General features: G+C 61.3%; 62 protein-coding genes (2 of these 62 running past the window's edge). 40 read left to right on the top strand and 22 right to left on the bottom strand.

Features of this window, described 5'->3' with window-relative positions:
• On the bottom strand, positions 1-62 hold the 5' portion of the coding sequence (locus tag LGT41_RS01505; protein WP_274128236.1) for a class I SAM-dependent methyltransferase. The gene continues 994 nt to the left of window position 1, outside the view; only the first 62 of its 1,056 coding nucleotides appear in the window; the start codon lies at positions 60-62; its stop codon lies off the left edge, out of view.
• Positions 59-937: a prolipoprotein diacylglyceryl transferase gene (gene lgt / locus LGT41_RS01500; RefSeq protein WP_274128235.1), complete on the bottom strand. Its 879-nt coding sequence runs from the start codon at positions 935-937 to the stop codon at positions 59-61. Before lgt ends, LGT41_RS01505 begins: the two co-directional genes overlap by 4 nt.
• 127 nt (positions 938-1,064) lie before the next feature.
• Here lgt and LGT41_RS01495 point away from each other — a divergent pair, with 127 nt between their 5' ends.
• The gene (locus tag LGT41_RS01495; RefSeq protein WP_274128234.1) at positions 1,065-1,325 is read left to right on the top strand and encodes an accessory factor UbiK family protein; all 261 of its coding nucleotides are present in this window, start codon (positions 1,065-1,067) and stop codon (positions 1,323-1,325) included.
• Between the two features lie 69 nt (positions 1,326-1,394).
• Here the strand turns inward: LGT41_RS01495 and LGT41_RS01490 are convergent, their stop codons facing one another.
• Positions 1,395-1,559 carry a hypothetical protein gene (locus tag LGT41_RS01490; protein WP_274128233.1) on the bottom strand — a complete coding sequence of 55 codons (165 nt, stop codon included), beginning with the start codon at positions 1,557-1,559 and terminating at the stop codon, positions 1,395-1,397.
• A 92-nt stretch (positions 1,560-1,651) separates the two neighbouring features.
• Between LGT41_RS01490 and LGT41_RS01485 the strand changes: the two genes are divergently transcribed.
• Positions 1,652-2,017 (top strand): helix-turn-helix domain-containing protein, encoded by a 366-nt coding sequence (locus LGT41_RS01485; protein ID WP_274128232.1) that lies wholly within the window; start codon positions 1,652-1,654, stop codon positions 2,015-2,017.
• Positions 2,018-2,070: 53 nt separating this feature from the next.
• Here the strand turns inward: LGT41_RS01485 and LGT41_RS01480 are convergent, their stop codons facing one another.
• On the bottom strand, positions 2,071-3,015 hold the full coding sequence (locus LGT41_RS01480) for a phytanoyl-CoA dioxygenase family protein (protein WP_274128231.1): 945 nt from the start codon (positions 3,013-3,015) through the stop codon (positions 2,071-2,073).
• Between the two features lie 202 nt (positions 3,016-3,217).
• On the opposite strand from LGT41_RS01480, the gene LGT41_RS01475 reads away from it, so the two are divergent.
• The 9 genes from LGT41_RS01475 to LGT41_RS01435 all read left to right on the top strand — a co-directional run bounded on the left by LGT41_RS01475 (position 3,218) and on the right by LGT41_RS01435 (position 8,906).
• Complete coding sequence (locus LGT41_RS01475) at positions 3,218-3,574, top strand: ArsR/SmtB family transcription factor (RefSeq protein ID WP_274128230.1); 357 nt, start codon at positions 3,218-3,220, stop codon at positions 3,572-3,574.
• On the top strand, positions 3,567-4,055 hold the full coding sequence (locus tag LGT41_RS01470; protein ID WP_274128229.1) for an SRPBCC family protein: 489 nt from the start codon (positions 3,567-3,569) through the stop codon (positions 4,053-4,055). Before LGT41_RS01475 ends, LGT41_RS01470 begins: the two co-directional genes overlap by 8 nt.
• A 112-nt stretch (positions 4,056-4,167) precedes the next feature.
• Complete coding sequence (locus LGT41_RS01465) at positions 4,168-4,506, top strand: MmcQ/YjbR family DNA-binding protein (RefSeq protein ID WP_274128228.1); 339 nt, start codon at positions 4,168-4,170, stop codon at positions 4,504-4,506.
• A gap of 94 nt (positions 4,507-4,600) precedes the next feature.
• A complete protein-coding gene (locus tag LGT41_RS01460) occupies positions 4,601-5,362 on the top strand; it encodes a YoaK family protein (RefSeq protein WP_274128226.1) in 762 nt (253 codons plus the stop codon).
• A gap of 137 nt (positions 5,363-5,499) precedes the next feature.
• Positions 5,500-6,003 (top strand): type III secretion system chaperone family protein, encoded by a 504-nt coding sequence (locus tag LGT41_RS01455; RefSeq protein ID WP_274128225.1) that lies wholly within the window; start codon positions 5,500-5,502, stop codon positions 6,001-6,003.
• A gap of 62 nt (positions 6,004-6,065) precedes the next feature.
• Entirely contained in the window at positions 6,066-6,887 is an 822-nt protein-coding gene (gene proC, locus LGT41_RS01450) for a pyrroline-5-carboxylate reductase (protein ID WP_274128224.1), read from the top strand.
• 80 nt (positions 6,888-6,967) lie between these two features.
• A complete protein-coding gene (phaP, locus tag LGT41_RS01445; protein ID WP_274128223.1) occupies positions 6,968-7,441 on the top strand; it encodes a TIGR01841 family phasin in 474 nt (157 codons plus the stop codon).
• A gap of 156 nt (positions 7,442-7,597) precedes the next feature.
• The gene (locus LGT41_RS01440) at positions 7,598-7,930 is read left to right on the top strand and encodes a tRNA-binding protein (protein WP_274128222.1); all 333 of its coding nucleotides are present in this window, start codon (positions 7,598-7,600) and stop codon (positions 7,928-7,930) included.
• A gap of 10 nt (positions 7,931-7,940) precedes the next feature.
• Entirely contained in the window at positions 7,941-8,906 is a 966-nt protein-coding gene (locus LGT41_RS01435; RefSeq protein WP_274128221.1) for a 2-hydroxyacid dehydrogenase, read from the top strand.
• A 9-nt stretch (positions 8,907-8,915) separates the two neighbouring features.
• On the opposite strand, the gene LGT41_RS01430 is transcribed toward LGT41_RS01435, so the two are convergent.
• On the bottom strand, positions 8,916-9,350 hold the full coding sequence (locus tag LGT41_RS01430; protein ID WP_274128220.1) for a winged helix-turn-helix transcriptional regulator: 435 nt from the start codon (positions 9,348-9,350) through the stop codon (positions 8,916-8,918).
• A gap of 66 nt (positions 9,351-9,416) precedes the next feature.
• Entirely contained in the window at positions 9,417-10,001 is a 585-nt protein-coding gene (locus LGT41_RS01425) for a thymidine kinase (RefSeq protein WP_274128219.1), read from the bottom strand.
• Positions 10,002-10,064: 63 nt separating this feature from the next.
• Between LGT41_RS01425 and LGT41_RS01420 the strand changes: the two genes are divergently transcribed.
• Entirely contained in the window at positions 10,065-10,877 is an 813-nt protein-coding gene (locus LGT41_RS01420; protein WP_274128218.1) for a hypothetical protein, read from the top strand.
• A 115-nt stretch (positions 10,878-10,992) separates the two neighbouring features.
• On the opposite strand, the gene LGT41_RS01415 is transcribed toward LGT41_RS01420, so the two are convergent.
• Together LGT41_RS01415 and carB are read right to left on the bottom strand one after the other, a co-directional pair.
• Positions 10,993-11,490 (bottom strand): cell wall hydrolase, encoded by a 498-nt coding sequence (locus LGT41_RS01415; RefSeq protein ID WP_274128217.1) that lies wholly within the window; start codon positions 11,488-11,490, stop codon positions 10,993-10,995.
• A gap of 137 nt (positions 11,491-11,627) precedes the next feature.
• Positions 11,628-14,957: a carbamoyl-phosphate synthase large subunit gene (carB, locus tag LGT41_RS01410; RefSeq protein WP_274128216.1), complete on the bottom strand. Its 3,330-nt coding sequence runs from the start codon at positions 14,955-14,957 to the stop codon at positions 11,628-11,630.
• Between the two features lie 288 nt (positions 14,958-15,245).
• Between carB and aspS the strand changes: the two genes are divergently transcribed.
• The 5 genes from aspS to LGT41_RS01385 all read left to right on the top strand — a co-directional run bounded on the left by aspS (position 15,246) and on the right by LGT41_RS01385 (position 19,901).
• The gene (gene aspS / locus LGT41_RS01405) at positions 15,246-17,021 is read left to right on the top strand and encodes an aspartate--tRNA ligase (protein WP_274128215.1); all 1,776 of its coding nucleotides are present in this window, start codon (positions 15,246-15,248) and stop codon (positions 17,019-17,021) included.
• Positions 17,014-17,733, top strand: coding sequence for a hypothetical protein (locus tag LGT41_RS01400; RefSeq protein ID WP_274128214.1), 720 nt, complete (start codon positions 17,014-17,016; stop codon positions 17,731-17,733). The genes aspS and LGT41_RS01400 overlap by 8 nt, the downstream gene beginning before the upstream one ends.
• A 244-nt stretch (positions 17,734-17,977) precedes the next feature.
• Positions 17,978-18,493 carry a DUF1993 family protein gene (locus LGT41_RS01395; RefSeq protein WP_274128213.1) on the top strand — a complete coding sequence of 172 codons (516 nt, stop codon included), beginning with the start codon at positions 17,978-17,980 and terminating at the stop codon, positions 18,491-18,493.
• Positions 18,493-19,185 (top strand): HAD family hydrolase, encoded by a 693-nt coding sequence (locus LGT41_RS01390; RefSeq protein ID WP_274128212.1) that lies wholly within the window; start codon positions 18,493-18,495, stop codon positions 19,183-19,185. Before LGT41_RS01395 ends, LGT41_RS01390 begins: the two co-directional genes overlap by 1 nt.
• Positions 19,185-19,901: a GNAT family N-acetyltransferase gene (locus LGT41_RS01385; protein ID WP_274128211.1), complete on the top strand. Its 717-nt coding sequence runs from the start codon at positions 19,185-19,187 to the stop codon at positions 19,899-19,901. Before LGT41_RS01390 ends, LGT41_RS01385 begins: the two co-directional genes overlap by 1 nt.
• On the opposite strand, the gene LGT41_RS01380 is transcribed toward LGT41_RS01385, so the two are convergent.
• Positions 19,898-20,524 (bottom strand): peroxiredoxin, encoded by a 627-nt coding sequence (locus LGT41_RS01380; RefSeq protein WP_274129620.1) that lies wholly within the window; start codon positions 20,522-20,524, stop codon positions 19,898-19,900. The genes LGT41_RS01385 and LGT41_RS01380 overlap by 4 nt on opposite strands.
• A 142-nt stretch (positions 20,525-20,666) precedes the next feature.
• On the bottom strand, positions 20,667-21,092 hold the full coding sequence (locus LGT41_RS01375; protein ID WP_274128210.1) for a DUF1489 family protein: 426 nt from the start codon (positions 21,090-21,092) through the stop codon (positions 20,667-20,669).
• A 152-nt stretch (positions 21,093-21,244) separates the two neighbouring features.
• Between LGT41_RS01375 and LGT41_RS01370 the strand changes: the two genes are divergently transcribed.
• Positions 21,245-23,581: an adenosylcobalamin-dependent ribonucleoside-diphosphate reductase gene (locus LGT41_RS01370; RefSeq protein ID WP_274128209.1), complete on the top strand. Its 2,337-nt coding sequence runs from the start codon at positions 21,245-21,247 to the stop codon at positions 23,579-23,581.
• Between the two features lie 92 nt (positions 23,582-23,673).
• Entirely contained in the window at positions 23,674-23,850 is a 177-nt protein-coding gene (locus tag LGT41_RS01365; RefSeq protein ID WP_274128208.1) for a hypothetical protein, read from the top strand.
• Positions 23,851-23,859: 9 nt separating this feature from the next.
• Here the strand turns inward: LGT41_RS01365 and rlmJ are convergent, their stop codons facing one another.
• Positions 23,860-24,633 carry a 23S rRNA (adenine(2030)-N(6))-methyltransferase RlmJ gene (gene rlmJ, locus LGT41_RS01360; RefSeq protein ID WP_274128207.1) on the bottom strand — a complete coding sequence of 258 codons (774 nt, stop codon included), beginning with the start codon at positions 24,631-24,633 and terminating at the stop codon, positions 23,860-23,862.
• 9 nt (positions 24,634-24,642) lie between these two features.
• Positions 24,643-25,347: a hypothetical protein gene (locus LGT41_RS01355; RefSeq protein WP_274128206.1), complete on the bottom strand. Its 705-nt coding sequence runs from the start codon at positions 25,345-25,347 to the stop codon at positions 24,643-24,645.
• A 256-nt stretch (positions 25,348-25,603) separates the two neighbouring features.
• Between LGT41_RS01355 and rpsD the strand changes: the two genes are divergently transcribed.
• The 3 genes from rpsD to LGT41_RS01340 all read left to right on the top strand — a co-directional run bounded on the left by rpsD (position 25,604) and on the right by LGT41_RS01340 (position 28,619).
• Positions 25,604-26,224: a 30S ribosomal protein S4 gene (gene rpsD, locus LGT41_RS01350; protein ID WP_274128205.1), complete on the top strand. Its 621-nt coding sequence runs from the start codon at positions 25,604-25,606 to the stop codon at positions 26,222-26,224.
• 276 nt (positions 26,225-26,500) lie between these two features.
• A complete protein-coding gene (locus LGT41_RS01345; protein WP_274128204.1) occupies positions 26,501-27,709 on the top strand; it encodes an MFS transporter in 1,209 nt (402 codons plus the stop codon).
• Between the two features lie 49 nt (positions 27,710-27,758).
• Entirely contained in the window at positions 27,759-28,619 is an 861-nt protein-coding gene (locus tag LGT41_RS01340; protein WP_274128203.1) for a 50S ribosomal protein L11 methyltransferase, read from the top strand.
• Between the two features lie 112 nt (positions 28,620-28,731).
• Here LGT41_RS01340 and LGT41_RS01335 read toward each other — a convergent pair whose 3' ends face one another.
• Complete coding sequence (locus LGT41_RS01335) at positions 28,732-28,956, bottom strand: DUF1127 domain-containing protein (RefSeq protein ID WP_274128202.1); 225 nt, start codon at positions 28,954-28,956, stop codon at positions 28,732-28,734.
• 261 nt (positions 28,957-29,217) lie between these two features.
• Here LGT41_RS01335 and ruvC point away from each other — a divergent pair, with 261 nt between their 5' ends.
• The 16 genes from ruvC (at position 29,218) to folD (ending at position 44,190) form a co-directional block, all read left to right on the top strand.
• Positions 29,218-29,736, top strand: a complete 519-nt coding sequence (ruvC, locus tag LGT41_RS01330; RefSeq protein ID WP_274128201.1) for a crossover junction endodeoxyribonuclease RuvC — start codon at positions 29,218-29,220, stop codon at positions 29,734-29,736.
• Complete coding sequence (gene ruvA, locus LGT41_RS01325; RefSeq protein ID WP_274128200.1) at positions 29,733-30,431, top strand: Holliday junction branch migration protein RuvA; 699 nt, start codon at positions 29,733-29,735, stop codon at positions 30,429-30,431. The genes ruvC and ruvA overlap by 4 nt, the downstream gene beginning before the upstream one ends.
• Positions 30,428-31,456: a Holliday junction branch migration DNA helicase RuvB gene (ruvB, locus tag LGT41_RS01320; protein WP_274128199.1), complete on the top strand. Its 1,029-nt coding sequence runs from the start codon at positions 30,428-30,430 to the stop codon at positions 31,454-31,456. Before ruvA ends, ruvB begins: the two co-directional genes overlap by 4 nt.
• Position 31,457: 1 nt before the next feature.
• Positions 31,458-31,859 carry a tol-pal system-associated acyl-CoA thioesterase gene (ybgC, locus tag LGT41_RS01315; RefSeq protein ID WP_274128198.1) on the top strand — a complete coding sequence of 134 codons (402 nt, stop codon included), beginning with the start codon at positions 31,458-31,460 and terminating at the stop codon, positions 31,857-31,859.
• A gap of 125 nt (positions 31,860-31,984) precedes the next feature.
• Positions 31,985-32,686: a protein TolQ gene (gene tolQ / locus LGT41_RS01310; protein WP_274128197.1), complete on the top strand. Its 702-nt coding sequence runs from the start codon at positions 31,985-31,987 to the stop codon at positions 32,684-32,686.
• Complete coding sequence (gene tolR / locus LGT41_RS01305) at positions 32,687-33,157, top strand: protein TolR (protein WP_274128196.1); 471 nt, start codon at positions 32,687-32,689, stop codon at positions 33,155-33,157.
• A gap of 4 nt (positions 33,158-33,161) precedes the next feature.
• Positions 33,162-34,367, top strand: a complete 1,206-nt coding sequence (locus LGT41_RS01300) for a hypothetical protein (RefSeq protein WP_274128195.1) — start codon at positions 33,162-33,164, stop codon at positions 34,365-34,367.
• 18 nt (positions 34,368-34,385) lie between these two features.
• Complete coding sequence (gene tolB, locus LGT41_RS01295; protein WP_274129619.1) at positions 34,386-35,714, top strand: Tol-Pal system beta propeller repeat protein TolB; 1,329 nt, start codon at positions 34,386-34,388, stop codon at positions 35,712-35,714.
• A 94-nt stretch (positions 35,715-35,808) separates the two neighbouring features.
• Positions 35,809-36,312 (top strand): peptidoglycan-associated lipoprotein Pal, encoded by a 504-nt coding sequence (pal, locus tag LGT41_RS01290; protein WP_274128194.1) that lies wholly within the window; start codon positions 35,809-35,811, stop codon positions 36,310-36,312.
• A 32-nt stretch (positions 36,313-36,344) separates the two neighbouring features.
• A complete protein-coding gene (locus tag LGT41_RS01285) occupies positions 36,345-37,142 on the top strand; it encodes a tetratricopeptide repeat protein (protein WP_274128193.1) in 798 nt (265 codons plus the stop codon).
• A complete protein-coding gene (tilS, locus tag LGT41_RS01280) occupies positions 37,139-38,398 on the top strand; it encodes a tRNA lysidine(34) synthetase TilS (protein ID WP_274128192.1) in 1,260 nt (419 codons plus the stop codon). The genes LGT41_RS01285 and tilS overlap by 4 nt, the downstream gene beginning before the upstream one ends.
• Before the next feature lie 91 nt (positions 38,399-38,489).
• Positions 38,490-40,406, top strand: a complete 1,917-nt coding sequence (gene ftsH, locus LGT41_RS01275) for an ATP-dependent zinc metalloprotease FtsH (protein WP_274128190.1) — start codon at positions 38,490-38,492, stop codon at positions 40,404-40,406.
• Between the two features lie 94 nt (positions 40,407-40,500).
• Positions 40,501-41,109 carry an MOSC domain-containing protein gene (locus tag LGT41_RS01270; RefSeq protein ID WP_274128189.1) on the top strand — a complete coding sequence of 203 codons (609 nt, stop codon included), beginning with the start codon at positions 40,501-40,503 and terminating at the stop codon, positions 41,107-41,109.
• A 126-nt stretch (positions 41,110-41,235) separates the two neighbouring features.
• Positions 41,236-42,912, top strand: coding sequence for a formate--tetrahydrofolate ligase (locus tag LGT41_RS01265; protein ID WP_274128188.1), 1,677 nt, complete (start codon positions 41,236-41,238; stop codon positions 42,910-42,912).
• A 63-nt stretch (positions 42,913-42,975) separates the two neighbouring features.
• On the top strand, positions 42,976-43,275 hold the full coding sequence (locus LGT41_RS01260; protein ID WP_274128187.1) for a chorismate mutase: 300 nt from the start codon (positions 42,976-42,978) through the stop codon (positions 43,273-43,275).
• Between the two features lie 24 nt (positions 43,276-43,299).
• Positions 43,300-44,190: a bifunctional methylenetetrahydrofolate dehydrogenase/methenyltetrahydrofolate cyclohydrolase FolD gene (gene folD, locus LGT41_RS01255; protein WP_274128186.1), complete on the top strand. Its 891-nt coding sequence runs from the start codon at positions 43,300-43,302 to the stop codon at positions 44,188-44,190.
• On the opposite strand, the gene LGT41_RS01250 is transcribed toward folD, so the two are convergent.
• Complete coding sequence (locus tag LGT41_RS01250) at positions 44,187-44,588, bottom strand: DUF2306 domain-containing protein (RefSeq protein WP_274128185.1); 402 nt, start codon at positions 44,586-44,588, stop codon at positions 44,187-44,189. The genes folD and LGT41_RS01250 overlap by 4 nt on opposite strands.
• 100 nt (positions 44,589-44,688) lie before the next feature.
• On the opposite strand from LGT41_RS01250, the gene LGT41_RS01245 reads away from it, so the two are divergent.
• Positions 44,689-45,435, top strand: coding sequence for a LytTR family DNA-binding domain-containing protein (locus LGT41_RS01245; RefSeq protein WP_274128184.1), 747 nt, complete (start codon positions 44,689-44,691; stop codon positions 45,433-45,435).
• Here LGT41_RS01245 and pdeM read toward each other — a convergent pair.
• Genes pdeM through LGT41_RS01230 form a run of 3 tightly spaced genes read right to left on the bottom strand, consistent with a single transcriptional unit; the run spans position 45,432 to position 49,802 of the window.
• Positions 45,432-46,079: a ligase-associated DNA damage response endonuclease PdeM gene (gene pdeM / locus LGT41_RS01240; RefSeq protein ID WP_274129618.1), complete on the bottom strand. Its 648-nt coding sequence runs from the start codon at positions 46,077-46,079 to the stop codon at positions 45,432-45,434. The two genes, LGT41_RS01245 and pdeM, sit on opposite strands and share 4 nt — an antisense overlap.
• 26 nt (positions 46,080-46,105) lie before the next feature.
• Positions 46,106-48,541 (bottom strand): ligase-associated DNA damage response DEXH box helicase, encoded by a 2,436-nt coding sequence (locus tag LGT41_RS01235; protein ID WP_274128183.1) that lies wholly within the window; start codon positions 48,539-48,541, stop codon positions 46,106-46,108.
• Positions 48,501-49,802, bottom strand: a complete 1,302-nt coding sequence (locus LGT41_RS01230; protein ID WP_274128182.1) for a P-loop NTPase and SpoVK domain-containing protein — start codon at positions 49,800-49,802, stop codon at positions 48,501-48,503. Before LGT41_RS01230 ends, LGT41_RS01235 begins: the two co-directional genes overlap by 41 nt.
• Before the next feature lie 157 nt (positions 49,803-49,959).
• Between LGT41_RS01230 and LGT41_RS01225 the strand changes: the two genes are divergently transcribed.
• The gene (locus tag LGT41_RS01225; protein ID WP_274128181.1) at positions 49,960-51,516 is read left to right on the top strand and encodes a hypothetical protein; all 1,557 of its coding nucleotides are present in this window, start codon (positions 49,960-49,962) and stop codon (positions 51,514-51,516) included.
• Here the strand turns inward: LGT41_RS01225 and LGT41_RS01220 are convergent.
• The 5 genes in view from LGT41_RS01220 to LGT41_RS01200 are tightly spaced (at most 22 nt apart) and all read right to left on the bottom strand, a layout consistent with a single transcriptional unit that may run on beyond the window.
• On the bottom strand, positions 51,500-51,982 hold the full coding sequence (locus tag LGT41_RS01220; protein WP_274128180.1) for a prepilin peptidase: 483 nt from the start codon (positions 51,980-51,982) through the stop codon (positions 51,500-51,502). The two genes, LGT41_RS01225 and LGT41_RS01220, sit on opposite strands and share 17 nt — an antisense overlap.
• Positions 51,982-52,839, bottom strand: coding sequence for a tetratricopeptide repeat protein (locus LGT41_RS01215; protein ID WP_274128179.1), 858 nt, complete (start codon positions 52,837-52,839; stop codon positions 51,982-51,984). Before LGT41_RS01215 ends, LGT41_RS01220 begins: the two co-directional genes overlap by 1 nt.
• Before the next feature lie 22 nt (positions 52,840-52,861).
• Positions 52,862-53,428: a tetratricopeptide repeat protein gene (locus LGT41_RS01210; protein ID WP_337993017.1), complete on the bottom strand. Its 567-nt coding sequence runs from the start codon at positions 53,426-53,428 to the stop codon at positions 52,862-52,864.
• Positions 53,425-54,408 (bottom strand): type II secretion system F family protein, encoded by a 984-nt coding sequence (locus LGT41_RS01205; RefSeq protein ID WP_274128178.1) that lies wholly within the window; start codon positions 54,406-54,408, stop codon positions 53,425-53,427. The genes LGT41_RS01210 and LGT41_RS01205 overlap by 4 nt, the downstream gene beginning before the upstream one ends.
• Positions 54,409-54,412: 4 nt before the next feature.
• Positions 54,413-54,855, bottom strand: partial view of a type II secretion system F family protein gene (locus LGT41_RS01200; RefSeq protein ID WP_274128177.1) — the end only. The gene runs 520 nt beyond the window's last position; 443 of the gene's 963 nt are visible here — the last part of the coding sequence; the start codon falls outside the window, past its right edge — the gene reads right to left on this strand; it ends in the stop codon at positions 54,413-54,415.

Here is a 54,855-nt window from a genome sequence, read left to right as displayed (position 1 = left end):
TCCAGCCGCATCGGGCCATTGGCGGCAATCTCGCGCGCGATTATTGCCGCCAGCGCGTTCATGCCCTTTGGCGGCGCAACAGGAATACCAGACCGATCAGCAGCATCGGGGCCGACAGGCTTTGCCCCATCGTCAGCCCGAAATCGCCAAGGCTGATCACAAAGCCATTGGGGTTGTCGGGCGTCATGAACTGGCCGTCGGGCTGGCGAAACAGTTCGACAATCGTGCGCGCAATCGCATAGCCAACCAGAAACACGCCCAGCACCCGGCCCGGTTTGCGCAGCCATTTCGCGCCCCAGACCAGCGCCAGCAGCAGGGCACCCAGCACAATCCCCTCAAGCGCCGCCTCATAAAGCTGGCTTGGATGGCGGCCACAAAGCCCCGGCGCGGCACCGGGGCAATCGGGCGCGGCTGGAAAGACCATCGCCCAGCTTACATCGGTTGGCCGGCCCCAAAGCTCGCCGTTGATGAAATTGGCGATCCGCCCCAGAAACAGCCCGAAGACCGAAGACACCGCGATCATATCGGCGGTGGCGATAAAGCTGATCTTGTTGCGCCAGCAGAACCAGGCCGCGCCAAGCAGCACGCCGGCCACGCCACCGTGAAACGACATGCCCCCTTGCCAGACCTTCACGATATCAACGGGGTTTTCAGAAAAATATGCCCAGTTGTAGAAGAACACATAGCCAAGCCGCCCGCCAAGGATGATGCCCAGCACCATCCATGTCATCAGGTCTTCGACCTGCTTGGCGCTCATCGGTGCCGTGGCATTGGGGCCATCGGCCCAAAGATGCGGGCGGTTCACCAGCATCACCGCATGGCGCCAGCCAAGGAAAATGCCAACGATATAGGCCAGCGCATACCAGCGCAGCGCAAAGGACATGCCCCACAGGCTGATCTCGAAGATCTCGGGGTCGATATTGGGAAATTGCAGCATGTGTTTCCTCCGGGCGGCGGGCTGGATTCTTGCGGGCTGACAGACCAAGCGTTTTGTCCAAAGTCAAGTCTGGCTTGGCAAACTCTGCGTGATCACCCATATAGGGGTAAAGCCGAAAGGATGCATCATGCAGACCAGCAACAAAATTCTCGACGACATCTCCAAGCTCATGTCCAATGCGATGGGCGTGGCGCAAGGTGCCAAGACCGAAGCCGAAACCGCCATGAAATCCATGATGGACCGCTGGCTCGCCGACCGCAATTTCGTCAGCCGCGACGAGTTTGACGCGGTCAAGGCAATGGCCGCGAAGGCGCGTGAAGAGAACGAGGCGCTGAAAGCCCGGATCGAGGCGCTGGAAGCCGGCAAGCCTGCGGGCAAGGGTAAGTAGGCCAGTCATCCTTAGGCGGCGACGACCAATGATGGAGGCGCGGAACACATATTCCACGCCTCCGTGAGTCTATTTTTCCTTTGCACCATTCTTAGCAGCTGCTGCCTGCGCACGCGCGGCATGGCTGCCTTTAGAAACACCACCCCCATTTGCCTTTGCTGCTGCGCGCTGAATTCGAGCCGCCGCAGTTGAATTCATAGGCGTTTTTGAGCCGGTATTAGTTGATTTTGCCATGAGTGCCTCCTATATATTACCAGATGAAGAAATTAGGAATAATGAAAATATTCCTAATATGATAATATGCGCTCAAGTTGGGATTGCAAGACATGATCGATAGAATCACACATATCGACGAACTTTTTGGACAACTCATTGTAATTAAAAGAAAGAAACTTAATCTCGATCAGCGCCAACTTGCCGCGAAACTTGGCATAAACCAACCTGGTCTCTCACGCATTGAGCGTGGCGAGTCGTCTGTAAACATTACGATGCTGAAAAAATTGGCAACTGCACTTGATACAACTACCGCTAAGATTATGGACGACTTTGACATTGAAACGTGTCGGCTTGAGAAAGAGGAAGGTATCTCGGTAAGGCCAAAATCCGACCTACCGAAGAATAGTGCAACGCTAGGCAAGGTAATGCTCGGTGGCGCCGCGTTGGCCCTAATATTAAGCCGCCTAAACAAATAGGCAGGGAATCAAATGTTTAGCCACACGCAAATATTCGTTGCAGTAACTTGACGCTACCACCGCTTCACCCCCAACAGCCGCTCCCCCAGCTCGCTCAATTCCGCCGGTTCGCAATGCGCCTTTTCCCAGCCGCGCGGATCGCCCGGAAAATCCGGGCGCTGCGGGTGGTCGCGCTCCTGCCATAGGCGAATGCGCTCGGCCACCTCATCGGCGTTGTCCTCATCGGCCGGATACATCGAGATATACTGCGCCATGCGCACCTGATTTTCCGAAAAATTCGGCCGCACCCCGTGGGCGAGCAGCGAGTTGAAAATTAAAAGATCGCCCGGCGCCATGCTGATATTCTCACGCGCCAGCCCCGTCATATCGGGCAAAAGCGGGTTGCGGTCTTCGGGTTGGGTTTTCACCCAGTCCTCGAAATGCTCGAACAGATAGGGCACGCATTGAAAGCCGCCGGTCTCTGCGGTTTGTGGCAGCAGGCTCAGCACGCCCTGCACGCCGATGGGCAGCGGGCGGGCCTTGGTATCCACATCCCAATGGATGAACCCGTCGGGATTGCCGGATTTGTCCTTTCTGGGCGGGTTGAGGTTGGCGCGGTCAATCGCCACCCACAGGTCGGTCCGGTCCCAGATATCGACAAAGGCATCGTAAACGCGCGGGGTCTGGCGGTTGTCCCACAGCAACTGGTGGTTATAAATCTCGATCATGCCGGCATTGTTCAGCTCGGCACGCACATGCGCGCGGCGCTGGGGGGCATACCATGTGGCGGGGTTGTTCGGGTCTTTCTCATCGAACGCCCACAGCATTGCGGCGGTGCGCGCGGCCTGTTCGGGCGGCACCGCGCCCTTCACAATGACATAGCCCTTGGTAATCCAGTGCTGCCAGTCATCCTCGCTCAGCACCCGCAGCGGCAGGGTTTTGCGGATATCCTTCAATTGCGTCGTGACCTTGGCGCTGGTCGGATGGCTGATCTCTTTGGCGGTTGGTTCTGTGCGCATATGGCCCCCCTGTGCGCGTGGTGCGCTTGTCTATATTTGCCCCCAATCCGCACCCCAATCAAGCCGTGCAAAATGCACCCACAGCGGCGCGGTCGATCGGGCGTTTATGTAACCCGCAGGGTGCGCATTCATTGCGCACCATCCGCCATCACCAAACAATCCACCCTTGAAATCCGGTCCCAAATAATATAACCAAATAGTTATGGAACCATCCGGTAATCAAAATCTGAACGCCGTGTTTGCCGCTTTGGCCGACCCCACGCGCCGCGCCATTCTGGCCCGTCTGGCCGAAGGCGATGCCACGGTCGGCGCATTGGCGGCGCCGTTTTCCATGAGCCAGCCCGCCATTTCCAAACATCTCAAGGTGCTGGAACAGGCCGGGCTGATCTCGCGCAACCGCGACCGGCAGCGCCGCCCCGCAAAGCTGCAAGCCGCCCCGCTGGCCGAGGCTGCCGCATGGGTGGCGCGGTTCAAATCCTTCTGGCCCGATAGTTTTGACCAGCTCGAGTCCCTCCTCGCCGCCCTGTCCCCGCACTTCAAGGAACCTCCCCATGACTGACCTGCCGACATACAGCATCACCCGCAGCTTTGCCGCCCCCCGTGCCGCTGTCTGGCGGGTCTGGACCACGCCCGCCCTGCTGGCCGCATGGTATGGGCCGGGGGTTGAAACCATCATCCACAAATATGACCTTCGCGCTGGCGGTGTGTGGCTGAACGAAATGAAATGGGGCGACAAGTCTGACCGTTCGCGCATGGATTTCCAAACCGTCACCCCGCAGGAAAAGCTCGTCTGGCACCACGGCTCGACCGATGAGAACTGGGCCCTCGCCCCCAGCCGGATGATGCCCGACTGGCCACAGCAATTCCTGACCGAGGTCAGCTTCAGCGATGAGGGTAATGCCACCAGCGTCACCCTCACCCAAACCCCGATGAATGCGAGCGCAGCCGAAATCGCCTGTTTCACCAAGATGATGGGCGGCATGGATAAGGGCTGGGGCTCCGGCTTCAACATCATCGACGAACTTCTCGCTAAAGCCTAACGTCACGGCATAATCGCGCCGCCCCGGACTTGATCCGGGGCCTCAACCCCGCTGTCCGGCCAGACCGCATTTTCTGGCTGACACGCCGTGCTATTGAGCTATTCTGGCGCCCATGACCCATGCCCTCGCCACAGACCTCTGCGCCGCCAAACCGGGGGCCGAACGCTCCACCCCCTTCGGCCCCGGCACCGATGTCTGGAAGGTTGGCGGCAAGATTTTCGCCTGCCTCACGGCCTCGCAGGGTGGCATCACGCTCAAAACCGACAGCGTTGAGACCGCCGAAATGCTGATCAGTGCAGGCCTGGGCCGCAAGGCCGCCTATTTCCACCGCTCATGGGTAAACCTGCCCTTCAGCATAGCACCTGACGAGCTGCGCCACAGGGTCGATAGCGCCTACCGCCTCGTGCGCGCCTCGCTGCCCAAAAAACAGCAGACCAGCCTGCCGGATTAGGCGCAATTGCACTTGACTCGTCGCAGCGCTACCGTGCGCATAAACCATCACTTTGCCAGTTCCGCATTATTCGCCCAAAGGGCAGGGCCTGAATATGGGCATTCGCCAGTTCCGCTATTTTCGCCATGCACAGCTGGCTGCCAGCGCACATAGAACGCCGCGCAGCGACAGGCGGCTGGCCTATATTCTGGCCTGCATCGCAGGTGCGGTGAATGCGGGCGGCTTTTTGCTTCTGGGGCAATATACCTCGCATATGACTGGCTATATGTCGCAAATTGCCGACCAGATTGTGCTGCAAAACTTCACGTTGGCCTTTCAGGGCATGATGGCCGTTGCCCTGTTCCTGTCGGGTGCAATCTGCTCGGCCTTCATCATCAACTGGGCCAAAGCCTTCCACCCGCGCCAGCGCTTCAGCCTGCCCATCGGCCTGCAAGGCGCGTTGCTCCTCGCCTTCGCATTCAGCGGCCGGATCGGCCTGCCACTTTACGGCGCGCAAATGCTGGGCCTTGCGATTCTGAGCTTTGTCATGGGGCTGCAAAACGCGACCATCACCAAGATTTCCGGCGCGGTCATTCGCACAACACATGTTACCGGAATCGTCACCGATATCGGGATAGAGCTTGGCCGCGGCCTGTTCGGGCAGGCTTACCGGGTTCAACACGCCCGCGGCAATCGTGCAAAGCTGCGGCTTCTGGCGGGAATTGTCCTGATGTTTTTCTTCGGTGGTTTGGTTGGCGCGCTTGGCTATAGCTTTGTTGGCACCTGGTTTTCTGTGCCGATGGCAATGATTCTGCTGGCAATTTCCGCGCTTGCGGCGCTGCGCCCAAGGCGAGCCGCCAAAGCGAATGCAAAATAGCCCCAGAAAATTCTTTACAGCCCATCCATTTGCCTCCACCATATATCGTATGGAGCAGGGGCGTAGACCCCAGCACATGGTGACCCCCACAGCCCCTAGTGGCAAATCCACGAACGGGGCCAAGCACGGAGGCAGGCATGGGCAATCTCAATCGCCTGATGAGCAGCGAAGACCTTCACCCCATCGACATCGTCGAAACCATCGCCACCGACCATGACTGGGACTTTGACCGGATCGGCGATGACCAGATCGCTATGGCCATCGAAGGGCAGTGGCGCACCTATTCCCTGTCGCTGGCCTGGTCGGCCTATGACGAGACTTTGCGCATCATCTGCACATTCGATATGGACCCGCCGGAAGACCAGCTTGCGCGGCTCTATCACGCAATGGCGCTGGCCAATGACCAGAACTGGCAGGGCGCATTCACGCTCTGGCAAAGCCAGAAGCTGATGGTGTTCCGCTATGCGCTCAACCTTGCGGGGGGCGCCACTGCCAGCCCGGCGCAGATTGACGATATGGTCGGCACAGCCGTGCTGGCCTGCGAGCGGTTCTATCCGGCTTTCCAGCTTGTCTGCTGGGGGGGCGAGCCGCCCGAGCGCGCGATGGATATCGCGATAGACGAGGCTTACGGCACCGCCTGACCCTTTCGCTGCACGCGCCACGCTGTTAGCGTGCCTTCGAATTTTCAAATCGAAGGTGCGCTATGCTGGATGCAATCAACACACATGGAATGCTGCTTTTGGGCTGCGGAAAAATGGGCGGCGCAATGCTGGCCGGATGGCTGGAACGCGGCGTGAAGCCATCCGCCGTCTGGGTGAATGACCCGAACCCATCGGACCAGGTGCAGGGCTTGGTGGCCAAGGGGCTGAACCTGAATGCCGAATTCCCAAAAGCCCCCGCCATTTGCGTGATTGCCGTCAAACCGCAGATGATGGGCGATGCGCTGCCGGCCATTGCGGAACTTGCAAATCGCAACACAGTATTCGTGTCCATCGCCGCTGGCACCACACTCGCCGCGCTTGGCGCCGCCCTTGGCGCGCAGGCCCGCATCATCCGCGCCATGCCGAACACGCCCGCCGCCGTGGGGCGCGGCATTACCGCCATCATCGGCAATGCCAATGCCACAGCCGCCGATCTCAACCTCGCTGATGACGTGCTGAAAGCCGTGGGCCAGGTCGTGCGGCTGCAAACCGAGGCGCAGATCGACGCGGTCACCGCCCTGTCAGGCTCTGGCCCCGCCTATGTGTTCCACCTGATCGAGGCTATGGCGGCAGCGGGCCAGGCCCAGGGGTTGCCCGCTGACATGGCCCTGCATCTGGCGCGCGCCACCGTTGCCGGGGCAGGGGCTTTGGCAGAAGATGCGCCTGAAGATCCGGGCCAGCTTCGTGTGAATGTCACCAGCCCCAATGGCACCACCGCCGCCGCGCTTGCCGTGCTGATGGATGAGCAAACCGGCTTTCCCGCCCTGCTTCACCGCGCGATTGCCGCCGCTGCCAACCGTGCCCGCGAACTCGGGGCGGGCTAGAATGTTGCACTGCAACATAACCCTTGACAAATGCTGCACTGCACCATATGTAGGCCGCATACCGCAACAGGAGTGCAATAATGTTTGACCCGAAAGACTTCATGTTCTCCCCCGAGAAGCTTGCCGAATTCATGACCGGCGCCACCAAGGGTTTCGATGCGAAATCCTTCGCCTTCGACCCCAAAGCCTTTGGTTTTGGTGGCAATGACCTCATGGCCGCCCAGCAGAAAAATATGGATGCGTTGAACGCCGCCAATAAAGCTGCTGCCGCCGCCTATCAGGACCTGTTCACCAAACAGGTGAAAGTGTTCCAGGATTCAATGGCTGAGGCCCAGAAATCGCTGGCCGGTTTTGACGCCACCAAAATGGATGCCGAAACCGCCAAGGCTCGCAGCGAGTTGGTGAACAAGGCCTTTGAAAAAGCCATGACCAATATGACGGCACTGGCCGAGGGCGCGCGTTCGGCCAATACCGAAGCCTACGAGATCGTTGCAAAACGCGTGGGTGACTCGATGAAAGAACTGCAGGATCTGGCGAAAAAGTTTTCCGCCTGATCATGAACTGCGCCGCCCCGGGCCCGACCCGGGGCCTCTGCCTTTCAAACAGAAGGTCCCGGGTCAGGCCCGGGACAGCGCAGCGCAAATTCCGCATTCGCCGCTTGCCTTTTGGGGCAGGCGGCTTTTTAGTGCGCCACAGAAAGGCGGCGCTTTATGCTTGATTTTGAGACATTCGAGAAGGTCGACATCCGCGTCGGCACGGTCATGCGCGCCGAGCCTTTCCCCGAAGCCCGCAAGCCCGCCTACAAGCTTTGGGTCGATTTCGGCGCCGAGATCGGCATCCGCAAATCTTCCGCCCAAATCACCGTGCATTACACGCCAGAAACCCTGGTCGGGCGGCAGGTTCTGGGGGTTGTCAACTTCCCCCCTCGCCAAATCGGCCCGTTTATGTCTGAATGTCTGGTGCTTGGCGCGCCCGATGCGAACGGCGCCGTCGTGCTGCTTGCCCCCGATCAAAGCCTGCCCAATGGCGGGCGCATGTTCTAGAAGGATTACCATGTCTGCCCCGCGTATCATCGTTACCCGCAAACTGCCTGATGCTGTCGAAGCCCGGCTCAAACGTCATTTTACCGTGGCACTCAACCCGCATGACAAGCTGTTCACGCGCGAAAAGATGATTGCGGCCATGCAGAATGCCGATGGAATGCTCGTGGCCGTGGGTGACCCGCTCGATGCCGAGATCATGCAGGCCGCCGGCAAGCGCCGCGTGCAGATTCTGGCGAATTTCGGGGTTGGCACCAACCATATAGACCTTGAGGCGGCCGAGGAACACGGCATCCACATCACCAACACGCCCGATGTGCTGACCGATGCCACCGCCGATATTGCCCTCACCCTCATGCTCAACGTCACCCGCCGCACATGGATGCATGAAACCCGCCTGCGCCGTGGCGAATGGGGTGGGTTTTCGCTGATCGACGGGCTTGGCACCAGCCTGCAGGGCAAAACCCTTGGCATTATCGGCATGGGCCGCATCGGCACCGCCGTGGCCCTGCGCGCCTATTACGGCTTTGGCATGAAGGTCGTCTATTTCAACCGCAGCAAGATCGAGGTGCAGCGCATTCCCGGCGCGCAGCGCATGGATACAATCGAGGACCTGATCGAAACCTCCGACATCATCAGCCTGCATTGCCCGGGCGGCGAGGCCAATCGCGGCCTGTTTTCTGCCAACCGCATCGCGCTGATGAAGCCCACGGCTTACCTCATCAACACCGCGCGCGGCGATATTGTCGATGAACCGGCGCTGGTTTCCGCCCTTCTGGCGGGCAAAATTGCCGGCGCGGGGCTGGATGTGTTTGCCAAGGAACCGCGCGTGCCCAATGCGCTGCGCGAGTTGGAAAATGTCTGCCTGTTGCCGCATATCGGCAGCGCCACCGTTGAAACCCGCATCGCAATGGGCATGGCGGCCACGGCGAATCTGGTGGCGCATTTCGCGGGCAAGCCCCTGCCGAACAAGGTTTAGGGCGGTAAATCAGGCCAGGGCCGCCTTGTCTGCGGCATCGATCTCGGCCAGCAGCTTCACCTTCAACATGCTGGGCGTATCGCGCAATGCGCCCAGCAGGCTGGCATCGGGCGTGCTATCCGGGTCTTCGCGCGCCGCCCAGTCTATTATCGCAAAGATCACCGGCAGCATGGCGCGCCCGCGCGGGGTCAGAATATAGACCGCCCGCGCGCCCTTGCGCTTGGGCATGACCTTGGCAATCACGCCGGCCTCGACCATTTCGCCCAGCCGGGTTGTCAGAATATTGGTGGCAATCTTTTCGGGCGATTCCAGAAACGCGCCAAAGCTGCGCTTGCCGTCAAAAATCATGTCGCGCAAAATCAGCAACGACCATTTATTCCCGAAAATGCCTGAATAATAGCGCACCGGCTCGCCGTGCCAGTGGTCCTTGTCTGCCTTGCCCATGATCCTGGTTCGCCTTCGCTATGACTTGCAAAAAACAATTATAGCAAAAGCGGGCCCGAAAAGCAATTATCCCCGATCGCCCACCGCTTCGCGCCAATGGCGGCGGCACAGGCTGATATAGGTTTCGTTGCCGCCAATCTGCACCTGGTCGCCCGCAATGGCCACCGTGCCATCGGCGGATTGGCGCACCACCATTGTGGCCTTGCGCCCGCAATGGCAAATCGTGCGCACCTCGCGCAGATCATCGGCCAGGGCCAGCAATGTGGCCGAGCCGGGGAACAGGTTGCCCAGAAAATCCACACGCAGCCCATAGGCCATTACCGGCACGCCAAGGTCATCGGCCACGCGGGCCAGTTGCCAAACCTGCTCTGGCGTCAGGAACTGCGCCTCGTCGATCAGCACACAGGCAATCGGGCCTTGCGCCATGCGCGCCGCGATCATCGCCATCACATCGCTGTCGGCGGCAAAGGTATCGGCCGCCTGCCCGATGCCGATGCGGCTGGCGATCTTGCCTTCCCCGGCGCGCCGGTCCAGCCGCGCGGTCAGCAAATAGGTGTCCATCCCGCGTTCGGCATAGTTATGCGCAGCCTGCAGAAGAATGGTCGACTTGCCGGCATTCATTGTGGAATAGTTGAAATAGAGCTTTGCCATGCAGCCTTTTTGCCCAGCATCGGTTTTGGTTCAAGTTGAAACCGTATCAAGGATGCCCCGATCGTGCTAAAACCTTTCCTTCTGGCGCTGGCCCTGTTGCTGCCGGCCGGCACGCAGGCCGAACCGGCCCGCACTATTTCTGAACTTCTGAACGCCTCAGGGGTGGATGTGTCCTATGGCAGGCTGGGCGATGTCATGGCCAATGGCGCCGGCACCGTCGGGCTGAGCATTGATGCGACCAGCGCCTGGCGCCGCGCTGCGCTGGCCGCCTTTGACGGTGGCCTGGTCATCGACCAGCTTGTGCGCGCCCTGCAAGCGCGCCACACGATGGAGGATTTTTCCGCCGCTGCCAGCTTTTTTGACAGCGCGCTTGGCCGCCGTGTCACGCTGGCCGAAAATGCCGCGCAAAAGATAACCGATGATGCGATGGTAAAGGCCGAGGGCGGTGCGATTCTGGCGCGGCTGATGCAGGAGGATCCGGCGCGCCTTGCACTTTATCGGCGCATGGTCGAAGACAGCGGGCTGCTCGAAAGCGCGCTGGCCAGCACCATGTCGATGAATCTGGCGATGGTCACCGGAATGCAGGCCAGCGGGCTTTTACCCTACAGCATGTCGCAAGACGAGATGATCGCCATGCTGAACGACCAGCGCGGCGCTATCGCCACCGAGCTGGAGCGCTCCATCTACATCCAGGCCGCCTTTACCTATGCCGAAATTTCCGATGCGGATATGCAAGCCTATGCCGATTTTCTGACCGGCCCGGTCGGGCGCGATTTTTACGCCGCGCTCAACATTGCGATCAGCGAAGTGCTGAACGCCCGCGCCCGCGATTTCGGCGAGATTTTTGCCGAGCTGCTTCAGGAAAGCGCGCTTTAGCCTGCCCGGCTTATAGTTACAATGTAACCGCGGGCCGACGGCACCGGATTCGGCCATTTTTAGCCCTTGGCGGGCGCAAAATGCACGAAAATACGGTTACAATGTAACTTCAAGCCTAGGACGAGCGGTAGAAGACATTCCCGCCAAACGTGCCGACGCGCGGCAAGGTTCTGAACCAGCTTGTCGGCCGCATGGTGGCCGCATGAAAGAACAGCGCCCCCGAGGTAATGTCTTCGCGCTGCTCGGTCATCAGGGTCAGCGCGGTATCGACCGCGCGGCCATAGGCGGCGGGGTTGGCGAATACATCGTTGGGTATCTGGTCGCAGCGATAGGAAAACTGGCATTCATCATCGACAACCGCGCAAACCGATGACGGGAAGCGCGTATCGGAAACGCGGTTCAAAATCACCTCGCCCACGGCGCGGCGGCCCTCTTCACCGGTGCCGCGCGCCTCGAAATACAGCGCCTCGGCCATGCAGGCCACATCGGCCTGCGTAAACCCGTTGCGCGCCAGCGAAACTTCGGTTCCATAGGCGCGCGCACAACCCGAGACGGTAAGCCCCAGCACTAACAGAAGCGCGATGCCGCGCCGGTGGTTTTTGAAAAAAGACAAACGTCGCTCATATGCCGTTGAAGTTGGCGCAACTCCTACTCTGCGCATATCATTCGGGGAAGTGGGGAGCCTGCAACATAAGCGAAATCTTGCCCATTTTTAGGGGGGCAAGACTGTAAGCTATTGGAATAAAACGACTATCCCTGAAGCGTGCGCACGCTGACATCGCCTTCGGCGCGCGCGCGAATCGCGGCAACCGCCGAAATGCTGCCCGCCGCCGTGGTGAAATAGGGGATCTTGTCCATCAGCGCGACGGCACGAATTTCACGGCTGTCATTGATCGCCTGGCTGCCCTCGGTAGTGTTGAACACCAGCGCGATGTCGTTGTTTTTCAGCATATCGACAATGTTCGGGCGCCCTTCATAGACCTTGTTGACCAGCGTGCAGGGCGCGCCAGCCGTATTGAGGAAATTCGCCGTGCCGCGCGTGGCGACCAGCTCATAGCCCAGTGCAACAAGGCTGCGCGCCGCGTCGGCCAGCGCCTCGGTCTTGTCGGAATCCTTGATCGAGATGAACACACGGCCCTCGGTTGGCAGATCAACGCCCGCCCCCATTTGCGCCTTCAGGAAGGCCAGCGCGAAGGTGCGGTCCCAGCCCATCACCTCGCCGGTGGAGCGCATTTCGGGGCCAAGCAGCGTGTCGACACCGGGGAAGCGGGCAAAGGGCAGCACCGCCTCCTTGACCGAGAACCACGGCGTGATCGGGTCGGCCAGGGTGAGCTTGTCCATCAATGGCAAGGGCGTGTCGGGGCCAACGCCAGCAGGGTAGGGCGCGCGCTGCGGGAAATTTGCAAGCGGCTCGCCCGCCATAAGCCGCGCGGCGATCGAGGCAATCGCGCTATCGGTCGCCTTGGCGACAAAGGGCACGGTGCGGCTGGCGCGCGGGTTCACCTCCAGCACATAAATATCGTCGCCCTTGATGGCGAATTGCACATTCATCAGGCCCACGACATTCAGCGCCAGCGCCATTTGCACGGTCTGGCGCTTCAACTCGGCCACGGTTTCGGGCGAAAGCGAATGCGGCGGCAGGCAGCAGGCAGAATCGCCCGAATGCACGCCAGCCTCTTCAATATGTTCCATGATTCCAGCCACATGCACCGATTTGCCATCGGACAGCGCATCGACATCCACCTCGATCGCGCCGGTCAGATAGCTGTCGAGCAGCACGGGGCTGTCGCCCGAAACCGTAACAGCATTGGTGATGTAACGTTTGAGCTGCTCGGTATCGCGCACAATCTCCATCGCCCGCCCCCCCAGCACATATGACGGGCGGATGACCAGCGGATAGCCGACCTTGCCGGCAATTTCAAACGCCTGCGCATCGGTGCTGGCGATGCCGTTCACCGGCTGTTTCAACCCAAGGCTGGTCAGCAATTGCTGGAAGCGCTCGCGGTCTTCAGCCAAGTCAATCGCATCGGGCGTGGTGCCCAGAATCGGGATGCCCGCGTCCTGCAGCGCATCGGCCAGCTTCAACGGGGTCTGGCCGCCGAATTGCACGATAACGCCGTGCAGCGAGCCATTCTGCTGCTCGGTGCGCAGAATTTCCAGAACGCATTCCAGCGTGAGCGGCTCGAAATACAAACGGTCGGACGTGTCATAATCGGTCGAAACCGTTTCCGGGTTGCAGTTGACCATGATCGTCTCATAGCCTGCATCGGACAGCGCATAGCAGGCATGGCAGCAGCAATAGTCAAACTCGATGCCCTGCCCGATCCGGTTGGGGCCACCGCCGAGAATGACGACTTTCTTGCGGTCGGACGGGCGCGATTCGCATTCCACCTCGCCCATCGCCGGGGCTTCGTAGGTGGAATACATATAGGGGGTCTGCGCCTCGAACTCGGCGGCGCAAGTGTCGATGCGCTTGAAGCTCGCATGAACGCCCAGCCGGCCTCGCGTGGCGCGGATTGTGGCCTCGTCCAGCCCGGTCAGCCTGGCAAGGCGGGCATCGGAAAAGCCCAGCATCTTAAGGCCGCGCAGGGCTTCGGCGCTATCAGGCAGGCCATTGGCGCGGATCTCGGCCTCGGCATCCACTATCTCGCGGATACGGGCAAGGAACCAGGGGTCGAACCTGGTGACGGAATGAATCAGATCATCCGAACCGCCCATGCGCATGGCTTGCGCAATCACGCGAATCCGGTCGGGGGTGACTTTGGAAAGCGCGGCGATCAGCGCGCCTTCACCTTCACCCTCGATCTCGATCTCATCAAAACCGGTGAGGCCGGTTTCCATGCTGGCCAGTGCTTTTTGCAAGCTCTCGTGGATCGTGCGGCCAATGGCCATCGCCTCGCCGACCGATTTCATGGCGGTGGTCAGGTCATCCTTCGCACCGGGGAACTTTTCAAACGCAAAGCGCGGGATTTTGGTGACAACATAGTCGATGCTCGGCTCAAAGCTCGCGGGCGTGACCTTGGTGATGTCATTGTCAAGCTCATCAAGCGTGTAGCCCACGGCCAGCTTCGCGGCGACCTTCGCAATCGGAAAGCCCGTGGCTTTGGAGGCGAGTGCCGAGGAGCGGCTCACACGCGGGTTCATCTCGATGACCACCATGCGGCCATCGGCCGGGTTCACCGCCCATTGCACGTTGGAGCCGCCGGTTTCCACGCCAATCTCGCGCAGCACGTTGATGGAATGGCTGCGCATCAGCTGGTATTCCTTGTCGGTCAGCGTCAGGGCCGGGGCGACGGTGATGCTGTCGCCGGTATGCACACCCATCGGGTCCACATTCTCAATGGAGCAGATGATGATGGCATTGTCGGCCGTGTCGCGCACCACCTCCATCTCGTATTCCTTCCAGCCGAGCAGAGACTCGTCGACCAGAATTTGCGCCACGGGCGAGGCGGCAAGGCCGCTCGCACAGATCTTCTCGTAATCCTCACGGTTATAGGCCACGCCCCCGCCGGTGCCGCCCATTGTAAAGGCGGGGCGGATGATGGCGGGCAGGCCGACGAATTCAATCGCCGCCATCGCCTCGGCCAGACCGGCCTTACGGTCATATTTGCCATTCTCAAGCTTGGGGGCGGCGATGATCGTGGCGCGGGGGTTCTCAATCCCGATCCGGTCCATCGCTTCGCGAAACAGCTTGCGGTCTTCGGCCATTTCAATGGCTTCACGGCGTGCGCCGATCAGCTCGACCCCGAATTTTTCCAGCACGCCCATATCATCCAGCGCCAGCGCGGTGTTCAGCCCCGTCTGCCCGCCCATTGTGGGCAGCAGCGCATCGGGGCGCTCTTTTTCAATGATGCGGGCCACCATGTCGGGCGTGATCGGCTCAATATAGGTGGCATCGGCCATGTCCGGGTCGGTCATGATGGTGGCGGGGTTGGAGTTCACAAGGATGACACGGTAGCCTTCCTCGCGCAAAGCCTTGCAGGCTTGGGCGCCGGAATAGTCAAACTCGCAAGCCTGCCCAATCACGATAGGGCCCGCGCCGATGATCATAATGGAAGAAATATCGGTTCTTTTCGGCATGTCAGCCCCCAAATACACCTGCTACCACTTGCCCGCGCGCAAGCCTGCCTTTTGGGCAAGCGGATTCGCGGCACTGGTAAATTTCGGTGGTTATAGTCGCTGGACAGGCGCGCGCAACCCTGTTTGCATCCAATGGATTTGCGTCTTCATCTTTTGCTCTTAAATATCCCCGCCGGAGGCATCTGCCCCCGCCACCGCCCCCAACACTTGACATTATTGGCGCAACCGAGTGTATCAGGCATTTGTTTGCGGCGCCCCGCGCGCCGCCCATCGAGCCGAGGATCAGCCATGCACGCCTATCGTTCACATACCTGCGCCGCCTTGAATGCGGGCCATGTCGGGCAGGATGTCCGCCTTGCGGGCTGGGTGCATCGGGTGCGCGACCACGGCGGGGTGCTGTTCATCGATCTGCGCGATCATTACGGCATTACCCAGCTTATTGCCGATGGCGATTCCGCGGCCTTTGCAGCACTCGAAAAACTGCGCGCCGAAACGGTGATCAGCATCGATGGCAGCGTGAAGGCGCGCGATGCAGAACTGATCAACCCCAACATCCCCACCGGCGAGGTGGAGATCTATGTGCGCGCCGTCACCGTGCTGGGTGCCACCGACGATCTGCCGCTGCCGGTGTTCGGCGAGCCGGATTATCCCGAGGAAACCCGGCTGAAATACCGCTTTCTCGACCTGCGCCGCGAAACGCTGCATGGCAATATGATGCTGCGCTCCAACGTTGTCGCCTCCATCCGCAAGCGCATGTGGGCCAAAGGGTTCAACGAGTTTCAAACCCCTATCCTGACGGCAAGCTCGCCCGAAGGCGCACGCGACTTTCTGGTGCCAAGCCGCCTGCATCCCGGCAAGTTCTACGCACTGCCCCAGGCCCCGCAGCAGTTCAAACAGCTTATCATGGTGTCGGGCTTTGACAAATACTTCCAGATCGCGCCGTGTTTTCGCGATGAAGACCCGCGCGCCGACCGCTCGCCCACCGATTTCTACCAGCTCGACCTTGAGATGAGCTTTGTCGAGCAGCAGGACGTGTTTGACACGATCCAGCCGGTTATTCAGGGCGTGTTCGAAGAGTTTGGCGGCGGGCGCAAAGTGGCGACCGACTGGCCGCAAATCGCCTATCGCGATGCGCTGAAATGGTATGGCTCCGACAAGCCCGACCTGCGCAACCCGATCAAGATGCAGGATGTCTCCGAACATTTTGCAGGCTCGGGCTTTGCGATTTTCGCGAAGATTCTGGAACAGGACGGCACGGAAATCCGCGCCATTCCGGCACCCACAGGCGGCAGCCGCAAGTTCTGCGACCGCATGAACAGCTTCGCCCAGAAGGAAGGCTTGCCCGGCATGGGCTATATCTTCTGGCGTGATCAGGGCGAGGGGATGGAAGCCGCCGGCCCGCTGGCCAAGAACATCGGGCCGGAGCGGACCGAGGCGATCCGCCAGCAGTTGGGCCTGAATGTTGGCGATGCCGCCTTCTTCCTTGGCGGTAAACCCAAGGCGTTCGAGGCGGTTGCGGGGCGTGCGCGCAATGTGATCGGTTCCGAGCTTGGCTTGTCTGAGACCGACACTTTCCGCTTTGCCTGGATTGTCGACTTCCCGATTTACGAGAAGGACGAAGAAAGCGGCACGATCGACTTCGAGCATAACCCGTTTTCCATGCCGCAAGGCGGGCTGGAGGCGCTGCAGGGCGATCCGCTCGATGTGCTTGGCTACCAGTATGACCTTGCCTGCAATGGCTACGAGCTTGTGTCAGGTGCCATCCGCAACCACAAGCCCGAGATCATGTTCAAAGCCTTTGAAATTGCCGGTTATGGCCGCGACGAGGTTGAAAAACGCTTTGGCGGCATGGTCAACGCCTTTCGCTTTGGCGCACCGCCACATGGCGGTTGTGCTGCGGGGATTGACCGGATTGTCATGCTGCTGGCCGATGAGCAGAATATCCGTCAGGTCATCATGTTCCCGATGAACCAGCGCGCGGAAGACCTGATGATGGGCGCGCCATCCGAGCCGACCAACGAGCAGATGCGCGAATTGAACCTGCGCAGCATTCCGCGTGACTGAGGCGCAAGCCGCAGGCGGGCTGACAGGGGCTGAAAAGGCGGCGCTGGTCGTGCTTGGCGTGCTGAGCGTGCCAAGCGTGGCGTTTCTGGGCTATCTGCTGATTTTTGCAGGGCTGGTGCAGGCGCTGTTCCCGCTGGTCCTGCCCCTGCTTGCGGGCGTTTTGATGTGGCAATATCGCGCGCTGCTCGCCTTCGCGCCGCGCGCGCCAAGGGCGGCGACGCTTCGGTTTTTCCTGCTGGCGCTTGGTTTTGTTGCGGCATCGGGCGCGATCGAAACGCTGTTTGCAGCCTCTAGCCAGGGGGTTGGGCTGGGCGCGCTTAGGGGCGTTCTGGGCCTGTCGCTGATCTGGAGCCTGTTCACCTTTGGCGGCGCGGCGCTGGCGGGCGCATTGGTCTTTACCCGTATCCGGTTTTCTCGGCTGGAAATGCTGCTTGTGCTGGTGGTTTTCGCCATGATCGTTGACGGCCCGCTGCTGACAATTCTGCGCATGGATGAAAACTGGCTGAATGCCGCGATATTACTGCCGGTGAACATATGGCTTTCGTTGATCGTTTTCATACCTGCCGCCCTATCGGCTGAACCGCAACCGCGCCAAACCCTGCCCTTGCTGGCCCGCTATGTGCTGGTCATTTCGGCAATCATGCTTGCCAGCTTTGCCTTTGGCCTAGCGGCGGCGCAAATGGTCAAGCTTGTGCCCGGCCTGTTTTCCTAGGCTTTGCGCGTTGCAACGCGGCTGACAAGCCAGGCAAAGGCAAATGCGGCAAGCCCGGCGCCAAGCGCGCAAAACCGCCCCCGGCTTTTGGCAACAGCGCGAACCGGGTGATCGTTGCCGCAATGCCAGCCCAAGGACGCGGGTTGCGGCAAGTGGTATCTGGCGGTTGTCGGGCGGCAGCGCATAACGCTGCTTTGCCTATCTGCGGGCTGGACAGGGCGGGTTTGCGCCGTATCATCGCGCCATGACAGACCAACCCACACCCCCCGTTTTATACCGCGCCTCGGTGCCGGTGTTTTTGCATTATCTCGACCGGATGGCCGCAATTCTGGCGCGGATGGATGTAACACCCGAGGTGCTGGCGCATCGGCTGGCGCCCGATATGGCCCCGGCCTCGGCACAGTTTTCGACCGCGATCAATTTCAGCCTTCGGACCTGCCTGAAACTGGCGGGCAAGCGGGTTTCCGGCGTGCCGCAGGTGGATGCAAGCCGCGAGGTGCTGGCCGATTGGCTGGCGGCGGCGCGTGCAAAACTGGCGGCGCTGAAACCCGAGGATTTTGCCGAAAACCGCACCATCCAGCACCGCGCCGGGGTGGCATTTCTTGAACAATCGGGCCATGATTTTCTGCACCTGTTCGGGATGCCGAATTTCATGTTCCACTATGCAATGGCCTATGCGAATTTGCGCGCCGCAGGCGTGCCGCTTGGCAAGGCGGATTTTGACGGGCTGCACGGCTATCCCGAAGGGTTTGTGCTGTAATGGCGCTCAGCACAATCGCCTTTGACGCCGATGATACGCTCTGGCCGCATGAGGAATTTTTCAAAATTTCCGAGGCGCGCTTCATGGCGCTGCTGGCCGAGTTTGCCGACCCCGCCGATCTGACCGCGCGGCTGCTGGCGGCCGAGCGGCGTAACCTCAAACGCTATGGATACGGCGCCAAGGGCTTTACCCTGTCGATGATCGAAACCGCGATTGAAATTACCGATGAGCGGGTGCCGGTGCGGTCTTTGCGCGAAATCCTACATGCGGGGCAGGAGATTTTGGCGCATCCGGTCACACCCATGCCCGGCGTGGCGGAAACGCTGGCGGCGCTCAAGGGCGCGTTCCGGCTGATGATTGTGACCAAGGGCGATTTATTCGATCAGGAGCGCAAGGTCGCGGCCTCGGGTCTTGGCGATTACTTCGATGCGGTCGAGATTGTGAGCGAAAAGGATGCCGCGGCTTACAGGCGGCTGTTTGCACGCCACGGCACCGGGGCAGAGTGCGCGATGATGGTTGGCAATTCGCTGAAATCCGACATTATTCCGGCGCTGGAGGCCGGCGCGTGGGGGGTGCATATTCCAAGCGCGCATCAATGGGTGCTGGACCATGCCGAACCGCCCGTGGGGGCTGCGCGTTTTCATGTGATTGAAGCCATGCCCGAGCTGCATGATGTGTTGAAGGTGATCTGATGCCATTTACCCCGCCACCGCGCCCGGCGCGCGCCCCGCTTCAGGGCCGCTATTGCAGGTTGGAACCGCTGGGTGCCGCCCATGCGCCCGCGCTGTTTGCAGCCTTTGCCGCCGATGATGGCCATATGTGGGATTATATGCCCAACGGGCCGTTTGACACGCTTTCGGCTTATTCCGCGTGGCTAAAGGGTGCGATTGCCGTGGATGACCCGCTGCAATTCGCCGTGGTGGTTGATGGTGTGCCGCTTGGCACGCTCAGCCTGCTGCGGATTGATCCGGCGGCGGGCAGTATCGAGGTTGGCTACATTTCGTTTTCGCCCGCATTGCAGCGCAGCCGCGCGGCAACCGAGGCGATATACCTGACGCTGAAATGGAGCTTTGAGGCGGGTTATCGGCGGTTTGAATGGAAGTGCAACGCGCTGAACCTGGCCAGCCGCCGTGCCGCCCTGCGCTATGGGCTGAGTTATGAGGGTGTGTTCCGGCAAGCCACGGTCGTGAAGGGGCGCAACCGCGACACGGCGTGGTTTGCCGCGATCGATGGTGAATGGCCCGCGCTGCGCGCCGCCTTTGAGGCTTGGCTGGATGCGGGGAATTTTGACAATGAGGGCCGCCAGAGGCGGGCGCTGAGCGACCTGACGGCAGGTATTGTTGGGCCAAGCATGGCCGGTGAGGCCGCCAGCCGCCCGGAGCCCGGACGGCTGGGGGATGTGGTCTAGAGCTTGAGAACGCGCAGATAGGGGCGGATCTCGTCCCAGCCTTGCGGGAACAGGCCCTTGGCTTTTTCATTATCCACCGAGGGCGGAATGATGACATCGCCGCCGGGCTGCCAATCGGCGGGGGTGGCTACAGACTTGGCATCGGCCAGTTGCAGCGCGTCGATCACCCGCAGAATCTCGGTGAAATTGCGGCCCACATTCATCGGGTAGGTCATGGTGAGGCGGATTTTCTTGTTCGGGTCGATGATGAAGACCGACCGCACAGGTGCTGTGACGCTTTCGGAAGGATGGATCATGCCGTAAAGCTGCGCGACCTTGTGGTCGGGGTCGGCCACGATGGGGAATTGCAGGTCGGCGGATTGCGTATCGTTGATATCGGCGATCCATTTCAGATGGGCGGCAGCCGTGTCGGTGGACAGGCCGAGCGGCTTGCAGTTGCGGGCCGCGAACTCGGCCGACAGGTTTGCCGTGCGGCCCATTTCGGTGGTGCAAACCGGCGTGAAGTCGGCGGGATGGCTGAAGAAATAGGCCCAGCCATTGCCGATCCAGTCATGAAAGCTGATCGGGCCGGTGCTGGTTTCGGTGGTGAAATCGGGCGCGGTATCGCCGATGCGTAGACCAATTTGTGTCATGATATGCTCCTTTGGTTGAACTGGATTAAAGCGGTCATTGCGCGGGTTTCAAGAGTGGGTGGTGAGATGCCGCAGGCGGGTGGTGTTGAAAGGGTCGATGCCTCCGGCGGGGATATTTATGAGCAAAAGATGATCAGAGAACACCAAGGGCGGCGAGCTTCTGTTCAAGATCTTCGGGCAGGTCTTGCTGGCCGGCGCGGTAGGGGCCAAGGTCGGGCGGGGCATCGTCTTCGGCCAGATAGCGCCAGCCCTGGAAGGCGCGGCGCGGTGTGGGGCTGGTGCGGTGGATCTCGGGGCTGAGGACGAGGGCGCAACGGCGGATACCGTCATTGCCGATGACCTCGTCCAGTCGCAAAAGGCGCTGGCGGGCCTGCATCACGCCCTTGATCACCCAGTAGATCGAGCCACCATCGAGCAGTTCGGCTGCGCGCTTCGGCCACATGCGGGTGACATGCTGGCTGGGCTGGCCGGTGGCGCGGCGGCGCGATTCCTGCCAGGCGGCAAGGTCGGCAATGTCATTCGTGCCGACAGAGAGCTTCATGAGGTGCAGTTTTGCCATATTGCGTTGCGGACCCTTTCCAGAAGGATAATTAGGGTCAAAGCCGGGCAGAGTCCATGTTCACAGGATGTTCTATTTTGCTTGATTGGCGCGGGTGGAGCGCGTAGTGTGATTGCCCTGCCAAAACCCCGCAAAACCGCCGGATACTGCCCATGAACAAGCCAGAATTCACCGCTTTTTCAACGACTGCCGAAGCCTGGCAAGCGGTCTCGCTTGATGTGTTGCGTGAGAAATATGCCAAGGGGGCCGAGCAGGCGCTGGACGGCGAAGCAATGGTCGATGCGATTCGCAGCCGCGTGGCGCGGGCCCTGGCGGCGGTTGAAGCTGACCCCGCGCAGTGGGAGCCGGTGTTCCGGGCGGCGCTGGATGCGGGGTTCATTCCCGGCGGGCGGATCAATTCGGCGGCGGGCACCGATATTGCCAATGTCACGCTGATCAACTGTTTCGTGCAGCCGGTGGGCGACAGTATTTCCGACACGGTCGATGGCAAGGTCGGCATTTACCATGCCTTGCGCATGGCGGCGGAAACCATGCGCCGTGGCGGCGGGGTCGGCTATGATTTCAGCGCGATCCGCCCCAAGGGCGCGCGGGTGAAGGGCACGAATTCGGCGGCCTCCGGCCCGGTCAGCTATATGCATGTGTTCGACCAGTCTTGCGCCACGGTGGAAAGTGCGGGCGCGCGGCGCGGGGCGCAAATGGGGGTGCTGCGTTGCGACCACCCCGATATTGCCGAGTTCATCCGCGCCAAGGCCGAAGCCGGGCGGCTGAACAATTTCAACATTTCGGTCGGCATTACCGATGCGTTCATGGCCGCGGTCGATGCCGATACCGGTTTTGAGCTTGTGCATAAGGTTGAACCTGCGGCGGGCGGCAGCCAGCGGGGAGATGGCAAATGGGTTTACGCCACGGTGCGCGCGCGTGATCTGTGGGACCAGATCATGCAAAACACCTATCGGGCGGCCGAGCCCGGCGTGCTGTTTTTAGACCGGATCAATGCCGAGAATAACCTGCATTATTGCGAGGTGATCGAGGCGACGAACCCCTGTGGTGAAATCCCCATCCCCGACCACGGCTGCTGCTGTCTTGGGTCGATCAACCTGCTGCGCTTTGTGCATGATGCGTTTGAACCCACCGCGCGGTTTGATTTTGATGCTTTTGCCAAGCTCGTGCCGGTGGCCGTGCGGATGCTTGACAATGTGCTGAGCGCAACCGTCTGGCCCCTGCCAGAGCAGGCCGCAGAAGCCGCCGCCAAGCGCCGCGTCGGGCTTGGCTTTACCGGGCTGGGCGATGCGCTGATCATGCTGGGCCTGCGATATGACAGCGCAGAGGCGCGTGCAATGGCCGAGCAGATCGCGCGGGTCATGCGCGATGCGGCCTATCGGGCCAGCATTGTTCTGGCGGGCGAGAAGGGGGCTTTTCCGAAATTCGAGGCGTCAAGGTTTCTGGCCTCGGGCATGGCCAGCCGCCTGCCGGATGATATTCGTGCGGCTATCGGCAAGGGCGGAATGCGCAACAGCCATTTGCTGTCTATCGCGCCAACGGGGACGATTTCGCTGGCCTTCGCCGATAATGCCTCCAACGGGATCGAACCGCCGTTTTCGTGGCATTATACGCGCAAAAAGCGCCAGCCCGACAATTCCATGCGCGAATATCGCGTGGAAGACCCGGCCTGGCGGGCCTGGCGCGCCGCGCATGGCGATGCCGCCCTGCCGGTAAGCTTTGTGAACGCGCTGGAAATTTCGGCGCTCGACCATATGGCCATGCAGGCCGCCGTGCAGCCCTATATTTGCGCGGCGATCTCCAAAACCGTGAACGTGCCCGCCGATTACCCGTTCGCGGAATTCGAGGCGCTGTATCTGCGCGCCTGGAAGGCGGGGTTGAAGGGCATTACCACCTACCGCCCGAATGATGTGCTGGGTTCGGTCCTGTCAACCGAAGCCGCGCCCGTGGTTGGCCATGCCGCCCCCGGCAGCGAGCCGATGGCCCGCCCCGAGGAGCTTGACGGGCGGACCTATAAGATCAAATGGCCCGATAGCGAACATGCGATCTATATCACCATAAACGATGTCTATCTTGAGGGCGTGCGCCGCCCGTTCGAGGTGTTCATCAACTCCAAGAACATGGAGCATTTCGCCTGGACCGTGGCGCTGACGCGGATGATCTCGGCGGTCTTCCGGCGCGGCGGCGATGTCAGCTTTGTGGTGGAAGAGCTGAAAGCCGTGTTCGACCCGCGTGGCGGTGCCTGGATGGAGGGGCGCTATGTGCCGAGCATTCTGGCGGCCATCGGCGGGGTGATCGAAGGGCATATGGTGGATATCGGCTTTCTGGCCGCCAGCGGCGCGGGGCTGAAACGCGACCCCCATGCGCCAAAGGTTGAAGCCGCCGAACGCCCCCGCGGCCCGGCCTGCCCCAATTGCGGCCAATATGCGCTGGTGATGCAGGAAGGCTGCATGATCTGCACGGAGTGCGGGCATTCGAAATGTGGGTGAGGGCGGTGCGCGCTTCCTGGCCGATCACTTTGCCACACAATTGACCTTCCCCGCGCCGAGGCGCAAGCTGGTGCTTCGGCCCGGGGCGGGCGGTGGATGTCATCGTCGCCGGGTTTTGTGCAAAGGGTGCCACCATGTCCAAGGGACAATCACGCAGCAACAAGGAAGCCAAGAAACCGAAAAAGGACGTGGCCAAAACGCCTTATGTGTCCAATTCCGGCGCAAACAAACCGATTGTGACGCAGGAAAAACCCAAAGGGAAAAAGTAGGACCGGCAGCTAAGCAGCGCTACGCAACACCCCCGTGCAGGCCGGCACCACCGCATCAAACACCTGCCCTATCCCGTGGGGCGGGTTGAGCAGGAGCAGGCCGGAGCCCATCATGCCGCGGCCGTCTTTCTGGTCAAACGCCACCTCGTGGCGCAGCGGGCGGAGCATTTGTGTGCCTTTGATCAGCGGCTGGTGGCGGTTGTCGGGCAAAAGCGGATACCAGATCAGCACCAGCGCCTCGGGCCATTTGGCCACCAGCGCGCGGGCGAAGGCCGCCGTGCTTTCATATTCGGTTTTCACCTCGTAGGAGGGATCGACCAGCACCAGCCCGCGCCGCGGTTTCGGGGGGGAAAGCGCCAGCACGCCTTCGGGGCCGGAGCGGTGGTGGATATGGGTGTTCGCACCCATGAGGTTGCGCCGCAGCGCGGCGTGTTCGGCGGGATGAAGCTCCATCAAATGCAACTGGTCGGCGTCGCGCAGCAGGGTCTGGGCGATGAGCGGCGAGCCGGGATAGGTGTTTTCGCCATGCTGCGCGCGCGTGGTGGCCAGCGCCTGCGCATAGGGGCCATCGGGCAGGGTGACGCGGGCAATGCCAAGCGCCGCCTCGCCGGTTTTTTGCGCCTCGGGTGCGGACAGGTCATAGAGCCCGCGCCCGGCATGGGTTTCCATATAGGAAATCGGGCGGGGTTTACGCGTAAGCTGCGACAATAGCCCGGCCAGCACGAAATGCTTGTGCAGATCGGCGGGGTTTCCGGCATGAAAGGCGTGTTGATAGGACAGCATGGCGCCCTGCTAGCGAAGTGCGGCGAGAATGTCACGCAGCATGAGCGCCCCAAAGGCGGCATTCATATGGTTGCGCTCATCTTCGGGATGGGGCGCTGCATCGGGGCGGAACCTTAGCGAATTCTGAGCGAAATGCGCCCGGGTGAAGCCCGCCTCGTCCAGCGTTTCGGGGGGCTGGGGCACGAATGTGGCGCCAAAGCCCGCGCAAAGACGGGTGGCGGCGGTGTTCAGCACCTCTATCGAGAATGGCGCGCTGCGCGGGGTTTCGGGTGGCGCCTGCACCGGCGTCGGGGCCACGATGACCTGCGCGTTCCAGGCATCGCTGCTGCACACCTGAAAGGCAAATTGCATGGCCAGCGAGTCCGACAGCCTTTCGTTGATCAACTCGCCCCGAAAAGCCGACGAGCAGTTTGCAAGGCTGTGGTCGGCGCCCTTGCCGGGGAAAATCCAGCGCCCAAAGCCAAGCTGGATGCCATAAAACACCAGCGCATCAAAATCGCCCGGGGCGATCTGGGTGAAGGCGCCGCCCGTGGCATAGCGGATGGAATCCGGGTCGGGCGTGGATATGACATTGTCGATGAACGTGTATTTTGCAGAATTTCCGGCGGCAGATGCAAAGAATGCAATCCGGTGCCCCCGGGCGATGGTGCGATCGGCATCGATTGCGCGCTTTATTGCGCCTGCATGGCTGTTGCTGACAAAACAGATTCGCATAAATCCCCTGATTGCCCCGCGCCTGACACCCGCGCCCGACAAAGATGCAACTATGCCGGAATTGCCGCCCGATTCAAGGCGCGTGCCGTGCCGCGCGGTTTGGCGGTGGCGGGCTGTTGACTCTGCCGCGCAGATGCCTATAACCCGCGCATCCGGCCAATGGGGGCCGGTATTGGTGTTTGTGGTTCCCGCAAGGGAGTGCCTGTCGCCCTTCGGGGAAAGGAAAGCACCTTTCAGACAATGAAAGGATCCAGCCGTGACCAAACGCACGTCTGCCAAGTATAAAATTGACCGCCGCATGGGCGAAAACATTTGGGGCCGCCCCAAATCGCCCGTCAACCGCCGCGAATATGGCCCCGGCCAGCACGGCCAGCGCCGCAAGAACAAACTTTCTGACTTTGGCACCCAGCTGCGCGCCAAGCAGAAGCTGAAGGGTTACTATGGTGACCTGACCGAAAAACAGTTCCGCCGCATCTATGGGGAAGCCGAGCGTATCAAGGGTGATACCGGCGAAAACCTGATCGGCCTGCTGGAACGCCGCCTCGATGCGGTTGTCTACCGCTCCAAACTTGTGCCGACCGTGTTTGCGGCCCGCCAGTTTGTGAACCACGGCCATGTGACCGTGAATGGCAAGAAAGTAAACATCCCGTCCTATCGTGTGAACGAGGGCGACGTGATCGAAGTGCGCGAGCGCTCCAAGCAGATGGCACTGGTGCTGGAAGCCGTGGCCTCGGCCGAGCGTGACACGCCGGAATATCTGAACTGCGACCACAGCAAACTGGTTGTAACCTTCGTGCGCACCCCGACGCTTTCGGATGTGCCCTATCCGGTGGTTATGGAACCGAACCTCGTGGTCGAATTTTACGCGAAAAACTAAGCCGGCACCGCCGGAGCTACGCAAAAGGGCCGCAGAAATGTGGCCCTTTTTCGTTGTGGGTGCGGCGTGGGTGCGGCGTGGTTGCGGCCGTGTTCGGCGGCCGCGCGGCGCGGTCGCGCGCCTTGCACCCTTCCAAAGAATTTATGTGGATACATTTATAAAACGCAAGGTTTTGTCTTGTTCATGTAATCACACAAAATAGTGCTGAATAATCTGCTGGCAGAGCCGCAAGAAACGCGGTATCGGCTTGCCATGCAGTTTGCTGGACGCACCAGAATGTCGGTGGAGGACGGTGCGGGCCAGGCCTTCTGGCGCCGCCCTGTTGCGCTGCTCATTCTGATGGCCGCGGCACAACCGCTGGCATTTGCCACATGGAATGCGCTGCTGAACAATTTTGTCATCGAGCGTGCGCAGTTTACAGGCGTCGAAATCGGCTGGCTGCAAACCGTGCGTGAAATTCCGGGCTTTCTGGCGGTCGGGGTTGTCGCGCTTCTGGTGCTGATGCGCGAGCAGGTGTTGGGGCTGGTCATGCTGGCCACATTGGGTGTTGCCGTGGCGCTGACCGCGCAGTTTCCCAGTTTTGGCGGCTTGCTGGCGACCACGCTTATCGGCTCGATCGGGTTTCACTATTTTGAAACCATCAACCAGTCGCTGCAATTGCAGTGGATCGACAAGGCGCGCGCACCGCAGCTGATAAGCTGGATGGTTGCGGTCGGCTCGGGTGCGGCGCTGTTTGCCTATGGCGCGCTGGTGGTCGGCTGGAGCCTGTTTGGCCTGTCATATAACTTCGTTTACATGCTGGCGGGCGGTGCAACGGTCGCGCTGGCAATTTTTGCCTTCATCGCCTTTCCGCAATATCAGGGAAAAACCATACAAAACACCCGCATCGTGCTGCGCCGCCGCTACTGGCTTTACTATCTGATGCAGTTCATGGCGGGCGCGCGGCGGCAGATATTCGTGGTTTTTGCCGGTTTCATGATGGTGGAACGCTTCGGCTTTCGCGTGCATGAAATTGCCGCCCTGTTTCTGATCAACTACCTTGTCAACATGCTGGTGGCGCCGCTTATGGGCCGCGCCGTGGCCCATTGGGGCGAGCGGCGCGCCCTGATGTTCGAATATAGCGGGCTGACCTTCGTGTTTCTGGCCTATGCCGGCATCTACTACTTCAACTGGGGCCTGTGGCTGGCGGCCGCGCTCTATGTGCTGGACCATCTGTTCTTTGCCCTCGCCTTCGCGCAGAAGACCTATTTCCAAAAAATCGCCGACCCCGCCGATATACGCCCGACAGCCGCGGCGGCCTTTACGATCAATCATATCGCGGCCGTGTTTCTGCCAGCCGTGCTGGGCTATCTGTGGCTGGCCACACCGGGCGGCGTGTTTGGCCTGGCTGCGATGATGGCGGCCTGCTCACTGGGGCTGGCGATGCTCATCCCGCGCCATCCCGAACCCGGGCGCGAAACCATATTCGCACGCCGCGCCGCCTGATCTGGCCAGCCTTGCACAAACGGCTGCCCGTATAGCAAAAGGAGACCCAATGGCCACCTGGACCGCTTTGACAACCCTGAAGGGGGAAGCCTTCGCACAGGCGCTTGCCGATGCCTCGGAACGGCTCGACCCTGTTGCCGCCGGAATTTTCGAAATCGAAGACGGGCGCGGCTTTTGGGAAGTTGGCGTTTACTTCACCGAAAAACCCGATGATGTGGCGCTGGATCTTTTGGCGGCTGCGCATGGGGCAAAGCCCTTTGTCATCAGCCGGGTGGAGGACCGCGACTGGGTCGCCCAGGTGCGCCGCGAGCTTACGCCGGTTTACGCGGGCCGCTTTGTGGTGTTCGGCAGCCATGACCGCGACACGGTTCCAAAGCATCTGATCGGGCTGGAGATCGAGGCGGCAATGGCCTTTGGCACCGGCCATCATGGCACAACACAAGGCTGTCTGATGGCGCTGGATGATCTGCTGCGCAAAGGCTTTGTGGCGCGCAATGTGGCCGATATCGGCAGCGGCACCGGCGTTCTGGCAATGGCGGCGGCGCGGGCCTATCCGGCTGCGGTGCTGGCCAGCGATATTGACCAGGTGGCCACCGATACCGCGCGCGCCAATATCATCGCCAACGGGTTGGCCGGGCGCATTGCCACGGTAACGGCGGTTGGCTTTCGCGCGCCCATCATCCGCGCCCGGGCGCCGTTCGATCTGATCTTCGCCAATATCCTGGCCATGCCCCTGCGCAAAATGGCACCGGATATGGCCGCGCATACGGCACCGGGTTCCATGCTGGTCCTGTCGGGGATATTGAACCGGCAGGCCACGGGGGTGGAAAAGGTTTATGAAGGATTTGGCTTTTTGCGCCAGCAGCGGCGAGAAATCGGCGAATGGACCACGCTGGTGTTGCGCCGCTAGGGGCGGGAACACCGGCCCCCGGAATCACAAACGCCGGAATCACAAACGCCAGAATCACAAAAGCCGCCCTCGGGGCGGCTTTTTAGTCATTTTGCATGTTTTGCGTCCGGGCTTAGTTGCGGCCAGATGCCAGACGGCGCGAAACGTCGTTGATCGTGCCACGATCAAGGCCGATGTCACGCAGCTGCGCGTCGCTCAGATTGGCAAGTGCCTTGCTGGTTGCGCGAGCGGTGAACCAGTTGCGCAGCGACATGATTGCATTGTCGATGATCGACACGATGCGGAAGGTAGCGATGGAGCTGATCGGTGCAGCTTTGGTTGTTTCAAACACGGCCATTTTGGTAATCCTTATGAAGAGAGCCTCGGAAATCGAGATCCCTGACTGTGCAGCGGATGCGCCCCATCTAGGGGGGATTGTGCGCCTGCACAATTGTCATTTTGACAGTCCCGTAATGCAGGCATTGCATAGCTCGCCCCCGAAATGTCGCGAATGGAGGGGCGAGTGTCGATCACAGGATGAAGGTGTTTATTTCTGGCTAATGTTCTTGTTTCGTGCTAGTCGGGTTGAAGCGAATAAAAGTAAAAAAAGCAGAGGCATATGCGGGTAATTGGCATTGATCCGGGGTTGCGGCGCACCGGCTGGGGGGTTGTCGATATAAGTGGCAACCGCATTTCGCATGTCGCAAACGGTTTATGCGAATCAGATGCGGGCCCGCTTGCCCCGCGTTTATTGCAACTCTTCGAGCAATTGCAGGCGGTGTTTGCCGCCCATACCCCCACCCATGCGGCGGTTGAACTGACCTTTGTGAACAAGGATGCGGCCGGGACGCTGAAACTGGGGCAGGCGCGGGCGATTGCGCTGCTCGTGCCCGCTTTGGCGGGGATGGAGGTGGCGGAATATGCGCCGAATGCCGTCAAGAAGGTCGTTGTTGGCGTGGGCCATGCGCAAAAGGCGCAGGTGGAACATATGGTGCGGCTGCAATTGCCCAATATTGACATTGTGAATGCCGATGCCGCCGATGCGCTGGCCATTGCTTTGTGCCACGCGCATCATGCCCGCTTTGGCGGGCGGCTCGATGCGGCGCTGAGCAAGGCAGGCGGGAGGGGTGCGGCATGATCGGCAAGATCACAGGCAGGCTGGACTATCAGGGGGCCGATCATGTGCTGGTTGATACCGGCGGGGTTGGCTACCTTGTCTATTGTTCCGAGCGGACCTTGGCGATGATGCCCAAGCCCGGCGGCATGGTCGCGCTTTATACCGAATTGCTGGTGCGCGAGGATCTGCTGCAGCTTTTCGGCTTCCCGACATTGGTCGAGCGTGAATGGCACCGGTTGTTGACCACCGTGCAGGGCGTGGGCGCCAAGGCGGGCTTGGCCATTCTTGGCACATTGGGGCCGGAAGGCGTGGGCCGCGCGATTGCTTTGGGTGATCAGGCCGCGATCAAGGCGGCGCCCGGGATCGGCCCGAAAATTGCGCAACGCGTGGTGCTGGAGCTGAAAACCAAGGCGCCCGCGATTATGGCAATGGGTGCGGCAGGGTCCCGGCCGGCCATGTCGGCGGGCGCGCCCGCCGACCCTGCGCCGCTTTCGGCGCAGGCGGCGGCGCCAGCGCCGCCGATGTCCGGCCTTGCGCCAGATGCGGCCGAGGGTGCCAATGATCAGGCCGATGCGCTTTCGGCCCTTGTCAACCTTGGCTATGCACCGGGCGAGGCGGCGGCCGCAGTTGCGCAAGCTGCGGGTGGCGATGTGACCGGCAGCGCAGACCTTATCCGCGCCGCGCTGCGCCTGCTCGCCCCGCAGGTGAATTCATGAGCGAGCCCGACCCCGATTTGCGCCCCGAAGCCCGCCCCGCCGATGCCGACCGCGCGTTACGCCCGACATCCCTGGACGAATTCGTCGGCCAGAAGGCGGCCCGTGCCAACCTGTCGGTCTTCATCCAATCGGCCAGGCAGCGCGCCCAGGCAATGGACCATACGCTGTTCTACGGCCCGCCCGGGCTTGGCAAAACCACCTTGGCGCAGATCGTCGCGCGCGAGCTTGGGGTGAATTTCCGCATGACCTCCGGCCCCGTTCTGGCCAAGGCGGGCGACCTTGCGGCCATCCTCACCAATTTGGATGAGTGCGATGTGCTGTTCATCGACGAGATCCACCGCCTGAACCCGGCAGTTGAGGAGGTGCTTTACCCCGCGCTGGAAGATTTCGCGCTTGATCTGGTGATCGGCGAAGGCCCGGCGGCGCGCACCGTGCGCATCGACCTGCCGCCGTTCACGCTGGTCGGGGCCACAACGCGGCTTGGTTTGCTGACCACGCCCCTGCGCGACCGGTTCGGCATTCCCACGCGGCTGGAGTTTTACACGGTCGAGGAACTGGTGCTGATTGTCGAACGCGGCGCACGGCTGCTGAAGGCCGATGCCACCCCCGATGGCGCGCTGGAAATTGCCCGCCGCGCGCGCGGCACCCCGCGTATTGCCGGCCGCCTGCTGCGCCGCGTGGTCGATTTCGCGATTGTCGAAGGTAATGGCAAGGTAACGCGGGAAATCGCCGATATGGCGCTGACACGGCTTGGCGTCGACGACCTTGGCCTTGACGGCGCCGACCGCCGCTACCTCCGCCTGCTGGCCGAACATTACGGCGGCGGCCCGGTCGGGGTCGAAACCATCGCCGCCGCGCTGTCCGAGGCGCGCGACGCCATCGAAGAGGTGATCGAACCCTTCCTGCTGCAACAGGGCCTGCTGCAACGCACCCCGCGCGGGCGGATGCTGGGGCCAAGGGCTTGGACGCATCTGGGACTGCCAGCGCCCAAACCCGCGCCGGGTGATTTGTTTGGGGGGAAGTAGCATGACCCACACCCACCCCCTCCGCGTCTATTACGAAGATACCGACCTTGCGGGCATCGTCTACTACGCCAATTACCTCAAGTTCATCGAACGTGGGCGGAGTGAGGCTGTGCGGGCTTTGGGGGTTGATCAGGGGCGGTTGAAGGCCGAAGCCGGGATTGTGTTTGCCGTGCGCCGTGTGCTGGCGGATTATTTGCTGCCCGCGCGGTTTGATGATGAACTGGTTGTGGAAACCGAAATCACCGCCCTCAAGGGCGCGACGATTGAAATGGCACAGCGGGTTTTGCGCCGGGATACGGTTTTGTTCACGGCGGAAGTGCGGCTCGTTTGCCTTGGACCGCATGACCGTGCGCTGCGCATTCCGGCGGATATCCGCCAGATGCTGGCCGCCCCGGCGCCCTGACGGGCCGATATCTGGACAGTTTCAAGATTTTTAGGCACAAGCGCACTAAATTGCGCTAAACTGTCGACACTCGCAGCATAAGCGGGATAATGACGCGCAAGCGCGGATTAACAAAGAGCAGGCCTATGGGAACCGAAGTACTTGACGCTGCATCGCAGCTCGATTTTTCATTGATGGCCCTATTTTTGCGGGCCACCTTGACCGTAAAGATTGTGATGATCGTCTTGCTGCTGGCCTCGTTCTGGTCGTGGTCGATCATCATCCAGAAATTCATCAATTACCGCCGCGCGCGCCGCGATGCGCTGATGTTCGAAGACGCGTTCTGGTCGGGCGAGCCGCTGGACGAGCTTTACACGCGCCTGGGCAATTCGCCGCGTTCGGCGCTGGAGCGGATTTTCTTTGCTGGCATGTCGGAATGGCGGCGCAGCCATCGCAGCGATGGGGCGCTTTTTGCCGGCGCTCAGGCGCGGATTGACCGGGCAATGAATGTTGCCCTTGGCCGTGCGGGCGACGAGCTGAATGCCGGCCTGGCGTTTCTGGCAACCGTGGGTGCGATTGCGCCATTTGTGGGGCTGTTCGGCACGGTTTGGGGCATCAAGGGCGCCTTTGAGCAGATTGCGCAAAGCCAAAGCACCAACCTTGCGGTTGTGGCCCCCGGCATTGCCGAGGCGCTTTTGGCCACCGCCTTGGGCCTGCTGGCCGCAATTCCGGCGGTTATCTTCTACAACAAGCTTTCGGGCGATGCCGACAAGCTGACAAGCGAGCAAGAGGCCTTTGCCGACGAGTTTTCGCTGATCCTGTCACGCCAGTTGGACCGGAGCAGTTAAATGGGCGCAGGCACGATGAAACCGGAAAGTCGGCGGCGGGGGCGCACACAGCGCAACACCCGCCGGGCGATGTCTGAAATCAACGTAACACCCTTTGTGGATGTGATGCTGGTTTTGCTGATCATCTTCATGGTTGCCGCCCCGCTGCTGACCGTGGGTGTGCCGGTGGAACTGCCGCGCACTGCCGCCAATTCCCTGCCCAGCGAGAATGAACAGCCGCTGACGCTGGCCATTGGCGCGAATGGCGAGATGATGCTGCAATCCGAACCCGTCGAGATGGAGCGGCTGATTGTGACGCTGCGCGCCGTGGCCGCCGAGCGGCAGGATGACAAGATTTTTCTGCGCGCCGATGGCAGCAATTCCTACAATACGGTCATGCAGGTCATGGGCGCGCTCAACGCCGCCGGGTTCAACAATATCGGGTTGGTAACGGAATCCGGCGGGCCGACGCTGGACGGCACCGGGCAGTAGCGCGATGCAGGCGGGCCAGGTCATATCGGGCGCCTTCCATGCTGGCCTTCTGGTAATGGTCGGCCTGGGCGCGTTGGATAACACCCCCCCCGCCCCGCGCCAGCTTGCCGTGGCCGAGGTGACGATGATTTCCGCCGAAATGCTCGATGCGCAAGCCTCGGCCCCGCCGCAGGTGCTGGACGAGCCCGCCCCGCAGGCAGCCCCCGAAGCAGCGGGTGAAACGCCCCCGGCCCCCGCCAGCGATGAAGCCCCGCAGGCCAGTGAACTGGAGTCGGTGGAAACACCGCAAACCCCGGATGTTGCCGCCGATCTGACGCCGCTGCGCCGCCCGGCCAGCGTTTCAACGCCGGTCAGCATCGACAGTCCGCGCTTCGAGCAGCCCGTGGCCGAAGCCGCCCCGACCATGCCGCAGGCGAATTCAGACGGCAACGAGCGCAACACCACCGTGACCAGCCTGACCCCGCCGCCGCCCCGCGCCGCCCCGCGAATAGATACAAGCCCCGCCGAAGCCCCGCCGCCCGAGGCCGAAACGGCCCCCGAAGTGCGCCCCGAGGTCAGCCCCGATGCGGGTGCCGAAGCCCCGCAGCCCGAGACCGTGGCAACCGCCCCGCAGGAAGCGACATCGCAAATCCAGCCCGAAGCGGTGGAAGATGCGCCGATCGCCGCCGAACGCGTCGAGCTTTCTTCGATGCCGGTGCGCCGCCCGCGCGACATGGCCGCAGCCGCACAGGCGGTTGAAGCCGCCGCCGAAGTTTCGCGCCGTGTGGCCGCGCAGGCCCGTGAAGCCGCCGAAGCCGCCGCGCGGCAGGCGGCGATTGATGAAGAAGCCGCCCAGATTGAGGCCCTGCTGCGCGAAGCCGAGGCTGAAACCGCAGCCTCGGCCCAAAACGCTTCGCTGACCGGGCCGGAGGTTGCCTCGATTGCGCAGGGCGTTGCAGCCAACTGGAACAAGCAGCTCATTCTTGAGCAGCCAAATTACGAGCAATATATCGTGCGCGTCGCCGTAACGCTCGACGGGAATGGCGCGATTATCGGTGCGGTTGAGCCGGTGGAGCCGATGAACCCGACCGGCTATTTCCGCATTGCCTTTGATTCCGCCGAACGTGCCATTCGTTCTGCCGCCCCCATTCGCCTGCCCGCCGACCGGTTCCCGAACGGCGCAACGCTTATACTCAATTTCGACCCGGTGCGCGGCATCGGGTTCAACTGATAGGAATACGCCATGTTGATCTCGCGCTTTCAAACGATCATCGCCCTGCTTCTGGCGCTTGTCGCAGCCCCGCTTGGTGCGCAAGAGCGGCCGGTTATCGAGATAGATGTTTCCGGCGGTGTGATCGAACCGATGAACATTGCCTTGGCGCGTTTCGTGCCCGAAACCCCCGATGCGGGGGATTATGCCGCCAATATCGCCTCGGTCATCACATCCGACCTGACGGGCACGGGCCTGTTTCGTGAAATCCCTCAAGAGGCGCATATCGGGCGGGTGGAAAGCATCAACGCCACGATCGAATTTGCCGACTGGCGGGCAATTTCCGCGCAAATTCTGGTAATCGGCTCGGTCGCGGCCAGTGCGACGGGCGAGTTGACGGTGAAGTTCCGCCTGTTCGATGTGGTCACCCAGCGCCCGATTGGCGATGGTGTGCAGCTTGCCGGCAGCCAGTTGCAGTGGCGGCGCATGGCGCATAAACTGGCCGATACGATTTACACCCGCCTGACAGGGCAGGGCGGATATTTCGACAGCCGCGTGGTGTTCGTGGCCGAAAACGGGCCGAAAGATGCACGGCTGAAGCGGCTTGCGGTTATGGATTATGACGGTGCCAACCTGCAATTCCTGACCGATGACAGCGCCATTGTGCTGGCCCCGCGTTTTGCGCCCAATGCGCGCGATGTGCTTTACACATCCTATGAGAATGGCGCACCGCAGGTGTTTTTGATGAATCTCGATACCGGCCAGCGCCAGGTGCTTCTGGCCGATGCGCTGAACATGACTTTCGCGCCGCGATTTGCACCCGATGGTGCCAGCGTGGTCATGTCGATGGAGCAGGGCGGCAATACCGATCTTTACTCGGTCAACCTTGCCACGCGTGAGGCCACAAGGCTGACAACCGATGGCAGCATTGATACGGCGCCAAGCTATGCGCCCGATGGCAGCCGCATTGCCTTTGAAAGCGACCGCAGCGGCGGGCAGCAGATTTATGTCATGCCGGCAGGCGGTGGCGAGGCTGTGCGCATTTCAAACGGCGAGGGGCGCTATGCCACGCCGGTCTGGTCGCCGCGCGGCGATCTGATTGCCTTTACCAAAATTCTGGCAGGGCGCTTCCATATCGGCGTGATGAACGTCGATGGCACGGGCGAGCGTTTGTTGACCGAAAGCTTTCTGGATGAAGCCCCCACCTGGGCGCCGAATGGCCGCGTGCTGATGTTCTTTCGTGAAACCGCTGGCGAGAATGGCGCACCGCAAATCTTTTCGGTAGACCTTTCTGGCCGCACAATGCGCATGGTGCCAACGGCGGGCAATTTCGCCTCAGACCCGGCCTGGTCGGGCCTGTTGCGCTAGGTTCCGCCGATCTGGGCCCGTTGGCGAAACACCACTTCAAAGCTGCGTCAAACCTGCTAAACTTGCCGCCAAATCAAACCGAGCAGAGGGTCTTATGAATATAGTGAAATCCGCAGCGCTGGCACTGGGCGTATTGACGCTTGCCGCATGTCAGAACGGGGGTCCGTTTGGCAACCGCGGTGGCGCCGATGGCGGCGCCAATGGTGCCAATGGCGGCCCGATCGAGGAAAGCAGCCTTGAATATTTCAACGAGCGTATCGGTGACACGATCCTGTTCCAGGTGAACCAGTCGACCGTAACGCCCGAAAGCCAGGCCGTGCTGGATGCGCAGATCGCCTGGCTGCGCCAGTATCCCGACCGCGTGATCCTGATCGAGGGCCATGCCGATGAGCAGGGCACACGCGAGTATAACCTTGCACTTGGCGCGCGCCGTGCGGCTGCCGTGCGCAATTACATGGTCAGCCAGGGCATTCTGGAAAGCCGGATCTCGGTCGTCTCCTACGGCAAGGAACGTCCGCTTGCGGTTTGCTCCACCGAAGCCTGCTGGTCGCAAAACCGCCGCGCTGTGACCGTCGTTTCCGGCGGCATGAACAGCTAGTGGTGCCGGCGCGGCGCCAGCTGGCATTGCGCATGGGCAAGGGGCGTTTGCTGCCCCTTGCCTTTTGCGCGGTGTTGGGGCTTGGCGGCGCGCTTCAGGCCCAGGATGACCAAAGCCTTGCTGCGCTGCGCGCCGAAATGGCCGCGCTTTCTGCCGAGCTTGACGCGCTGCGCGCCGAAGTCAGCATGGAAGATCATGGCGGGCTTGGCGCAGCCGAGGCTGGCGGGGCGCTGGTGCGGCTTGATCGTCTGGCCGAAAACCTGCGCAGCCTGACCGGGCGGATCGAAGCCGCGGAAAACCGCGTGCTGCGCATTGCCGAAGATGGGGCGCGCCGCATTCGCGATGTCGAATTCCGGATAACCGAACTTGAAGGCGGCGATGCGAGCCTGCTTTCCGCCACCCCAAACCCGCTGGGCACCACCAATACCGCGCAGACCCCGATGCGCGGTGAGCAAACGGATTTTGATGTTGCAATGGCCGCCTTCGAGGCGGGCCGAATGGAAGATGCCGCGCAGCGTTTTGCCGATTTCATTGCCAGCTATCCCGACGGGCCGCGCGGGGCCGAGGCGCGGCTTTATCAGGGGCGCGCGCTGGCGCAGCTGGGCGATCATCAGAATGCCGCGCGCACGTTCCTCAAAGCCTTTTCCGGCGCGCCCGATGCGCCAAGCGCACCGTTTTCGCTGGTCGGGCTTGCGCTTAGCCTGGAAGCACTTGGCCAGCACGAACAGGCCTGTCTGACCTTGGCCGAAGTGTCCTTGCGCTACCCCGAAATGGCGGGCGATCTGGCCCAGGAAGTTGCGGCCCGCAAGGGCGAATTGGGGTGTGAATGAGCGATGTGTCAGACCTGCTCGCCGTTATCACCCCGGAATTCGACAGCCTTCCACCCGGCCCGCTGGGCATAGCGGTTTCCGGCGGCGGCGATTCGCTGGCGCTGCTGCATCTGCTGCATAAATGGGGCAAGCGCCCGCTTTTTGCGGTTACGGTCGATCATGGGCTGCGGCCCGCCGCGGTAAGCGAGGCGGCCGAAGTTGCCGCCCTGTGCGACACTCTGGGCATTCCCCATAGCGTGCTGCGCTGGCGCGACTGGGACGGGCAGGGCAATTTGCAGGATGCCGCGCGCCGCGCCCGCCAAAAGCTGATTGCCGCCTGGGCTGAAAGGCAAGGCATTGCCGCCGTTGCGCTGGGCCACACGGCCGATGATCAGGCAGAAACCTTTCTGATGCGCCTGGCGCGCGGCTCGGGCGTTGATGGCTTAGCCGCGATGAGCAACACGCGCCAGCAGGGCGCGCTGACCTGGCTGCGCCCCTTGCTGCGGGTCGAACGCGCAACCTTGCGCGACTATCTGCAGGCCATCGGGCAAAGCTGGGCCGATGACCCCAGCAATGACGATGCGCAATTCACCCGAATCCGGATGCGCAATGCCGCCCCGCAACTGGCGGCACTGGGGCTGGACAAAGACGTGCTGACCGCCACCGCCGCGCAAATGCGCCGCGCGCGTGTGGCGCTTGACTATGCCACGCGACAACTGGCGGAAAACGTCGCACTGGCCAGCGCGATTGGCATGATCACGCTTTCCCGCTACGCCTATGCCGCCGCCCCCGAGGAACTGCGCCTGCGGCTGCTTGCGGGCGCGCTTGGCTGGATCGGCGGGGCAGAATACCGGCCAAGGCTCGACAGCCTCAGCGCGCTTGATGCCCAGATAGCCAAACCCGATGCGGCCGGGCGCTGCCTGCAGGGCGTGCAGATCATCCCCGAAGGTGAAACCGTGCTGCTGGTGCGCGAAATCGCCGCCTGCGACAGCGTGACGGTGGCACATGACGCCGACACGGCATTATGGGACGGGCGCTGGCGCATGAGCGGCGATTTGCGCGCTGGCGACGAAATCGCCCCGCTTGGCGCTGCCGGCCTGGCCAAATGCAGCGATTGGCGCGAAACCGGCTGGCCGCGCGCCGCCCTTATGGCCACACCGGGGCAGTGGCGCGAAGGGCGACTCATCGCCGCGCCAATGGTCGTAAACCTCGGAAATCTGCGCTGTAGCCTTGAAGGTGGGGCAAAAGCGTTCTACGAGGCGCTGATAACACGTTGAAAGCCGCGCGCGCGCGCCTATGTTATACATAAGGCCACGCGCCGCCCGTTCGGGCGTTGTGCAGCTGGCAGTGACATAAGGAGAATTGCCGATGGGCAATATGCGCGGACTGGCCTTTTGGGGCATCCTGATCATTCTCGTGTTTGCGCTTTACAGCGCGTTTAACGGCGCGGTCGTCTCAAGCAACCAGCCGGACTATTCCGACTTCATCAAACAGGTGGAAAATGGCGAGGTTGTCAGCGTGGTGCTTGATGGCGAGGTCATCACCTACCGCACGCGCACCTCTTCTCAGGAACAGCGCACCATCCAGCCCTATGACCCCAACCTTGTCGAAGTGCTGACGGCTGCCGATGTCGATGTGAAGGTGGTGCCGCAAGAGCAATCGGGCTTCATGTCGCTGCTCACGCTGATGCTGCCGATGCTGCTCATTCTGGGCTTCTGGATTTTCTACATGAACCGGATGCAGGGCGGCGGGCGTGGCGGGGCGATGGGCTTTGGCAAGTCCAAGGCCAAGCTGCTGACCGAACGCCACGGCAAGGTGACATTCTCTGATGTGGCGGGCATTGACGAGGCCAAGGAAGAGCTTGAGGAAATTGTCGAGTTCTTGCGCGACCCGCAGAAATTCAGCCGCCTTGGCGGCAAAATCCCCAAAGGTGCTTTGCTTGTCGGCCCGCCGGGCACAGGTAAAACCCTGCTGGCGCGCGCCATTGCCGGCGAGGCTGGCGTGCCCTTCTTCACCATTTCGGGTTCCGACTTTGTTGAAATGTTCGTCGGCGTGGGCGCAAGCCGTGTGCGCGACATGTTCGAGCAGGCCAAGAAAAACGCACCCTGCATCGTGTTTATCGACGAGATCGACGCCGTTGGCCGCCATCGTGGCGCCGGTTATGGCGGCGGCAATGACGAGCGCGAGCAGACATTGAACCAGTTGCTGGTGGAAATGGACGGGTTCGAGGCCAATGAAGGCGTGATCATCATCGCCGCCACCAACCGCAAGGATGTGCTGGACCCGGCCCTGCTGCGCCCCGGCCGGTTTGACCGTCAGGTGCATGTGCCCAACCCCGACATCAAGGGCCGCGACAAGATTCTGGCCGTTCATGCCCGCAAGGTGCCGCTTGGCCCCGATGTGGATTTGCGGCTGATCGCGCGCGGCACGCCCGGCTTTTCGGGCGCCGACCTTGCCAACCTTGTGAACGAGGCCGCGCTTATGGCCGCGCGCACCGGCAAACGCTTTGTCACCATGCATGATTTTGAATTCGCCAAGGACAAGGTGATGATGGGGGCCGAGCGGCGCAGCATGGTCATGACCGCCGAACAAAAGGAAATGACCGCCTATCACGAGGCTGGCCATGCCATTGCCGGGATGAAGCTGGAAAAATGCGACCCGGTGTATAAAGCCACGATCATTCCGCGCGGCGGTGCGCTGGGCATGGTTGTCAGCCTGCCCGAAATGGACCGGCTGAACATGCATAAAGACGAAGCCAAGCAGCGCATTACCATGACAATGGCGGGCAAGGCGGCGGAGATCATCAAATATGGTGAAGATCGTGTATCCAACGGGCCGTCGGGCGACATCATGCAAGCCTCGGGCATTGCGCGCGCAATGGTCATGCGCTGGGGGATGTCTGATATCATCGGCAATATCGACTATTCCGAGGCGCATCAGGGCTATTCCGGCAGCACTGGCGGATTCTCGGTTTCGGCCCATACCAAAGAGCTGATCGAAAAAGAGGTCAAAGAGCTGATCCAGAGCGGCTATGAACATGCGCGCCAGATTCTGCTTGATAATGAAGAAGAGTTTGAGCGTCTGGCGCAGGGCCTGCTGGAATATGAAACCCTGACCGGCGACGAGATTCGCCGCGTGATGGATGGCAAGCCACCCCAGCCCGGCGATGACGAGCCGGATGGCAAGGCCGAGGCTGCCGCGCCCAGCGTAACCTCGCTGCCCAAGGCCGGCAAGAAGCCGAAATCCGATAGCGGCCCGACGCCAGAGCCGGAACCTTCAACCTGACATCCAAAGCCCCGGCCATTGTGCCGGGGCTTTTATTTTGGTGGACCTTGTGGCGGCGCGCGGGCATTCTGCGCCGCAGATAAAAGGACCATCCATGCCGATACTCTCCCCGACCGAAATTTATGGCCATGTTACCTTCCTGGGTATTGTGCCAGATCGCACAGCATCGTTGCGCAGCGTTTCGCAACCCGAACTGGTTCTGGATTTTGCGGGCGCGCGGGGCGAATGCCATAGCGGCGTGCTGCGCAAAAGCTGTTCGCGCGTGTCCAGCCAATATCCGGTTGGCACCGAAATTCGCAATGTGCGGCAGCTCAGCCTTCTGTCAGCCGAAGAACTGGCCGCGATCGCCGCCGAAATGGGGCTAGAGCAGCTTCTGCCCGAATATCTGGGCGCCAGCATCGTGCTGCGCGGTATTCCGAACCTTACCCTTTTGCCACCCAACAGCCGGTTGATTGCGGATAACGGTGCCGCGATCACGGTCGATATGGAGAACGGCCCCTGCCAGTTTCCCGCCCGCGAGATCGAGGCCGATTTCCCCGGCAAGGGCGCGGGCTTCATGCCGGCGGCGCGCAACAAGCGCGGGGTGACCGCATGGGTGGAGCGCCCCGGCACGCTGGCGCTTGGCACTAGGCTGCGCCTGCATGTGCCGCCATTGCGCGCCTATCCGGCGCTTGCCGATCACTATGAGAAACCCGCGCCGTGAGCCGCGCGCGCGGCTGCGCGCATGAAAGTCGAAATACACGAACGAATGGTCGCAATATCCCATGTTCACAATGGCGTTTTGCCACCTTATGCCCGAGTTAGCCCAAACCAACAGGAACAGCACGTCATGGCACACAAGACCGATATCGAAATTGCCCGCGAAGCCAAAAAACGCCCGATTCAGGAAATTGGCGCGACTCTCGGCATTCCCAGCGATGATCTGCTGCCCTTTGGCCATGACAAGGCGAAGGTTTCCGAAACTTTCATCAAATCGCTGGAAAGCCGCAAAAACGGCAAGCTGATCTTGGTGACCGCCATCAACCCCACACCGGCGGGCGAGGGCAAGACCACAACCACGGTCGGGCTTGGCGACGGGCTGAACGCCATTGGCAAGAAAGCAGTGGTCTGCATTCGCGAAGCCAGCCTCGGGCCGAATTTCGGCATGAAGGGCGGGGCTGCGGGCGGTGGCCTGTCGCAGGTTGTGCCGATGGAAGAAATGAACCTGCATTTCACGGGCGATTTTCATGCGATCACCTCGGCCCATAACCTGCTGAGCGCGATGATCGACAACCATATCTATTGGGGCAACGAACTTGAGATTGACGCGCGCCGCGTTGTCTGGCGCCGCGTGATGGACATGAATGACCGTGCCTTGCGCGATGTTGTGGTCAACCTTGGCGGCGTATCCAACGGCTTTCCGCGCCAGACGGGGTTTGACATTACCGTCGCCTCGGAAGTCATGGCAATCCTGTGCCTGTCCAAGGATCTGGCCGACCTCAAGCAGCGCCTTGGCGATATCATCGTCGCCTATCGCCGCGACAAATCTCCGGTCTATTGCCGCGACATCAAGGCCGATGGCGCCATGACCGTGCTGCTCCAGCAGGCCATGCAACCGAACCTTGTGCAGACGCTCGAAAACAACCCCGCCTTTGTGCATGGCGGCCCGTTCGCCAATATCGCGCATGGCTGCAACTCGGTCATTGCCACCACAACCGCGCTGAAACTGGCCGATTATGTGGTGACGGAAGCCGGTTTCGGGGCCGATCTTGGCGCCGAGAAATTCATGAATATCAAATGCCGCAAGGCCGGGCTTGCCCCCGATTGTGTGGTGCTGGTCGCCACCGTGCGCGCCATGAAAATGAATGGCGGCGTGAAGAAAGACGACCTTGGCGCCGAGAATGTCGAGGCCGTGAAAAAAGGCTGCGCCAATCTTGGCCGCCATATCGAAAACCTCAAAAGCTTTGGCGTGCCCGTCGTTGTCGGCATCAACCATTTCGTGACCGATACCGATGCCGAAGTGGCGGCGGTGAAAGCCTATGTCGAGGGGCAGGGCTCGGAGGCGATCCTGTGCAAGCACTGGGCGCAGGGCTCGGCCGGTATAAAGGAAATGGCAACCCGCGTGGCGGAAATTGCCGAAAGCGGCAAAAGCCAGTTCGCCCCGCTTTACCCCGATGCAATGCCGCTGTTTGAAAAGATCGAAACCATCGCCAAGCGCATTTACCGCGCCGACGAGGTTCTGGCCGATAAATCCATCCGCGACCAGCTGCGCCTGTGGGAGGATGCGGGCTATGGCAACCTGCCGGTCTGCATGGCGAAAACCCAGTATTCCTTTACCACCGACCCCAACCGCCGCGGTGCGCCAACCGGCCATAGCCTGCCGGTGCGCGAGGTGCGGCTTTCGGCGGGTGCGGGTTTCATCGTGGTGATCTGCGGCGAAATCATGACCATGCCCGGCCTGCCACGCCGCCCGGCGGCGGAAACGATCGGCATCAACGCCGATGGGCAGATCGACGGGTTGTTCTAAGCGGGTTGAGGGTGGCGGCGCTGCGCGATAGACAATGCGCACCGCCACCCGAAGGATACCGCCATGCGCCCCGAAAACTGCCAGACCATGCCCGAACTTCGCGCCGCGATCGATGCGCTGGATCGTGAACTGGTCGCGAAACTGGCGCAACGCGCGGGGTATATCGACCGCGCGATCACGCTGAAAACCGCCCAAGGGCTGCCCGCCCGGATTGATGACCGGGTGGAAGAGGTGGTGGCCAATGTGCGCCGCCACGCCCAGGATCTGGGTTACGATGCGGCGCTGGCCGAACAGCTTTGGCGGGTGATCATCGACTGGTCGATCACGCGCGAAGAGACGGTTTTGGGCGCAAAAGCTGACTGAACTATCGCATGAGGAGAACGGAACATGGCGGCAGAAATCATCGACGGCAAGGCGTTTGCGGCAAAGGTGCGCGAAAAGGTCGCCACGCAGGTGGCGCGGCTCAAGGCTGATCACGGGCTTGTGCCGGGGCTGGCGGTTGTGCTGGTCGGTGAAGACCCGGCAAGCCAGGTTTATGTGCGCTCCAAAGGCAAGCAAACCGTTGAATGCGGCATGAACTCCTACGAGCATAAGCTTGAGGCGACCACATCAGAGGCCGATTTGCTGGCGCTGATCGCCAGGCTCAACGCCGATGCGGCCGTGCATGGCATTCTGGTGCAACTGCCGCTGCCGGGCCATATCAACGAAGACCTCGTCATCAACACGATTGACCCGGCAAAGGATGTTGACGGCTTTCATATTTCCAATGTCGGCCTGCTGGGCACGGGGCAGAAAAGCATGGTGCCCTGCACGCCGCTGGGCTGTTTGATGATGCTGCGCGCGCATCACGCAAGCCTGTCGGGGCTGAATGCCGTGGTGGTTGGCCGCTCCAACATTGTGGGCAAGCCCATGGCGAACCTGCTGCTGAAAGATAGCTGCACCGTCACAATCGCGCATTCGCGCACAAAGGATTTGGCCGCTCTCTGCCGTGGCGCCGATATTCTGGTCGCCGCCGTGGGCCGCCCGGAAATGATTACCGGCGATTATGTAAAACCGGGTGCCACGGTGATTGACGTCGGCATCAACCGCATCGAGCGCGATGGCAAAACCAAGCTTGTGGGCGATGTGGATTTTGCAAGCGCCGCCGCCGTGGCCGGTGCCATTACCCCCGTGCCCGGCGGCGTTGGCCCGATGACCATTGCCTGCCTGCTGGCCAACACGCTTACCGCCACCTGCCGCGCCAATGGCCTGGCCGAGCCCGAGGGGCTGACCGCCTAGAAGCCCGAAACAACGGCCTGCATCATCCGCCCCGGCAGGAATGACAGCAGGCCGGCCACGCCAAGCCCGCCGATCGTCATGCCCAGCATGGCGCTGCGATGGGCGCGGATGTTGCGCTTGCTGCGGATGGCGCGAATGCCGAAAACAAGGCTGACCAGCACATAGGCCGAGATCAGGTGGATCGGGCTGAACCCCATGCCGCCATTCATCGACCGAATGAAAAAGCTTGAACCGGCTGCCGTTGCCATGCCCGCCACCCAGAGCCAGCCAAATAACCTGTGCTGGCGGGTGCCGCGCGCGCGGGTAAAAATCAGCACCGTTGCAATCATGGCAACAAGCACCCCCAGAATATGCAACTGGATGGCGGGGCTGGCGGTGAGCAATGGTGACAGGGTCATGTCGGCTCCTTGTGTGATCATGCGCCATTGGCTTGCCAAACCGCCGCATCCGCCCCAAGTTGGCCTGCATGAAACACCCTGAATTTTTCGCCAGATGCAGATGATCCGCTTCACGATGCGTGAAATGCTGACGCCGCGCGCCAAAACCATGCTGGCCATCTGGGCTTTGGTGAGCGTCGGCGCCGCGCTCACAGGGCCGTTCGGCACCTATGATGCGCTGGGGCTTTGGGGGCGCTTGTCCTATTGGGCGCTGGTTGCGGGCGGCTCTATCCTGCTGTCTGAACTGGTGCGCCGCGCGCAGCCTGGGCGCTGGATGCGCAAATCTTTGCATCGGCTCTTGGCCTTCGGGCTGCTTTACGGGCTTGTGCTAAGCGGGCTGATCAACCTGCTCAACCTGCTGGTCTTTTCCGGTTGGCCCTTCTGGCGGGGCTGGCTGCTGCTGGCCGGACTGGTGGCGGGGGTCGAGGCGCTGGCATTTTCTGGGCTCCGCCTCTTCAGGCCACCAGCGGCAGCGGTGAAAGCCGAAAACCCCGAGGCCGCCTTTCTCAAGCGCCTGCCGCCATCGCAGCGCGGCCCGCTTCTGCGCATCGAATCGCAAGACCATTACCTTTTGGTCGTCACAACAGCGGGGCGGGCAATGATCCTGATGCGTATGGGTGATGCCGTGGCCGAGTTGGCCGCCGCCGACGGGATGCAGGTGCATCGCAGCCACTGGGTTGCCCGCCGCGCCATGCGCGGGTTGCGGCGCGACAATGGCAGGCTGTGGCTGCTGGTCGAGGGCGAGGATGTGCCCGTGTCGCGCGCCAATCAGGCGGCAATCCGCGCGCTGGGGCTGGAAATGCGCTAACGTGGGCAGACAATGGCGCGCGCGCCGGTCAGCACGGCGCGGGCATCATTGGCAAAAAGCGGATCGAACGCCGCATCACGCACCATCAGCCCGCCGGTATAGGTGCCAAAGGCGGGCAGGATGATGCGCTGGCGATCAAGCAAAAAGCAGGGTCGCGCGCGCCCGCCCGCCACGCGCTGCTTGGGGTGGTAATGGCCCGAAACCTCGGCTACGGCACCGGGCTGCGCGATATGACGAAAGGTCAGGTTCTGCACCCGGCGTTCGGCCACATGGCTGCCGGGCACCGACAGCGGGCCGGCATCATGGTTGCCCTCGATCCATGTCCAGATGCGCCCCGCCGCAAGGCGTTTGAGTTGGGCAAAATCCGGCTCTTCCAGCGCCTCGACCGCGGCAAGATCATCAAAACTGTCGCCAAGGCAAATGACCTCGCGCGGTTCCAGCGCGTCGACAAGGTCGGTGAGCCGCGACAGGGTTTCAAGCACTTCAAACGGGGGCAGAAGGCTGCCACCGCGCCGCGCGATACGCTCGGATTTACCCAGATGCAGGTCAGATACCACCAGCATATTCTGGGCGGGCCAGTAAAGCCCGCCGCTGGCAAGCGCCAGCAAATCCTGCCCATGAAGCTGAAAGCGATACCCGTCCATCACCCCAATCTCGCCAATTGCACGCATTATTCAAGCCCCGCTTCGGCCATCAGCCGCGCGGCTTCGGCAACGACCAGCCGCTCGGCCCCGGCACCACGAATGGGCACTTTGCCATATTCCAGCAGCAAGGGGGCGGCCAGCGGGGTCACATGCGGTGCGCGGATATGGTCGATCTGCCCGTCGATTTCCGCAAGCACCGCCTCGATCCGCTCGAACTCCACCAGGCCGTGCATGGCCTGATCGCGGGTAATGCGCAACAGCAGATGGTCGGGGTCATATCTGCGCAACGTGTCATAGAGGATGTCCGAGGAAAACGTTGCCTGCTTGCCCGATTTGCGCTGGCCGATCATATTGCGCTCGATCAGCCCGGCGATGGTGGCAATGTTGCGAAAGCTGCGCTTCATCACGGCATTATCGCCCAGCCAACGCTCCAACCCGTCGCGCAGCCCGTCTATCTTGAGCAGGGCGGCGACATCTTCCACCGGCTGCAAACCCCAGATGAGCAGGGCATAGTCATTGGCGACAAAGCCAAGTGGCTCCAGCCCCGCCACCTCCATCTGTTTGGTCACGAGCAGGCCAAGGGTTTGGTGCGCGGCGCGGCCTGCAAAGGCATAAAGGCACAGAAATTCGTGCGTGTTGCGGGCAAAACTTTCCGCCAGCAGCCGCCCGGGGCGCGGGAGTTGTGAAATTTCGCCCTGCTGGTGCAGCCAATGCGCGGTATGGGCGGGCAGGGCAGCCCATGCGCCGCGGTCATCAATTATGCGCTGCACGCGCTTGTTGAGCAGGGTCGAGGTAGAGAATTTGCTGCCCGAAAACACCGCAATGCGCGGCTTGCGGCTGGCGCGGCGGCTGACCTCGACCGCCATATCGCGCAGGCCTTCAAAGCAGACGATCTCGCCACCCATCAGGAAGGTATCGCCGGTGGCAAGCGAGGCGGCAAAGCTTTCCTCGACCTCACCAAGATGCCCGCCACCGCGCCCGCGCAGGCGCACCTTCAGCGTTTCGACATCGACGATCGTGCCGATATTCATGCGCAAAGCGCGGGTGTTGCGGGGGTCACGCAACTGCCAGAGGCCATCAACCTCGACCAGCCTTTGCCAGCGATCATAGGCGCGCAGGGCATAGCCGCCGGTGGCCGCAAATTCCAGACAGTCATCAAAGGCCGCGCGGCTGAGGGCACGATAGGGGCCAGCGGTTTTGACCTCGGCAAACAGTGCGCTGGCGTCAAACGGGCTGGCGCAGGCGGTCAGCAGAATATGCTGACACAGCACATCCAGCGGGCCGGGGCCGCGCGGCGTGCCGTCCAGATCATGCGCGGTCACTGCCTCCAGCGCGGCCTGGCATTCTAGCACCTCGAAACGGTTGGCAGGCACGAGCAGCGCGCGCGAGGGCGCGTTGTAACGGTGGTTGGCGCGGCCAATCCGCTGCACAAGCCGCTTGACGTTTTTCGGCGCGCCGATCTGGATGACCAGATCGACATCGCCCCAGTCGATGCCCAGATCAAGGCTGCCCGTGCAGACAATGGCGCGCAGGGCGCCCGCAGCCATAGCAGCTTCCACCCGGCTGCGCGCCTCGCGCGACAGGCTGCCATGATGCAGGGCAATCGGCAGGTTTTCAGTGTTTTCGGCCCATATCGCCTGATAGAAAAGCTCGGCCAGCGCGCGGGTATTGACGAAGATAAGCGTCGTGCGCGCCGCCTTCACCTGTTCCAGAATTTCCGCTGCCGCCCAGCGGCCACCACCGCCCGCCCAGGGGGGCGGCGTAAGCGTTGTCAGAAACCCGATATCCGGGTCGGGGCCGGGCGGGGCCACAACCACGCGGGCAGGCCTGGGGCCAGCCAGAAAATCGGCCAAAGCTGCGGGGTCTTCCACCGTGGCCGAAAGCCCCACGCGCCGCGCCGAAGGGGCCAGCCTGGTCAGGCGCGACAGGCCAAGCATGAGCTGGTCGCCGCGCTTGCTTTCGGCCAGGGCGTGAATTTCATCCACCACAATGCGCTTCAGCCCGGCAAAAATCTGTGGCGCTTCGGGATAGGAGAGCAGCAGCGCAAGCGATTCCGGCGTGGTCAGCAAAATATGCGGCGGGTCAACCCGCTGGCGCGCGCGCGTGCTGGCCTTTGTATCGCCCGTGCGGTCTTCAATGCGGATATTCAGCGCCAGATCGGCCACGGGCCGCGCCAGATTGCGGGCAATATCAGCCGCCAGCGCCTTGAGCGGCGAGATATAGAGCGTGTGCAGCCCTTCATGCGGGGCGGCGGCCAGATCGACCAGCGTGGGCAGAAACCCGGCCAGGGTTTTGCCACCCCCCGTGGGCGCAATCAGCAGCAGCGCCGCGTCATCGGCGGCAAGCAACGCCAGCTGATGCGGGTGCGCCTGCCAGCCGCGCGCGGCAAACCAGGCGGCAAAGGCCGGGGGCAGCAGCGCCCTATTCCCCTTCGCGGATGAACAAATGCTCCCAGGCTGCATCGACCAGCGGGATAGACATGCGCGCCGGCTCGCCATGATAGGCGCAGGCCGCGATCATCTGTTCAATCAGGAAGGGCGCGTGGAAGGCCGCATATTCATTGTCCACCGTCGGGTATTTCTTGGTGAGCAGATACATCAGCACCTCTTCGCTGAACTCGATCGGATAGCGTTTGGCGGTGGAAACGAAGATGCGCACAAACACTTCGCGCCCCGGATTGCCGACATAGATTTTGTAGTAAATACGCCGCAGCGCCGCTTTGTCGAAAATCTTGCTGGGTGGAAAGTTGGTGGAAAACACGACCTTTGTGTCAAACGGCACGGTAAATTTCTGCCCCGATTGCAGGGTCAGAATATCATAGCCATGCTCCATTGGCACGATCCAGCGGTTGACCAGCGCCTGCGGGCTGGCGACCTGTCGGCCAAGGTCGTCCACAATAAACACCCCACCCGCCGATTTCAGCTGCAAGGGCGCCTGATAGGTGCGGCTGACCGGGTTGTAGGACAGATCGAGCATATCAAGCGTAAGCTCGCCACCGGTGATAACCGTCGGGCGATAGCACAGAACATAGCGCGGGTCATGGCTGGCCGAGGCAAGCCGCAAACTGGCGCCTTCCTCATCGCTCTTCTTGATTTCGCGGTGGATGAGCGGGTCGAACACCGCGATGACATTGCCGCCATATTCAAGGAAATGCGGCACATAGACCGCGTCGTGATAGGCGGCGCAAATCGCGTTGGCAAGCGAGGATTTACCGTTGCCCGGCGGCCCATACATCAGGATAGAGCGGCTGGCATTCACCGCGGGCCCAAGCTGTTCGAACATCTCATCGGCGATGATGAGGTTGGAAAAGCTCGAGGCCAGGTCTTCGCGCGACACGGCGGCGTTGCGGATGGACTGGCGGCGCACCTGCTTTTCATAGTCGAGCAGCGGCACGGGCATCGCGCCGTAATATTCCGACTGCGCCAAGGCATCCTGCGCCAGGCGGCGGCCCGCATCGGTAAGCTGAAAGCGCAATTCCTTGGTTTCATCCAGCCGCGATGCGCCCAGCGTTTCGATCAGCTTTTGCTCGCGCGCGCGGTCAATCAGGTCTTGCGCAATGGGCACAGTCACCGAAAGTGCGGCGGCAATTTCGGTCACGCTGTCAAGGCTGCGGCGAAACATGGTCTTGATCAGAATTTCGCGCTGAAGCGTGGGGCTGATGCCCAGCTGCGCGGTCGTGCGCGGCGCTTCGGGGGCGCCAATGGCTTTTGCGGGAATATTCATGGTGTTTTCACCCCTGGTTTTGGCGCGATTTTAGCGCGCAACGCGTATTGCGCAACTTACCACGTGCAATCTGCTGCGCATTTTTGCATATTTCTCAAAAGTTTGCAGGCCATTTCTGGTCGCAGTGCTGGATCTGGTCTGAATTGAGGTAGAGTTTATGCGTTTCGCCCTGTTTCTATTGGTGGTGCTGGCCATCGTCGGCATTGCAATGGGCTTGCCAACGCGGGTGGCCATCGAGCAGCATGAGGGTGACCTGTTTCACATGATTGATGCAGGCTTGCGGCTTCAGGCCGGCGAGATTCCGCATCTGGATTTCATGACACCGCTTGGCATTTTGTCGATTGCACCGATGGCATTGTTCTTGTCGCTTGGCTTTGCGGGCGGAAAAGCGGCGCTTCTGTCCAACCTGCTGGTCGCAATGCTCATCACACCCGTTCTGTGGTGGGTGGGGCAAACCCGGATGGAAGGCAAGATGCGGTTCTTCTTTGGCGCGTCAATGCTGATTCTTGTTTCGGCCCTTACCTATGGGGGCGGTTCGGTATCCACATCGCTATCGATGTATTACAATCGCTGGTCCTGGGCGGTTGTCTTCATTTTGCTTGTTGCAATCCTGTGGCGGGCACCGGAGGGGGAAAAACCTTATAAACTGGGGCTGCTGACAGGCATCGGGCTTTCCCTGCTTGCGCTGACCAAGATGACATTCTTCATAGCCTTTGCCCCGCCGATTGCCATTATGCTTGTTGTTCAAAGGCGCTATCGGGTTGCGGGCATCGCATCGCTTGTCGGTGGAATTGTATTGATTGCAACAACGCTGGCGTTTGGCCCCGCATTCTGGGTGTCATATGCGCAGGATCTTTTCCAGGTTGCCTTCAACTCACAGCGCAGCCAGCCCGGCGAAAACCTGCTGGCTGTTTTCAGCGCGCCACGCTTTCTGGCGGGCACGGCGTCGATCGTGGCGGCGATTATCTGGCTTCGCAAAACAGGGCAGGAACAGATGGGCCTGTTCCTGCTTCTTTTGCTGCCTGCTTTTGCGTTTACCACATGGCAAAACTGGGGAAACGATCCGAAATGGCTTTTTCTGGTCGGGCTTGTCGTGGTTGCCAAACTGCGCGTTGTCAGCCGCGCGCGCGAGCAGGGTGTCATCATCGCAACAATCGCTTTCGTCGCGCTGGCGCCGACAATGACAACCCTGACCGTGTCCCTGCCGCGCGGCGTTTTTGCCGAATGGGAAAGGTTTGGGCGGATTGTCGATGCGGGGCCGATTTCCGATATCTGGCTTGTCAAGGATCGGCTGAACTCAGCCGACGTCATCATGCCCGCGCTCGGGTTGGAGGGCGACACGCCAGAAAGGGTGTTTCTGGGCGCCGAAATTCCCAACTGCCGGGTTTACGATGGCTTGGTGCGCCTTGCGGTTGCCTATGCTCAGCAGATCGCCCGGAGACCGGAAGCCGCTGGCGCCGGAATATTCCTGGCCGATCTGGTCAATATCATGCCGCTTATCAGCGATCAGCGTCGGCTAAAGGGTGGTGCCCCGTGGTATTATGGTGGCGATAGCGGCTTTGCGGATATGGATTTCGTCGTCATCCCCAAATGCCCGATGAACGCCGATGCGCGCGACAAGGCGATGGATGCGCTGGAGGCGAGCGATGTGCAGCTTGAGCTTGTCGAGGAAACGCCGCAAATGTTTCTGTTCGCGGTCAACCGGCCGCAATAAAAGCCGTGCGGACCAGGTAGAAGATCAGCGCCAGCGCCAGCGACAGCCCGTAGGGATAGGCGCCCGGGCGCTGCCATGACACCCAGTCGGCGGGGGCCAGCCCCAGCCACTTGACACCGCGATGCAACAGCACCCCCAAAATGCCCATCAGGGCAAGGATGAACAGAAAATCCAGCAAATGCGGAATGGCGATATAGGGCAGAAGTGCGGCGGTATATTTGATATCGCCGCCCGGCACGCGGCCCGTCAGATGCAGCAAGAACCCCAAAAGGAGCATGAACAGCCCCAGCGAGCCACGGATGACATAGTCTTGAAACTCGAACAGGAACGGACCTGTCACCACAAAGATAAGCGCGGTCGCCAGCACAAGCCGGTTGGGAATGCGCATATAGCGCACATCGTAATAGACGATCACCAGCGAGACCGGCAGCGTCAGCACCAGCAGTATCAGCGCCCAATACACCATTACTCGTTCGGGCCTGCCGAGTTGAGTGTGGCCAGCGCCTGCACCGCGGCATCAAAAAACTGCGGATGCGTGTCAATCGCCTGTTCCAGCATCCCGCGCGCGATATCACGATCGCCACGGTTGGCGGCAATGCGCGCCACCTCATAAAGCAGCACGGCCTTTTCGACATCTGTCATCGGGATGATGGGCAGCCGGTAATTGCCCTGAAGCGCGCGCACAACGGCAAGGTTGGTTTTGGCGGTGAACAGGTCGCTGTCATAAGACAAAGCCTGGCGGAACAGGCGCTCGGCGGCTTCATATTCGCCGCGCACGCGTTTGGAAAACCCCCAGTTGTTCAGAATGCTGGCCGGGGTTGTGGTCAGCCCGCGGGCGGTTTCATAAAAACTGTCGGCCCGGTCCCATTCCTGATTGTTGTCGGCCAGAAGCGCCTCCAGGCGATACCGGTCATAGGTTTCAAGCGTGGGGGGCACCTTGGCCAGCGTGGCGCGCGCCTCGTCCCAGCCGCCATTGCGCAAATAGGCGTCGGCCAGGGCCATCAGATCATCATTATTGGCTTGGCCGGCGGCATCCATCTGTTCGTAAATCAGCACGGCATCGGCATATTGGCGGGCACGGATATAGGATTGCGCCAAGCCGCGCTTGTAATCCACGCGGTTGGGCTCGTCAGCCAGTTTGCCGCGGAAAAATGCTATGGCCTGCTGCGCGTCGCCCGCGTTGAGCATGATGTCGGCAACGGTTGCATCGTCAATCGCCTCGATCGAGGCGAGTTCCGCAGAATTGTCCATACCCTCGCGCGCGGCACCACATGCCGAAAGCAGCAGCACGGCGAAAAGCGGAAGGTGGTGAATCTTGCCCATATCAACGCCCCAAATCTTGTTTTTATTGCCCAAGCAATAGGTAACGCCCCGCCCCGCGCCGGACCAGACGGAATTGCACATCCTCGGCGGTTTCTTGCGAAGTGTCACCCAACAGACTCAATGCCAGCACCAGATTTTGCCGAATTTCATCGGAATCGCCGTTATCAAGCGCGAAAGCCCGCTCAAACGCGCCGCGCGCCTTGGGAATTTCGTTTTGCGCAATATAGATCACGCCAAGATTATTCCATGCGGCGGCGAAGTCTTCGTCCAGCTCCACGGCGCGTTCCAGATAGCGCACCGCCTGGTTCAGCCGCCCCAGCCGCAGATTGGCAGAGCCGATGGCGCTCAGCACATCGGCGTTCAGCCCGTGTTCCTCGATTCCGCGCACATAGGCGTCGAGCGCGAGTTGGTATTCACCGGCCGCCATCATGTTATGGCCGACCTGCAAGCCGTCAACGGCTTCGGTTATGCGCACGGTGCCGGGTGGCGGCGGTGGGCCGCGGCGTTCGGTGGCAATACGCCCATCCGGCATACAGGCGGCAAGCGACCCCGCCAAAGCCAAAAGCGCAACGCCTTTGCGCAATATCACACACCGCCCCCAAGCAGGTTGATATAGATGTCGAGGATCGACGGGCCGACAAGAATGATCAGCAGCGGCGGCACGGTGAACAGCATGGTGCCAAGCGTCAGCTTCGTGGGCAAAACGTTGGCCTTTTCCTCGGCGCGCATCACGCGCTTGTCGCGCATCTCAGCGGCATAAACGCGCAAAGCATCGGAAATCGAGGTGCCGAAGGTTGCCGATTGCACAAGCACGGTGACAAAGGCGGAAATATCGTTCACGCCGCAGCGTTCGGCCATATCGCGCAGCACCACGACGCGCTCTTTACCGGCGCGAATTTCATTGGCGACGATCTCGAATTCCTCGGCCAAGGCTTCGTTGGAATTCTTGATTTCCTTGGCAACGCGCAAAATGGCCTGGTCGAGCGACTGGCCGGCCTCGACGCAGATCAGCATCATGTCAAGCGCATCGGGAAAGCCGTTGGTGACCATTTCCTGGCGCGACTGGCGGCGGCGTTCCACCCAATAGGTTGGGCCGTAATAGCCGATGACACCGGGGAATATGATGTAAAACGCAGCCGTTGCGGCGGAAAAATCCTTGCCGCGCAACAGCATCAGCAGCACGCCAAGCAAGATAAGCGTCAGCCCGCCGGCCATGCGCGCAAAGGCAAAATTGCTGACCGCCGATTTGGAGCGATAGCCCGCCTGGATGAGCTTGAGGCGAACGGCGGAAAACTCTTTCTGGTCTTGCGGGGTCAGATACTGGTCAAAGCGCGACAGGTCGAACTTGCCGCTGTTATAGCGCAGGTTCAGCGCGGTTTTCTCACCATCCCCCGATGAAAAGCCAAGGCTGCCGCGCCCGAGCCGTTCAAACGGGTTGGGGCCGGATTTCATGGCGAAGGGAATGGAAATGATGATCAGCAGCAGGCCAATCCCGCCGGCAACCATAAGCGGGCCAAGCGGGCCAAGGGCCGCGATGATAAACTCGTAGCTATATGATATGGCGCTCACCCGATCAGACCTTGATGTTGACCATTGCCCGCATGAAAATAATATTTACGACGAGAAACGCAAAAACAACAACTGCGGCGGGCAGGAAATAGGCGGTTTTTTCAACCTCGTCATAATATCCGGGCTGCATGACATTGATCATGACCAGCGCAACGACGGGGAAGATCGACAGAAACCAGCCCGACCACTTCGCCTCGGCGGTAATGGCGTTCACGCGGCGAAACAGCTTGAAGCGCGAGCGGATGACCTTGGCCAAACCGTCGAGGATTTCAGCAAGGTTGCCGCCTGACTGGCTTTGAATGGTCACGGCCACGGCCAGAAAGCGCAGATCCTGCAAATCTATCCGCTGTGACAGCCGCACCAGCCCTTCGGAAATATCGGCGCCAAAGCTCGCCTCGTCGGCCACAGCGCCGAATTCAGAGCCAAGCGGGTCGGCCATTTCCTGGG

Origin of the sequence: Abyssibius alkaniclasticus, assembly GCF_020447305.1 — a bacterium.
In the GTDB taxonomy this organism is placed as follows: Bacteria; Pseudomonadota; Alphaproteobacteria; order Rhodobacterales; family Rhodobacteraceae; genus Abyssibius; species Abyssibius alkaniclasticus.
This window is presented reverse-complemented; position numbering and strand designations above follow the sequence as displayed.

Bases quoted from the DNA above. Each gene is read 5' to 3' on its own strand.
- LGT41_RS01345 (WP_274128204.1), top strand. From the start codon at position 26,501: ATGTCGGTGGAGGACGGTGCGGGCCAGGCCTTCTGGCGCCGCCCTGTT.
- LGT41_RS01425 (WP_274128219.1), bottom strand. From the start codon at position 10,001: ATGGCAAAGCTCTATTTCAACTATTCCACAATGAATGCCGGCAAGTCG.
- LGT41_RS01265 (WP_274128188.1), top strand. From the start codon at position 41,236: ATGGCACACAAGACCGATATCGAAATTGCCCGCGAAGCCAAAAAACGC.
- LGT41_RS01390 (WP_274128212.1), top strand. From the start codon at position 18,493: ATGGCGCTCAGCACAATCGCCTTTGACGCCGATGATACGCTCTGGCCG.
- LGT41_RS01260 (WP_274128187.1), top strand. From the start codon at position 42,976: ATGCGCCCCGAAAACTGCCAGACCATGCCCGAACTTCGCGCCGCGATC.
- tolQ (WP_274128197.1), top strand. From the start codon at position 31,985: ATGGGAACCGAAGTACTTGACGCTGCATCGCAGCTCGATTTTTCATTG.
- LGT41_RS01215 (WP_274128179.1), bottom strand. From the start codon at position 52,839: ATGGGCAAGATTCACCACCTTCCGCTTTTCGCCGTGCTGCTGCTTTCG.
- ruvB (WP_274128199.1), top strand. From the start codon at position 30,428: ATGAGCGAGCCCGACCCCGATTTGCGCCCCGAAGCCCGCCCCGCCGAT.
- LGT41_RS01335 (WP_274128202.1), bottom strand. From the start codon at position 28,956: ATGGCCGTGTTTGAAACAACCAAAGCTGCACCGATCAGCTCCATCGCT.
- LGT41_RS01340 (WP_274128203.1), top strand. From the start codon at position 27,759: ATGGCCACCTGGACCGCTTTGACAACCCTGAAGGGGGAAGCCTTCGCA.
- phaP (WP_274128223.1), top strand. From the start codon at position 6,968: ATGTTTGACCCGAAAGACTTCATGTTCTCCCCCGAGAAGCTTGCCGAA.
- LGT41_RS01485 (WP_274128232.1), top strand. From the start codon at position 1,652: ATGATCGATAGAATCACACATATCGACGAACTTTTTGGACAACTCATT.
- LGT41_RS01245 (WP_274128184.1), top strand. From the start codon at position 44,689: ATGATCCGCTTCACGATGCGTGAAATGCTGACGCCGCGCGCCAAAACC.
- carB (WP_274128216.1), bottom strand. From the start codon at position 14,957: ATGCCGAAAAGAACCGATATTTCTTCCATTATGATCATCGGCGCGGGC.
- LGT41_RS01470 (WP_274128229.1), top strand. From the start codon at position 3,567: ATGACTGACCTGCCGACATACAGCATCACCCGCAGCTTTGCCGCCCCC.
- LGT41_RS01480 (WP_274128231.1), bottom strand. From the start codon at position 3,015: ATGCGCACAGAACCAACCGCCAAAGAGATCAGCCATCCGACCAGCGCC.
- LGT41_RS01465 (WP_274128228.1), top strand. From the start codon at position 4,168: ATGACCCATGCCCTCGCCACAGACCTCTGCGCCGCCAAACCGGGGGCC.
- proC (WP_274128224.1), top strand. From the start codon at position 6,066: ATGCTGGATGCAATCAACACACATGGAATGCTGCTTTTGGGCTGCGGA.
- LGT41_RS01225 (WP_274128181.1), top strand. From the start codon at position 49,960: ATGCGTTTCGCCCTGTTTCTATTGGTGGTGCTGGCCATCGTCGGCATT.
- ruvA (WP_274128200.1), top strand. From the start codon at position 29,733: ATGATCGGCAAGATCACAGGCAGGCTGGACTATCAGGGGGCCGATCAT.
- folD (WP_274128186.1), top strand. From the start codon at position 43,300: ATGGCGGCAGAAATCATCGACGGCAAGGCGTTTGCGGCAAAGGTGCGC.
- LGT41_RS01285 (WP_274128193.1), top strand. From the start codon at position 36,345: ATGGGCAAGGGGCGTTTGCTGCCCCTTGCCTTTTGCGCGGTGTTGGGG.
- LGT41_RS01430 (WP_274128220.1), bottom strand. From the start codon at position 9,350: ATGGGCAAGGCAGACAAGGACCACTGGCACGGCGAGCCGGTGCGCTAT.
- pdeM (WP_274129618.1), bottom strand. From the start codon at position 46,079: ATGGACGGGTATCGCTTTCAGCTTCATGGGCAGGATTTGCTGGCGCTT.
- LGT41_RS01385 (WP_274128211.1), top strand. From the start codon at position 19,185: ATGCCATTTACCCCGCCACCGCGCCCGGCGCGCGCCCCGCTTCAGGGC.
- ruvC (WP_274128201.1), top strand. From the start codon at position 29,218: ATGCGGGTAATTGGCATTGATCCGGGGTTGCGGCGCACCGGCTGGGGG.
- LGT41_RS01250 (WP_274128185.1), bottom strand. From the start codon at position 44,588: ATGACCCTGTCACCATTGCTCACCGCCAGCCCCGCCATCCAGTTGCAT.
- LGT41_RS01460 (WP_274128226.1), top strand. From the start codon at position 4,601: ATGGGCATTCGCCAGTTCCGCTATTTTCGCCATGCACAGCTGGCTGCC.
- LGT41_RS01235 (WP_274128183.1), bottom strand. From the start codon at position 48,541: ATGCAGCCTGGGAGCATTTGTTCATCCGCGAAGGGGAATAGGGCGCTG.
- ftsH (WP_274128190.1), top strand. From the start codon at position 38,490: ATGGGCAATATGCGCGGACTGGCCTTTTGGGGCATCCTGATCATTCTC.
- LGT41_RS01455 (WP_274128225.1), top strand. From the start codon at position 5,500: ATGGGCAATCTCAATCGCCTGATGAGCAGCGAAGACCTTCACCCCATC.
- LGT41_RS01490 (WP_274128233.1), bottom strand. From the start codon at position 1,559: ATGGCAAAATCAACTAATACCGGCTCAAAAACGCCTATGAATTCAACT.
- LGT41_RS01220 (WP_274128180.1), bottom strand. From the start codon at position 51,982: ATGGTGTATTGGGCGCTGATACTGCTGGTGCTGACGCTGCCGGTCTCG.
- ybgC (WP_274128198.1), top strand. From the start codon at position 31,458: ATGACCCACACCCACCCCCTCCGCGTCTATTACGAAGATACCGACCTT.
- LGT41_RS01355 (WP_274128206.1), bottom strand. From the start codon at position 25,347: ATGCGAATCTGTTTTGTCAGCAACAGCCATGCAGGCGCAATAAAGCGC.
- LGT41_RS01230 (WP_274128182.1), bottom strand. From the start codon at position 49,802: ATGAATATTCCCGCAAAAGCCATTGGCGCCCCCGAAGCGCCGCGCACG.
- LGT41_RS01270 (WP_274128189.1), top strand. From the start codon at position 40,501: ATGCCGATACTCTCCCCGACCGAAATTTATGGCCATGTTACCTTCCTG.
- LGT41_RS01475 (WP_274128230.1), top strand. From the start codon at position 3,218: ATGGAACCATCCGGTAATCAAAATCTGAACGCCGTGTTTGCCGCTTTG.
- tilS (WP_274128192.1), top strand. From the start codon at position 37,139: ATGAGCGATGTGTCAGACCTGCTCGCCGTTATCACCCCGGAATTCGAC.
- LGT41_RS01370 (WP_274128209.1), top strand. From the start codon at position 21,245: ATGAACAAGCCAGAATTCACCGCTTTTTCAACGACTGCCGAAGCCTGG.
- LGT41_RS01375 (WP_274128210.1), bottom strand. From the start codon at position 21,092: ATGGCAAAACTGCACCTCATGAAGCTCTCTGTCGGCACGAATGACATT.
- LGT41_RS01495 (WP_274128234.1), top strand. From the start codon at position 1,065: ATGCAGACCAGCAACAAAATTCTCGACGACATCTCCAAGCTCATGTCC.
- LGT41_RS01395 (WP_274128213.1), top strand. From the start codon at position 17,978: ATGACAGACCAACCCACACCCCCCGTTTTATACCGCGCCTCGGTGCCG.
- tolR (WP_274128196.1), top strand. From the start codon at position 32,687: ATGGGCGCAGGCACGATGAAACCGGAAAGTCGGCGGCGGGGGCGCACA.
- aspS (WP_274128215.1), top strand. From the start codon at position 15,246: ATGCACGCCTATCGTTCACATACCTGCGCCGCCTTGAATGCGGGCCAT.
- pal (WP_274128194.1), top strand. From the start codon at position 35,809: ATGAATATAGTGAAATCCGCAGCGCTGGCACTGGGCGTATTGACGCTT.
- LGT41_RS01300 (WP_274128195.1), top strand. From the start codon at position 33,162: ATGCAGGCGGGCCAGGTCATATCGGGCGCCTTCCATGCTGGCCTTCTG.
- LGT41_RS01435 (WP_274128221.1), top strand. From the start codon at position 7,941: ATGTCTGCCCCGCGTATCATCGTTACCCGCAAACTGCCTGATGCTGTC.
- rlmJ (WP_274128207.1), bottom strand. From the start codon at position 24,633: ATGCTGTCCTATCAACACGCCTTTCATGCCGGAAACCCCGCCGATCTG.
- lgt (WP_274128235.1), bottom strand. From the start codon at position 937: ATGCTGCAATTTCCCAATATCGACCCCGAGATCTTCGAGATCAGCCTG.
- LGT41_RS01440 (WP_274128222.1), top strand. From the start codon at position 7,598: ATGCTTGATTTTGAGACATTCGAGAAGGTCGACATCCGCGTCGGCACG.